The organism is Rummeliibacillus pycnus (assembly GCF_050459865.1).
Taxonomy (GTDB): Bacteria; Bacillota; Bacilli; order Bacillales_A; family Planococcaceae; genus Rummeliibacillus; species Rummeliibacillus pycnus_B.
Genome location: NZ_JBCMNM010000025.1, coordinates 1 through 43,051 on the forward strand (window position 1 = coordinate 1; position 43,051 = coordinate 43,051).

Annotated in this window: 42 protein-coding genes, 3 tRNA genes and 1 other annotated feature; of the genes, 20 read left to right on the forward strand and 25 right to left on the reverse strand. The window is 34.1% G+C overall.

The features are described 5' to 3' along the window. The first annotated feature begins 274 nt into the window (after positions 1–274). Positions 275–1,183, forward strand: a complete 909-nt coding sequence (locus tag ABE048_RS06765; protein WP_430310113.1) for an EamA family transporter — start codon at positions 275–277, stop codon at positions 1,181–1,183. 102 nt (positions 1,184–1,285) lie between these two features. On the opposite strand, the gene ABE048_RS06770 is transcribed toward ABE048_RS06765, so the two are convergent. Continuing rightward, positions 1,286–1,720 carry a hypothetical protein gene (locus tag ABE048_RS06770; protein WP_430310114.1) on the reverse strand — a complete coding sequence of 145 codons (435 nt, stop codon included), beginning with the start codon at positions 1,718–1,720 and terminating at the stop codon, positions 1,286–1,288. Between the two features lie 266 nt (positions 1,721–1,986). Then, a complete protein-coding gene (locus ABE048_RS06775; protein ID WP_430310116.1) occupies positions 1,987–2,394 on the reverse strand; it encodes a hypothetical protein in 408 nt (135 codons plus the stop codon). Between the two features lie 483 nt (positions 2,395–2,877). On the opposite strand from ABE048_RS06775, the gene ABE048_RS06780 reads away from it, so the two are divergent. Beyond that, positions 2,878–3,771, forward strand: coding sequence for a ComEC/Rec2 family competence protein (locus tag ABE048_RS06780; RefSeq protein ID WP_430310117.1), 894 nt, complete (start codon positions 2,878–2,880; stop codon positions 3,769–3,771). Beyond that, entirely contained in the window at positions 3,772–3,987 is a 216-nt protein-coding gene (locus tag ABE048_RS06785; RefSeq protein WP_430310119.1) for a DUF3006 domain-containing protein, read from the forward strand. Between the two features lie 186 nt (positions 3,988–4,173). On the opposite strand, the gene ABE048_RS06790 is transcribed toward ABE048_RS06785, so the two are convergent. From ABE048_RS06790 to ABE048_RS06840, 11 genes are all read right to left on the reverse strand, one after another. Beyond that, positions 4,174–5,139: a DMT family transporter gene (locus ABE048_RS06790; RefSeq protein WP_430310121.1), complete on the reverse strand. Its 966-nt coding sequence runs from the start codon at positions 5,137–5,139 to the stop codon at positions 4,174–4,176. A 260-nt stretch (positions 5,140–5,399) separates the two neighbouring features. Then, positions 5,400–5,472, reverse strand: a tRNA-Phe gene (locus ABE048_RS06795). A 4-nt stretch (positions 5,473–5,476) separates the two neighbouring features. After that, positions 5,477–5,569: transfer RNA gene (locus ABE048_RS06800), tRNA-Ser, on the reverse strand. 5 nt (positions 5,570–5,574) lie between these two features. Continuing rightward, positions 5,575–5,649, reverse strand: a tRNA-Gly gene (locus ABE048_RS06805). A gap of 241 nt (positions 5,650–5,890) precedes the next feature. Beyond that, the gene (locus tag ABE048_RS06810; protein ID WP_430310123.1) at positions 5,891–6,091 is read right to left on the reverse strand and encodes a cold-shock protein; all 201 of its coding nucleotides are present in this window, start codon (positions 6,089–6,091) and stop codon (positions 5,891–5,893) included. 358 nt (positions 6,092–6,449) lie between these two features. Further along, entirely contained in the window at positions 6,450–6,827 is a 378-nt protein-coding gene (locus ABE048_RS06815) for an SET domain-containing protein (protein ID WP_430308614.1), read from the reverse strand. Positions 6,828–7,060: 233 nt separating this feature from the next. Then, a complete protein-coding gene (locus ABE048_RS06820; RefSeq protein ID WP_430310125.1) occupies positions 7,061–7,438 on the reverse strand; it encodes a PH domain-containing protein in 378 nt (125 codons plus the stop codon). Between the two features lie 83 nt (positions 7,439–7,521). Beyond that, positions 7,522–9,129 (reverse strand): M20/M25/M40 family metallo-hydrolase, encoded by a 1,608-nt coding sequence (locus tag ABE048_RS06825; protein ID WP_430310126.1) that lies wholly within the window; start codon positions 9,127–9,129, stop codon positions 7,522–7,524. Beyond that, positions 9,086–10,567 (reverse strand): amino acid permease, encoded by a 1,482-nt coding sequence (locus ABE048_RS06830; RefSeq protein WP_430310128.1) that lies wholly within the window; start codon positions 10,565–10,567, stop codon positions 9,086–9,088. Before ABE048_RS06830 ends, ABE048_RS06825 begins: the two co-directional genes overlap by 44 nt. A 16-nt stretch (positions 10,568–10,583) precedes the next feature. Beyond that, the gene (locus tag ABE048_RS06835) at positions 10,584–11,345 is read right to left on the reverse strand and encodes a dimethylarginine dimethylaminohydrolase family protein (protein ID WP_430310129.1); all 762 of its coding nucleotides are present in this window, start codon (positions 11,343–11,345) and stop codon (positions 10,584–10,586) included. Positions 11,346–11,359: 14 nt separating this feature from the next. Continuing rightward, entirely contained in the window at positions 11,360–12,229 is an 870-nt protein-coding gene (locus ABE048_RS06840; protein ID WP_430310131.1) for a dimethylarginine dimethylaminohydrolase family protein, read from the reverse strand. A gap of 136 nt (positions 12,230–12,365) precedes the next feature. Between ABE048_RS06840 and ABE048_RS06845 the strand changes: the two genes are divergently transcribed. Further along, positions 12,366–13,103 carry an IclR family transcriptional regulator gene (locus ABE048_RS06845; protein ID WP_430310132.1) on the forward strand — a complete coding sequence of 246 codons (738 nt, stop codon included), beginning with the start codon at positions 12,366–12,368 and terminating at the stop codon, positions 13,101–13,103. 152 nt (positions 13,104–13,255) lie between these two features. Here the strand turns inward: ABE048_RS06845 and ABE048_RS06850 are convergent, their stop codons facing one another. Beyond that, positions 13,256–14,224, reverse strand: a complete 969-nt coding sequence (locus tag ABE048_RS06850; RefSeq protein ID WP_430310133.1) for a DUF3221 domain-containing protein — start codon at positions 14,222–14,224, stop codon at positions 13,256–13,258. Positions 14,225–14,663: 439 nt separating this feature from the next. On the opposite strand from ABE048_RS06850, the gene ABE048_RS06855 reads away from it, so the two are divergent. Both ABE048_RS06855 and ABE048_RS06860 read left to right on the forward strand, forming a co-directional pair. Further along, positions 14,664–14,990, forward strand: coding sequence for a PadR family transcriptional regulator (locus ABE048_RS06855; protein WP_430310134.1), 327 nt, complete (start codon positions 14,664–14,666; stop codon positions 14,988–14,990). A gap of 5 nt (positions 14,991–14,995) precedes the next feature. Beyond that, complete coding sequence (locus ABE048_RS06860; RefSeq protein WP_430310136.1) at positions 14,996–15,835, forward strand: DUF1129 domain-containing protein; 840 nt, start codon at positions 14,996–14,998, stop codon at positions 15,833–15,835. Between the two features lie 169 nt (positions 15,836–16,004). Here ABE048_RS06860 and ABE048_RS06865 read toward each other — a convergent pair whose 3' ends face one another. The 4 genes from ABE048_RS06865 to ABE048_RS06880 form a co-directional block, all read right to left on the reverse strand. Next, the gene (locus ABE048_RS06865; RefSeq protein ID WP_430310137.1) at positions 16,005–16,688 is read right to left on the reverse strand and encodes a YdhK family protein; all 684 of its coding nucleotides are present in this window, start codon (positions 16,686–16,688) and stop codon (positions 16,005–16,007) included. A gap of 159 nt (positions 16,689–16,847) precedes the next feature. Continuing rightward, the gene (locus tag ABE048_RS06870) at positions 16,848–17,516 is read right to left on the reverse strand and encodes a reverse transcriptase-like protein (RefSeq protein WP_430310138.1); all 669 of its coding nucleotides are present in this window, start codon (positions 17,514–17,516) and stop codon (positions 16,848–16,850) included. A 262-nt stretch (positions 17,517–17,778) separates the two neighbouring features. After that, a complete protein-coding gene (locus ABE048_RS06875) occupies positions 17,779–18,408 on the reverse strand; it encodes a class I SAM-dependent methyltransferase (RefSeq protein ID WP_430310139.1) in 630 nt (209 codons plus the stop codon). 567 nt (positions 18,409–18,975) lie between these two features. Further along, positions 18,976–19,539 carry a S16 family serine protease gene (locus tag ABE048_RS06880; protein WP_430310141.1) on the reverse strand — a complete coding sequence of 188 codons (564 nt, stop codon included), beginning with the start codon at positions 19,537–19,539 and terminating at the stop codon, positions 18,976–18,978. 537 nt (positions 19,540–20,076) lie between these two features. Here ABE048_RS06880 and ABE048_RS06885 point away from each other — a divergent pair. Together ABE048_RS06885 and ABE048_RS06890 are read left to right on the forward strand one after the other, a co-directional pair. Then, on the forward strand, positions 20,077–20,535 hold the full coding sequence (locus ABE048_RS06885; RefSeq protein ID WP_430310170.1) for a YiaA/YiaB family inner membrane protein: 459 nt from the start codon (positions 20,077–20,079) through the stop codon (positions 20,533–20,535). A gap of 111 nt (positions 20,536–20,646) precedes the next feature. Then, a complete protein-coding gene (locus ABE048_RS06890) occupies positions 20,647–20,862 on the forward strand; it encodes a hypothetical protein (RefSeq protein WP_430310142.1) in 216 nt (71 codons plus the stop codon). Between the two features lie 122 nt (positions 20,863–20,984). Here the strand turns inward: ABE048_RS06890 and ABE048_RS06895 are convergent, their stop codons facing one another. Together ABE048_RS06895 and ABE048_RS06900 are read right to left on the reverse strand one after the other, a co-directional pair. Next, positions 20,985–22,256, reverse strand: coding sequence for an MFS transporter (locus ABE048_RS06895; protein WP_430310143.1), 1,272 nt, complete (start codon positions 22,254–22,256; stop codon positions 20,985–20,987). 159 nt (positions 22,257–22,415) lie between these two features. Then, a complete protein-coding gene (locus tag ABE048_RS06900) occupies positions 22,416–22,943 on the reverse strand; it encodes a gamma carbonic anhydrase (RefSeq protein ID WP_430310144.1) in 528 nt (175 codons plus the stop codon). Positions 22,944–23,067: 124 nt separating this feature from the next. Here ABE048_RS06900 and ABE048_RS06905 point away from each other — a divergent pair, with 124 nt between their 5' ends. The 3 genes from ABE048_RS06905 (at position 23,068) to ABE048_RS06915 (ending at position 27,644) form a co-directional block, all read left to right on the forward strand. Further along, positions 23,068–23,868, forward strand: coding sequence for an alpha/beta hydrolase (locus ABE048_RS06905; RefSeq protein WP_430310145.1), 801 nt, complete (start codon positions 23,068–23,070; stop codon positions 23,866–23,868). 476 nt (positions 23,869–24,344) lie between these two features. Beyond that, positions 24,345–25,790, forward strand: a complete 1,446-nt coding sequence (locus ABE048_RS06910; RefSeq protein ID WP_430310146.1) for an alanine/glycine:cation symporter family protein — start codon at positions 24,345–24,347, stop codon at positions 25,788–25,790. A 360-nt stretch (positions 25,791–26,150) separates the two neighbouring features. Continuing rightward, positions 26,151–27,644 carry an alanine/glycine:cation symporter family protein gene (locus ABE048_RS06915; RefSeq protein WP_430310148.1) on the forward strand — a complete coding sequence of 498 codons (1,494 nt, stop codon included), beginning with the start codon at positions 26,151–26,153 and terminating at the stop codon, positions 27,642–27,644. 28 nt (positions 27,645–27,672) lie between these two features. Here ABE048_RS06915 and ABE048_RS06920 read toward each other — a convergent pair whose 3' ends face one another. The 4 genes from ABE048_RS06920 to ABE048_RS06935 form a co-directional block, all read right to left on the reverse strand. Continuing rightward, positions 27,673–28,215, reverse strand: a complete 543-nt coding sequence (locus ABE048_RS06920; protein ID WP_430310150.1) for an isoprenylcysteine carboxyl methyltransferase family protein — start codon at positions 28,213–28,215, stop codon at positions 27,673–27,675. Then, positions 28,203–29,273, reverse strand: coding sequence for a type III polyketide synthase (locus ABE048_RS06925; protein WP_430310152.1), 1,071 nt, complete (start codon positions 29,271–29,273; stop codon positions 28,203–28,205). Before ABE048_RS06925 ends, ABE048_RS06920 begins: the two co-directional genes overlap by 13 nt. Before the next feature lie 185 nt (positions 29,274–29,458). After that, positions 29,459–30,028 carry a class I SAM-dependent methyltransferase gene (locus tag ABE048_RS06930; RefSeq protein WP_430310153.1) on the reverse strand — a complete coding sequence of 190 codons (570 nt, stop codon included), beginning with the start codon at positions 30,026–30,028 and terminating at the stop codon, positions 29,459–29,461. Next, positions 30,025–30,996, reverse strand: a complete 972-nt coding sequence (locus ABE048_RS06935) for a TIGR01212 family radical SAM protein (protein WP_430310155.1) — start codon at positions 30,994–30,996, stop codon at positions 30,025–30,027. The genes ABE048_RS06930 and ABE048_RS06935 overlap by 4 nt, the downstream gene beginning before the upstream one ends. 408 nt (positions 30,997–31,404) lie before the next feature. Between ABE048_RS06935 and ABE048_RS06940 the strand changes: the two genes are divergently transcribed. From ABE048_RS06940 to ABE048_RS06965, 6 genes are all read left to right on the forward strand, one after another. After that, positions 31,405–32,586 carry an MDR family MFS transporter gene (locus ABE048_RS06940; protein ID WP_430310156.1) on the forward strand — a complete coding sequence of 394 codons (1,182 nt, stop codon included), beginning with the start codon at positions 31,405–31,407 and terminating at the stop codon, positions 32,584–32,586. 317 nt (positions 32,587–32,903) lie between these two features. Beyond that, positions 32,904–33,593: a CoA transferase subunit A gene (locus ABE048_RS06945; RefSeq protein WP_430310158.1), complete on the forward strand. Its 690-nt coding sequence runs from the start codon at positions 32,904–32,906 to the stop codon at positions 33,591–33,593. A 10-nt stretch (positions 33,594–33,603) separates the two neighbouring features. Next, on the forward strand, positions 33,604–34,236 hold the full coding sequence (locus tag ABE048_RS06950) for a 3-oxoacid CoA-transferase subunit B (RefSeq protein WP_430310159.1): 633 nt from the start codon (positions 33,604–33,606) through the stop codon (positions 34,234–34,236). Positions 34,237–34,355: 119 nt separating this feature from the next. After that, positions 34,356–34,613, forward strand: coding sequence for a hypothetical protein (locus tag ABE048_RS06955; RefSeq protein WP_430310160.1), 258 nt, complete (start codon positions 34,356–34,358; stop codon positions 34,611–34,613). A gap of 122 nt (positions 34,614–34,735) precedes the next feature. Beyond that, positions 34,736–34,948: a binding site (T-box leader), on the forward strand. Between the two features lie 95 nt (positions 34,949–35,043). Beyond that, on the forward strand, positions 35,044–37,461 hold the full coding sequence (gene leuS, locus ABE048_RS06960; protein ID WP_430310161.1) for a leucine--tRNA ligase: 2,418 nt from the start codon (positions 35,044–35,046) through the stop codon (positions 37,459–37,461). Between the two features lie 209 nt (positions 37,462–37,670). Beyond that, on the forward strand, positions 37,671–38,642 hold the full coding sequence (locus tag ABE048_RS06965; RefSeq protein ID WP_430310162.1) for a DUF5011 domain-containing protein: 972 nt from the start codon (positions 37,671–37,673) through the stop codon (positions 38,640–38,642). Positions 38,643–38,736: 94 nt separating this feature from the next. On the opposite strand, the gene ABE048_RS06970 is transcribed toward ABE048_RS06965, so the two are convergent. Then, positions 38,737–39,519, reverse strand: a complete 783-nt coding sequence (locus ABE048_RS06970; RefSeq protein ID WP_430310164.1) for an SH3 domain-containing protein — start codon at positions 39,517–39,519, stop codon at positions 38,737–38,739. Between the two features lie 564 nt (positions 39,520–40,083). Between ABE048_RS06970 and ABE048_RS06975 the strand changes: the two genes are divergently transcribed. The 3 genes from ABE048_RS06975 (at position 40,084) to ABE048_RS06985 (ending at position 42,793) form a co-directional block, all read left to right on the forward strand. Then, complete coding sequence (locus ABE048_RS06975; protein WP_430310166.1) at positions 40,084–40,713, forward strand: Bax inhibitor-1/YccA family protein; 630 nt, start codon at positions 40,084–40,086, stop codon at positions 40,711–40,713. Between the two features lie 168 nt (positions 40,714–40,881). Then, positions 40,882–41,559: a response regulator transcription factor gene (locus ABE048_RS06980; RefSeq protein ID WP_430310168.1), complete on the forward strand. Its 678-nt coding sequence runs from the start codon at positions 40,882–40,884 to the stop codon at positions 41,557–41,559. Next, the gene (locus ABE048_RS06985; protein ID WP_430310169.1) at positions 41,552–42,793 is read left to right on the forward strand and encodes a sensor histidine kinase; all 1,242 of its coding nucleotides are present in this window, start codon (positions 41,552–41,554) and stop codon (positions 42,791–42,793) included. The genes ABE048_RS06980 and ABE048_RS06985 overlap by 8 nt, the downstream gene beginning before the upstream one ends. Positions 42,794–43,051 lie beyond the last annotated feature (258 nt).

Below are 43,051 nucleotides of genomic sequence, written 5' to 3' on the forward strand. Positions count from 1 at the left end.
GAACGAGGAGGCTCGTCAGTTCGCCCACGGAAAGCGGAGCTAATTCCACTTCATTCAATAGCTTATCTACTACATTTGGTATATAACAATTGCCTTTTTAATGTTCTTTTTTAGTAATCTTTGAATTACGAAATCTATTCAATAATTGAAAAACACAATGGATAAATATCTCAACAAATTCATATATAGTTAGTACAAATATTTCCTTTTCAGTTTATATAAATAACCGTATAATAGACTAGTTGTAAAATTAAGTAAAGGAGTCACTTTTATTATGTGGTTTTTATTTTCAATCCTAACTGCTCTTGCATGGGGCGGTGCGGATTTGTTCTATAAAAAGGGTTCTGACAGTAATGACAAATATAGTCATTTAAAGATCGTTGTAATGGTTGGACTTGTTATGGGAATTCATGCTACTGGCTTTTCGTTATATAAAGGAATCGAGTTTCACCCATTTGATATGGTGAAATACTTACCAGTTTCTTTCTTCTATATTGTCTCTATGACCATTGGTTATGTAGGTTTACGATATTTAGAATTATCGATATCTTCACCCGTACAAAACTCTTCTGGTGCGATAACAGCGATTTTACTATTTATCTTCTTCCGGCAAGATATTGACTGGATACATATCATAGGTGTTGTAATCATTACAGTTGGTGTAATTGGTATTGCTATCGTTGAAAAACAAGAAGAAAACAAAATAATGAGATTGAATAATATTCAAGTAGATAATAAATATCAACTTGGGTTTATGGCGGTCATGTTCCCTATCATCTATGCACTATTAGATGGTGCAGGTACTTTTGCAGATGGGATCTATCTTGATGAATTAAAATTAATGAGTGAAGATTCTGCACTTTTAGCATATGAATATACATTCTTTATCTGTGCAGCTATTACATTTATCTATCTAAAAGGTGTAAAGAAAGTACAATTTAATGTTTTTAAAGAACGTGACAAAGCATGCGCAGCAATTCTTGAAACAACTGGTCAATTCTTCTACGTATACGCAATGAGTGCATATGCAATTATTGCTGCTCCACTTATTGCATCTTATTCGATTTTCTCTGTAATCTTATCTCGAATTTTCTTAAAAGAAAAATTAACACCAAAACACTATTTTGTTATTGCCATCGTGATGTTGGGAATTATCATTCTAGGCGTTGCAGATGAATTGTAATCAAAAAGGGCTAATTGCTTTTAAAGCAATTAGCCCTTTTTATTTGGGAAAGTTATAGGAAACTATTGAGTTTAACTTCGAATCAATAATGTGTGTTGGAGATTAAGCATATTTGTTTTTAAAATAAAACACCATTACTACGACAATTGCGATAAAAATGGACACTCCGCCGATCATGATAAATCCCATTGTCTTCCCATATAGCTTAATTTTTTCATTACTGTTTTCACTTAACAACATACTTTGATGCTGTTCTAAGTATTCTGCAACATCTAGTGTATGTAAGAATTTCTCTCTGGAAAAATTATTTGTCAAACGGATCTTCAAATTATGGTAGTAAAAATCTGTCCATCTGTGTTGATTTGTTTCAAATGGTTCTCCTATGTTTTCTTCCCAAATTTTCGATTCTTGAGAAAGACTATCAATCATATGCAAGGTTTTTTCTTTTTCACTCGGATGTTCATCAATATATTGTATTAATGTCTTTCGAAATTTAATTGGATCTGTAATGGATACTATATTCTCTAAAGTCTCCACAAGGCTCCCCCTCTCTAACTATTCCTTATCATTGTACGGCATTAGTTTATTTATAAATAGGGAGTTCACTAATAAGTCAGAATCTATTTCGACTTGCGTTGAAAATAGAGATGAACAAGAATAACAGCTAAAGGTGGAAAGACAAATAAAATAACATGCGTCAGTTTATAAATAATAAAAGTTGCAACTAAACTAATACAAAAACTAACTAAATACCAAAACCACATGAAGGCAGCACTCCATACTTTTTACTTTATATACTACCATCATTTTCCCTCATCATCATTTAAAAATAGACTTCTTATAAATTCTGTATCATCGTCTACAATTCGATAATAAGAATAGGAATGGATATAATCTGTAAAAATAATGCGATCTTTATTATAATCAAACCAAACTTTATAATTACTAATCACCAAATTTTGGTTATCATCTTTAAATTGAATATAATATGTTTTTAAGTTTTCAATTTCTGAAGGGACCACTTTAATATTACGGCCATTGTTAAAAGTATCTATTCCCTTTTGGTAAGTTTCTTCACTCTTTTCCGATTTATTAAACTGTACAACACTTTTTTGATCTATTGTTCCTGTTTGCACCGAATGGTTAGGATCCATACAACCCGTTAATACCAAAAAGAGAAGAGATAAGCCAATCCATTTCAACCATTTCATCGCTATCATCATTCCTCCTCTTCATCTTCATAGTACATTTATTCCCTTTCTAATTAATTTTTTATCCAAGAATATTAGTAATTATCAAATATAAAAACCCTTCACTTCGTCATTTTAAAGTATTAAACTACTTATACTACGTACTATGAACAGTCCTTTTGTGGTTTTATACTAAAATGTCTAATAATAGTGTGGTTCTAAATGCAATGTAGTAGATTAGTTGAGCCCGGACACTTCTGCCGAAAAACCGTCTACAAAAATCCCGCAAGAACGTATGCGGATATTTTTCTTCGAAAAGTAATTCCAGGAGCAGGCTTGGTGGGAGGTCTGCAGAGAGGGAGGGGCAAAATTTATTGCAACGAGTAACCGGAGGAGTTTCACCAGTATATCATGCTGATGATAAATATTATTATATGATAACATAACCCGAACATCTGTTCTAAACCTCTTATTCATGATAGAGTATGAATAGGAGGAATTTTAATGAAAAACAAAATGCAAGGTATACTATTTATCTTTATTAGTATTATATTACTGACTGGTTGTACAAATGCAATTGACGAAGGTACTTCGACAAAACATTCTCATCCAATGCCAGTTACATCTTCAAGTGATCAAGTTCATGTACATATGATTGATATTGGCCAAGGAGATTCTATTTTTATTCAAACGCCAAAAGAAAACATATTAATTGATGGTGAAAATAAAGGAAAAGGCGAAAAAGTAATCGAATATTTACTACAACATGGTGTAAAACAGTTAGATGCTGTTATCTCCACACACCCTGACGCTGATCATATAGGGGGTTTAGCAGATATAATTGATGCCTTTCCCGTTAAATCTGTGTACGCACCAAAGATTACACATACGACTATCGCCTATCAAAATTTTTTACATGCTGTAAAAGCACAAGGTCTCAAAATTAAAGTTGCAAAAAATGGTGTCGATATTCCAGTTAAAGAAAATTCATTAAATCTTCGTTTTATCGGTCCTGTCAAGGAATATTCAAAAAATAATTTAAACGACTGGAGTGGCGTATTATTAATGCAACATGGCGATAAGAAATTCCTTTTCACAGGAGATGCTGAAACGCCAGCTGAAGAAGATATGTTAGATGCAGGTGTTATTCCTAAAATAGACGTTTTAAAAGTAAGTCACCATGGTGCCAAAGAAGCTTCAAATGCTGACTTTTTAGCGGTTGCAAAACCAGATTATGCAGCAATCAGTGTTGGAGAAGGTAATCGTTATCACCATCCAACTTCCGAAGCATTGAATCGATTAAAAGCAGTTCATGCGAAAATTTATCGTACGGATCAACATGGTAATATTGTTTTTACATCAAATGGCTCGACTATCTCTGTAAAGGTGGAGAAATAATTGCAAAAAGGGATCATTGACCGATTCGAAGGCAATTTCGCTGTTATCGAAATCAAAAACAACACAATCGACGTACCAAAGGCAAAATTACCAAAAGAAGCAAATGTTGGTGACCAAATTATCATCAATGGAGATTGCATTACATTGGATATTGAGGGAACAAAACGATTAAGAGAAGAGATTAACGCTTTAGCTGACGATTTATTTGAAGAATGAAACCGTTGAAAGAAAGTCATTCGTTTTAGTAGATTGCTTTTACCGTGCAAATCTGTTATGATTACTGCACATAGTTAAGCATTTAAAGTAAATATCATAAAAATTGTGAGCGAGAAATGAATAGATTTCTCGCTCTTTTTTAGTTGAATTTAATTGATCTACAATTTTGTTGTTAGTTTGTTTTCTTTAGATTATATCTTCATGTAATACTTCGTTTTTTTCTTCATTTTTTTCTTCCTTCGTTTCTCTTTCGCTTCCCTTTCTCGCCGTGATTAAGATAGTACTCAATATGCAAAGCGTTCCAATCCACTCAGGTAATCCAAAGGTAACATTTAGGAAAATAACAGATAATATTGATGCAGTAAATGGTTCGACACATGCTAAAACACTTGCTACTGTCGGTTTTATATAGCGAAAACTCTCAAGGTAAAAATAGAAGCCAAGAAGTGTTCCAAAGATTACAATAAATATGAAACTAGCAATTGAAGAAATCGACCAGGTCCCTTCGAACTGCCAAGGAGGATGAATAAAGCTAAAGCCAATACCACCAATTAACATCCCCCACCCTACTACTACAATGGAACCATACCTTGCCAATAACTTTTGTGGTTGTAATGTGTAAAAGGCTAGGGTAAATGCTGAAGCGATACCCCAGTACAAAGCTTGACTTGATATAGAAAGCTTTGTGATTTGGCCATGCGTTACTAATAGAATTGTTCCAACAATCGCTAATAATACTGAGATTGCTTCATTCCATTTAGGTAAATTTTTATTCTTGAACACTACATAAATAAGAATAATCATTGGAGATAAATATTGCAAAACTGTTGCTGTAGCTGCATTTCCATGTATGATGGCTGCAAAAAATGTATATTGAACAGCAAGCATTCCAACAAAACTAAATAATAGTAAGTTAATAATGTCATTCTTATTCTTCCATATTGCCCAAATCCGTTCCCGTTCTTTTGAATAATTCACTAATAACATCAAAAATCCTGCCAATAGCAATCTTAATACAACTAACCACTCGATATTAAAGCCTTGTATTTGAAACAAATACTGCGCAAGAGTTCCAGCAATGCCCCAGAAAATAGCTGCCAATAAAACTAAAATAATACCTTTCCATTTGTTATTGATTGAAATTTCAGTCATTATTAACTCCAATCTTCGATAAATTACTTTCACAAGGTATATTGTAGCATTTCAAAATTTTTTGACAATATGATTACATTTTATTCATTTCTACGATATTTCTTCTGAACTTCTCGCTCGTTATACAGGTATGTATAAATATAGTCCCAATCTAAAATTTGTTATGGGGCATCAAAATATCTAGTATATCAGTTTAAAGGCATTTACTAACAATTAATGTTAAAAAAAGATGTCCAAAATGATTTGGACATTTTTTAATATGGGTCGGGACAGAATCGAACTGCCGACACTTAGAGCTTCAATCTAATGCTCTACCAACTGAGCTACCGACCCGATATGGAGGAGGAAGAGGGATTCGAACCCCCGCGCGGTTTGACCCGCCTGTCGGTTTTCAAGACCGATCCCTTCAGCCAGACTTGGGTATTCCTCCATTTATGGAGCGGAAGACGGGGTTCGAACCCGCGACCCCCACCTTGGCAAGGTGATGTTCTACCACTGAACTACTTCCGCAAATCACTATAACTTAAACTTTTCGACAAAAAGTACTTTATCATAATAATAACAGTTACGCAATACTAATGAGCGCAGATGAAATAGATAATAATAAAAGCCCTTGTAAATCAAGGCTTCTGAGCACTATTTGAGCTGGTATGAGCGAAAATAATAAAGACAATATATCGAGTCGAACCTTATAAAAAAGAGGAACCCTATTGAAAGGATTCCTCTTTTTGTAAAACTAACTAATTTAAAATTAAAGTTTTACGATGTTTGTAGCTTGTGGTCCGCGTTGACCTTCTTCGATTTCGAATTCAACTTTTTGACCTTCGTCTAAAGATTTGAAACCTTCACCTTGGATTGCTGAGAAGTGAGCGAATACGTCTGCTCCGCCTTCAACTTCGATGAAACCGAAACCTTTTTCTGAGTTAAACCATTTTACTGTACCTTGTGTCATTTGAATGACCTCCATTAATTAAAATTATTAATACATAAGTTTTTTGAAAGAAAAAAATTCACATATTACAAAAAGTATCGAAGAAACACGATTACTTTTTGTAATATGTGAATTCAACTTTTCTCTTATAACCTTATGGACTTTATTATATATCATAAATACACATTTGTCTAATACTTACTGTAATTTACGAAATATAAACGTTAATAAAATAAATTTCAAAGTATATTAGCAATAGCGAGCGTTGGTAAATACTCATCCTAAAAGTACCAAAGAAGTACTTTCTTTAGATTGTGTAGAAATAATAAACTTGATTTACTTCGGAAGGAAATCGTCAAGAATCTACTCCATATCCTTTTTAGTCCTGATCAAACCAAAGTGGATCTTTGTTATCAACATCGCCATTATAATTGATTAAAATTTCATCTCCTGCTTTTATATCTGTGTAAGCATAGAAGTCAAATGTGTGATTTTCAAAACTAATTTCATAAATTGCATTCGGTTCATAAGAATGGTTAAATAACATTCCATAACCAAGAAGGATGGCAGAGTGATTTATCCCATACTCAAAAGCGTAATCAGCTAGTAAAGTTTGCTCTATATATTGATGCTGGTCGTTTGGATAAGAAATCACAGGTGCTTTATGTAAAAGCTCTCCTTTTTTGATATCAACTGTAGCAAATACCCCTCTATTGAATTCTCCATCACTTAATGGAGATGTTTTTACCTCAATCATGTTTGTTCTCCTACTCATTAATATTCTTTTTAACTGTACATGCTTTAATCGCCTTTTCTTCTACGGATATTATTAGCAAATAGTTTATTGTTGTCTAATATTATAGCACTGTATTTTTATTTTCACTTGGTTTGTGCTTATTTTTTACTATTGAATTGAAATTATGTAAAGTAATCATAGTATCTTTAATTTTAAAAAGCATCCAATTCAAAACAATTGGATGCTTAATCGATTTATTTTAATACATAGTCAGCTAAGACACTTTGAATTTTATAAATGTTCAATGTTTTATTAAATTTCTTTTCGATAGGTTCTGCGCCATTTGAAAGCCAGATTTTTAGTTCCGCCTCAAAATCAAATGTACCTGCAGTTTCAATAGAGAAGTGTACGACACTTTTGTATGGGATCGAATGATATTCAGTTTTCTTGCCGGTTACACCCTGTTTATCAATTAAAAGTAATCGTTTATCCGTAAAGACGAACATATCTCGAATCAATTTATAGGCTTGCTCTACTTTTTCATTCTTTGCCAATAAATCTTTTACCTCGGATTCAATTACATCTAACTTCACTTCTGATGCATTTCCCATCAAACCATCAAATAATCCCATACACAACTCCTCCTCTCATTTCATTAACCTTTCTTACAACTTTAAATGTGTCTTTATACATCTTATTAAAGTTTATATCTATATTATTCTTTAACTTTTGTGCTTTCACCAACATATTTCAACAATTTGGATAATAATTCTGGCATTTCTTCAAATGCACTTTTAACATGTAGCCGCTCTGATATCTGATGTGGATCTTTGCCAAATGGACCTACATTTAATACTGGAGCTGAAAACTGAGCTATCTCCTGGAATGGTATGTCGTATGTTTCACCCCATACAGGTGAATTCTTTTCATAGGTTTGCCATTCTTTATCTGCATAGAATTGACAATAGCTTAAATCACAAATGCCATTAAAATAATGAATTTGTTCTAGTGGTATATCATATTTTTTTGCCTCATTTAATAGAAGTGAAACAGCACCTTGAATTAATTTATTATCTGACGAATTTGCTGGTGGATAATATGGAGGAGCGAATAGCAGTACTACAGCTGGCGCTAATTCTTGGCAATGAATCATCAATCGATCAGCTATTCGTAAAGACATTTCGCGGTCATCTAAAGATTCGTTTGTGATTATACCTGCTGTTAATTCAACAACCTTTTCTCCACCTAATTTTTCCACTGCATAATTCCGCAATTCCTCAAAGCGTAATACTCGGATTTCCCCTACTCCTGTAATGCCATGTTTACTGCAAACCTCATCATAACGAGATTGACATTTTTCCATAGCGGTTTTTGCTACTTCTTCAAAAATAGTCATAATCTCTTCTGCACTTCGCTTCATCAAGAAAACATTGTACATAGCAACAGCTCTATACGGCGTTTGAGTTGAGTATTGGTCTTTTAAATCTTTTAATTGTAATGATACTGGGAGTGGTGTGACTTCTCCATATTGGCTTTCTAAAAATTGATCATTCCACTCCATTTCTGCTGTAAGAAATGCGCTCATGAATGGTGCTGTCATACCTTTTAGCGGCTCTCCAACATGTGTTTCTTTTCCATAGAACAAAGCTGATGGCATGATTTTCCCAATCGTTCCAGAATAAATATACTCTTTTAAATCCGTTGGGTCTTGTGAAAATGAAGGTTCACTGTTCAAAAATAAAACGATTTCTAAATCTTGTTCCTTTTGTAATTCAGTAATATGTTTTACTGCTTGACGCATTCCTGCAGAGTTTACTTCTTCATCAGGTACTGTAATGAGCAATAGATTTATTGGCCACTGTTCTTCAATTGCACGTTCAATCATTTGCAAATGAAGTGCAAGACCCATTTTCATATCCATTACACCACGCCCAAACAAATACTCTCCAGAAACTAAATCCTTTTTCGCAGAATCATTCAATTGGTCGGGATTAGCCAAAAATGCTTTTGTTAATTCTTCTGGCATTGTAGCTAGTGGTATTAAAGATCCGTATTCCTCAATTTGGACTGTATCAAAATGACTGATGAGTACAACTGTTTCATCCACTTCTGGATTTTTGTATAAAGCTGATACTACTTGTCTTCCATGATCCACTTCACAAAGGTTTAAGTACGTTGGATTTTTTTCAAAATATTGTAACTGTTGAAGTTTTGCTTGTAATTTTTTTGAAAATTGTTGCTCACCTTGTGTTAAAGTTTGACTTTCCCAACTAACAAGTTCACAAAGTAGTGCTCGTAACTTTTCCGGTGTCTCCCACATCATTTTCTTCACCTTCCTGTTTCTTAATTTCAACTTTTTCTTCTTGCTCAGTTGTAATCATCGTTTTTTTGCTAAGTTTTATTTGATAGAAAAGAATACATGCGATGAAGAACCCAATACCGTACAGCAAGCCAATTCTTTGTGTTGGATCCCACGCAAGGAATATTAGAATGGCTGCACAGAATGTAATACAGAATAGTGGAATAAACGGATACCATTTTACTCGATAACCTAAATTTTCTACTTTTCCTCCGCTTGCTATATATTTTCTTCTAAACATGAATTGTGAAAGTGCGATTCCCATCCACGAAATTGTTACCGATATACCTGCAATCGACATAAGCAAAACGAAAACTGCATCAGCTTTCATAACACTTGTTAATAATGAAAGTAATGAAAAGATCATTGTAAATAACAGTGCTTTAAATGGAATATTGTTCTTGTTAACTTCTCCAAATATCTTTGGTGCCATACCATCTTTTGACATTGCCCAAAGTAATCTTGTAGATGCATACAAGCATGAATTCCCCACAGATAATATGGCAGTTAAGATTACAAAGTTCATAATATCTGGTGCAAAAGGAATTCCTACGTTTTCAAGTAATGTTACAAATGGACTTTCCATTAGACCCAATTCACTTGTTGGGAATATGGCAGATAAAATTAGAATTGATGCTATATAGAAAAGAATGATCCGTAGCAAAATCGTACTAATTGCTTTTGGAATATTCTTTTGTGGATTCTCCGTTTCACCTGCTGCTATCCCCACCAGCTCTGATCCTTGATAGGAGAAAATAACATTCATCATGGTGACAAATATAATACTTATTCCTGCTGGGAAAAGTAGATTAGGTGCAAGATTATCTAAATGTGGTGTTGGTCGATCTACTTGTGAAATAACACCCGTAATGACACCTATTCCAATAACGATAAATAGAATAACAGCAACCACTTTAATTCCAGAGAACCAAAATTCAGCTTCAGCAAATCCTTTTGTAGACAATGCATTTATTGAAAAGAGTAATACCATAAACACTGCACACCATATCCAGACTGGTACATCTGGAAACCAATGTTTCATCATTATGCCTGCTGCAGTAAATTCAACACCTGCAGTTGCTGCTGAACCTACAAAGTACATCCAACCTAATGAAAACCCTGCAGATGGATGTATGTATTTTGTTGCATAAGTTTGAAAAGAGCCTGTTACTGGCATATGTACAGCAAGCTCTCCCAAACAAGTCATAACCATATATAAGATAAATCCACCAATTAAATAACCAATGATTGCCCCACCTGGACCTGCTTGGTTGATCGTATAACCCACATTTAAAAAGAGACCTGTACCAATCACTCCCCCAAGTGATAGCATTAGTAAATGTCTACTTTTCATAGAACGTTTTAATTGGTTTGATCCATTCACCCCTTGTTGCTCGTTCATCGTGATTCCCCCTAGTTTAAAATCTTAATGATAAACAACTTAAACCACCATCTTGTTTTTGAAATTCGCTCATAGGCAATTCAATTACTTGATGCCCAGCAGCTTGCAATTTTTCTTTTGTTGCTGGATATCCTGACGGGATAATGACATAATCATTTACAAGGATGCAATTTGCTGAGTACTCATCATCTTTTGGAATGACAATTTTGTCATACGATGCAAAAAGTTCGTCATCTATAAATTCACCAGCAAGTACCATTTTGTTATTCCCTATATACGCAATGCCCGTTTTTAAATGGAAAAATTCTTTTAATGGTACAATGTGAGCTCTATAACCTTCGCCCTCTAAAATAGACTTAAGTTGTTCTGCCCCTTCTTCATTCGTTCTAGCAGAGATTCCGATATAAAAAGTATCGTCTGCTTGTAATATGTCCCCTCCATCTAATGTACCCGGCGCATCAATATGATAAATTTTGTCATAAAATCCTTTTAGAACTGGCTCCATTGCTATTATTTCACCATTTCTGCTCTGTGCACCCGGATTTGTAACTACTGCAAAATCCTTCGTTAAAACAGCTGTATCTTCAACGAATGTTGAATCAGGATAAACTTCGTCCTTTTCTAAATAAGTTACTTCAACGTTGCATCGTTTTAACGCTTCAACATAATTCTCATGTTGAATTAGTAACTCCTCATAATTAGGTGTTCCTAAATTTGATGTAGTTAATCCTTCAACATAACTTTTACCAGGTTTTTTTACGATTACATTTGAAAACATATCTCTTTTCCCCCTTAGATTCTTTTTACAGGACAAGTTAAACATGTAGGACCACCTGTTCCCTTGACTGTAATTTCTTCCCCTTCATATGTGTAAATTGTAGCACCAGCGTCTTTCAGAGATTGCTCCGTCACCGGATTTCCTGCTGGAAGTATACAAACTCTTGGAGCTAATGCTAATACATTGCACCCTAAATTATCATACTCATCAATCGGAACTTCGATTAGCTGAAAATCGTGTTCCAATAACCACTGTCTTAGCACGACAGGCATAAGTCGTGAATGCACAACTGCTAAGTCTTTGTCTACAATGCTAATGAACGACATTAAATGTAAACAAGCATCTTCTCCTAAATCATGAGGTAGTTGAACGACCATCACTTCATCAACAAAAGGCTTCAGAATTTCTTTATACTGACGAATTGCTTCATCATTTGTACGGTACCCTCTGCCAATTGCTACAGTACAATCATTTAACCATACAAAGTCTCCTCCATCAGAAATCGCTTCCCCTGTTAGTTTACCGATGATTGGAATCTTATGTTCTTTTAAATATTTTTCATAGACTTCTGCTTCTGTCTGACGTAATTCTTTCCCTGATCGTAAAATAATAGCTCCATGTGGCGTAAATTTTACAGGATCATGTGCATACAAGGAATCTAACCCTACATCATCACTTTGTGGCAAGTAATCGATTACTTCCACATGCTCTTCTAAAATATTTAGAAAAGCATCATACTCTCTCAAAGACTTTGCAAAATCCGGTTCACTTAAATAATAATATTTCTCCCAGTTTTCCTTTAAATGTTTCTGACTAATAAAAGCATCTTCAGGACGTTTCACGATAACATGTTTCAAAGGTTTATACATTGAATCACAATACATATTTGCACCCCCCATTTTTCCGTTCATCGGAAAAGTTTTCCGTTACTTGGAAATAATATATTTAGAATATATGAAAATTCGTGTATAATGTCAATATATTTATAATAATCAGAAAATATAATAGGATGTGTATTTCATGCAAACAATTGACAGAATGATGTTAGTCATTCATACAATCGCAAATGTAAAAGAGGAAGGGATAACTATTAGTGAATTATCTAAAAATACAAAGTTACCTTTAGCGACACTTCATCGGATATTAAGCTCCCTCATGTCACATAAACTAATTGAACAAGATAGCGAAACAAAAAAATATACTCTAGGAAATCAGTGGCTAGAGTACGGTTTAATGTTATATGATTCTTTCGATTATGTCTCAACAATTCGACCAGAACTTGATCGTTTAGCAAATATAGTAAATGAAAGCGTTTATTTGAACAAACCTCTTGATGGAGAATCATTGATTATGGAACGGATTGACGGTCCTAATAATCGTATCCATATTGTTGATCAAATTGGTCTACGCGTCCCTATGCCAGAGGGTGCAGCTAATAAAGTGATGCTTGCTAATTTCACACAAAACCAAGTTTTGTCTGCATTAAGTTCTAAATTAACAGAAGTGCAACTCCGTGAATTAATAAAAGAGCTACAAGAAATACGTGCTCAAGATCTTGCAATCAGTTATGATGAGCACTCAGGAGAAACTGCTTCACTTGCAGCTGCTGTTTTTTCTCGTTCTGGTGAAGTCATCGGTGCCGTAAGCATAGGAGTTTTACAATATAGCCTGACATCAGAACGCATTGAATTTCTAAAAAAAGAATTGCTCATTTCAGCAAACAATATTTCACAGAAATTAGGATTTTTAATGATTTAATTCGGGACTTTGAAGGCAATTAAATCAAACTTCCAAGCGATTTGGGGAAATTCAGGCAATTATTGTTTTAAAAAAAGTGATTATAAATAATGATATTCCATAATTTAAAAAGTAGAAATTTTGAAAAATAAAATTTCTACTTTACTTCAAATTTATTTGTTGTTTAAAAATTTAACGCTTACAAGGTTAGCTACTTCCGGAAAAGTGTCTTGAATTCGATTATAAGAGACTTGTACTTTGTCACCAATCCTTATTTTTTGTTTGACATGATGCAAAGGAAACCATGTCCCATTTTTATGTTTCTTCACTATCCCATCTGAAGATAATTGTGCCAATTCTTCATCTGAAGCATTACTTACAACCAAAAATTTATCATCTTCAATCGCGACAACCAGACCGATTTTTAAGAAATTCCCCATTTCTTTTGATTTTTTAGGTATATTATATTCTCCTTGAAGATTTGCTATCTTTTTAGAATATTTTTCACTTAGGTAGTTCATTGCATCTTGTTCTAAGGAAGTTATTACGTGTAATTCGTAAGCGTTTTTATGTTGCTTATAATAGTCAGATACAAGTCGATCAAAAGCAGCTGCTTTTATAGATTGTGGTTTTATATATTGCTCGATCAGTTCTTGTTCAGTTAGATTTAAAAATTTAAGTTCTTCTTTAAAGTCTTTTCTACTTTGAGGGTCTTGCTTCATTTCTTCAAGGTTTACCATAAATTCTTTTTCTTTTTTAATTATCTCATTTTCAGTTAAAACAATTCCTTTACTTAATGCATAAGCATAGTCTGCATCAAGCTGTAAAGAATCATTGAATGCTTTATATTGGGATTCCTCAACTGATAATGCATTCAGATGAGACTGAGATTTTATGTTGATATCATAGATATTTTTATCAAGGATTGAGACTTCATTTGCAGTATGTTTTGGGTAATTAATTATTAGGGTGAAAGTAAATAAAAACATACAACCAGTTACTATTAGTATTAAAATACAGTAACCCCATTTAAATTTATCTTTTTTTGTAGATTGATTTTCAATATACCTTAAAACATTCGTCACAACTTTTTCTTTACTCTCAGTAAGATTATTTAAGTCTTCAAAATATGTTTTACTCATTTAACAGCACCTCCCATTCGTATTTCTCGAATTGTGGTTTCAATAATTCTTTGCTTCTCCTTAATCTAGTTTTCACAGTATTCTCTAATTTCTTTTGACTTTGTTTATTAAACAACTTATTTTGCAATTGAATTTTTCTAAATGCCCCTTCTTTGTATTTTAAACGAATCTCAATATGTATAAGTTTGTTTTTATAAAAGTTTTTTCAGTAGTAAAAAGTTTGATAAAAATTTCAATAGTAATAGAGTGAAACTACGTTATTCAAACTTCCTTTTATATTCTCATCAATCTTTTTATCCAAAATAACGTTTAGCATGCTTTGATTAACTTTATCTTGAGCCAGTATATAGCTATATCTAACTAGTATGTTTTACAAACTAGTGAATGTATGATACATTATTTCCAACTAGTATGTATTACAACATAGTGAGGTGAGTTAATGAAGGAGACACAATTATTAAAAGGTGTACTTGAAGGTTGTGTTTTATCCATTATTAAACAACAACCAGTATACGGATATGAACTTGTACAAATGATGCGCAATTATGGGTTTACAACCATAGTAGGTGGAACGATTTATCCTCTAATGCAAAAGTTAGAAAAACAAGGGCTAATTAAAACTAAGGAGCTCGCTTCACCAGATGGACCGAATCGAAAATACTTCTTTATTACGCCTGATGGAGAACAACAATTAGAAGGTTTTAGAGAACAATGGAGTTCGTTGATTGTAAAAGTGAATCGGATTATGGGAAAGAACGGAGAGTGAATGGGTTGAAAAATGACGTAGCCAAACAATTAGTGGAACAAAATAATAAGTATAGAGAACAGCTATCACCAGATAATAAAGAGTATTACGAAAATATTCTACTATATATGCGAACATTCGGAATTTTCTATGATGAATTAGAAACAGAACGACAATTAATGACGATATTACAAGATATTTTAGAAGCGCAAAAGCATGATGAATCGGCAGAAGAGTATTTCGGTAAAAATCCGAAAGAAGTTGTTGATCAACTGACAAAGCAATTTGATAAACCTTCATGGAAATCGATTTTTAAAATAAGTAGTTGGATATTTTTAATCAGTACGTTTTATACCATCGTCGGTAGTTTTACAGCACCAACATTACAGGTAAATGTATTTGTTATATTGTTGAATGGGATTTTTTCAGTTGCATTGGTTTATGGCATCTTTAAATTGTTACACCTAAGTGTTTATATAAAAATAAAATTACCTAAAATAATTAATTTCTTCATAATATGGATATTGGCAATGATTCCATTTGGATTATTTGTCCTTATTCAACTTTTTACACCGAAACAAGGAATTGTAGAAATTACTGCCCCATTTGATTGGATTGCCATTCTTGCTATTTTAATCATGGCAGTTGTTTATGTAATATTTAAAAAGAAACGTGAATTTTATGGAGGTCTTGTTTTTGTAATTACATTAGGAATTTTTGGTTTATTATTAAGGATTCCTCAAACGAAGGAGTTTTTCCAAGATGGTAAAAGCCAAACTTTTGTTGTTCTTGGCATTATTTTACCCATTACTCTCTTTGTACTATTCGAATGGTTACTACTTAGAAAAATGAAAGAGGAAAATTAGTGGATCAATTTCATAAATCCAATTTCATTTTTTAAATAAGAACATTTCAACTAGCATTTCAATATCCTTATTTAGATGTTCCGCTACAGACTGAAAATTCATGAAATAAAAAACCTACATTTGACTTTTACATCAAAATGTAGGTTTTTTTATAATTATTAAAATACTTTTACTTCACTGGTGATAATTCACTTTCGATTAACCATTTATAATTTTTAACTTCAGATCCACCATTAGTTGGCGTATAGTTCACCATATACACTGTTGTTTTCTTACCTGAATCGATAGTCGCCATGGATCCCTTCATACCTGGTAAATGGTCTGCTTCAAGAGTTACTTTTGCTCCTGGTTGAAGTGTTTTATTATCAGCACTTCGAATCTCTTCCTGAATTACCCATTTATGATTTTTTACAACTGCACCACCTGCTGACGGTGTGTATGTTACTGCATAGGCAACTGTATCATAGGCACCAACAATAGTAGCCTTTGCCCCATTCATGCCCTCAACGTGGTTTGCATTGATGGTTACCTGACTACCAACAGGATGCTTAGGATTCACCGCTTTTTTCACGCCAGTCGGAACGATACCTGTTGTCGATTGATTCATATCGGTATGATCATTTGTAAGTGTATGATCTGGTGTGGTTGGCGCTGGTACGGCTGGTGTGGCTGGTGTGGTTGGCGCTGGTGTTGTATTTGGATACGTAGTATTGTCATGCGTCTTCAAATTATCATCAGGGGCTACGTTTACATTCCTGTTTACTTCGTTCTTACTTGTGGGAGTGGTACCACAAGCAGATAAAGCCAATACTGCAACAAAAGATAGGACTACCATTAATACATTCTTCTTCATGCTATTCCTCCATACATTCAGCTTTTTTTAACCTTACACTAAAATTATTCCCAACCACTCGAATATTAAACAAAGGTCAATTAAGTCAAATGAAAAATTTTTATCGCATGATTTTTAAGAGTAATTAGCATGTTTACTGTATAAAATAATTGATATCCGTCAATCGTTTTCAAGAATCAATTCTACTTGTGCAATAATTTCTATTCCATGTATTGCTTGTGTCGCAAGTCTGTCTGCTTCACCATTCAATTTTCGTGATACATGTTCATACTCTGGTTGAATACCTAATTGTTTCAACTTGTCATCAATACGGTCAGCCCACTTTGCTAACTCAGGTTCGAGCACTGCCCATTCACCATTCATCTGACTAATTACTACTTGAGAATCTCCGATAAACCTGATTGGCATCGTTTTTACATTTAAGAGTTCGAGTTCTACAATACTTAAATGAAGTGCAGCATATTCTGATTCATTATTTGAATCTAGTCCAACGGTTTGCGCATTTTTTCGAACACGATACGGCTTCCCATTCTTTTCAAAGTAAATAACACATCCTAATCCTGCGATGCCTGTCCCTATATCAAAACCACCATCAAAATAAACGGTAATATTATGAGGTTCTCCTTCGACTTCTTTTAAATACTTTTTCATTTCTTTGATGGTCCAAGTGCTATCAAACTGATCGATAAAAGTAATTCTCTTCACACGGCCCGTTTTTTCCAAATCTTGAGCAATCTTCAGTCCTTGTTCTGCTGGTATTTCGTCTGAACGAAATACGGTTTCAGTTCCTTTTGGTGTCCTGTATACCCATTCAATAATAATTTTCATTACAGGTTCTCCTTCTTATATAAATTGAATTTTATTCTTTTTATTTTCCCCATTGTGTTCAATAAATATGAAAAAAATCGATACAATTATTAAAAACAAGGCTTTGTTTAACCATACTATTTTTATCAACAGTTTCACTACAGACGGATGCTTTCCTCAGTAATCGTCGCCTTTAGCTCAAGTAATATCATAAAAATAAAGCTAACATCAAAAAACTGTAAATAAACTTTTACTTTAAGTTTACCTACAGTCTTTTTTAACTTTACTGCCCCGTAATAATAAAAACACCACCGCAATGTGATATCGGATGAAACTCACATTGACAGAATTCTCTTAATAAAGGATGAAGTTCTTCTTTAACAAAATAATATTCTTCTTCGTCCCAATAATTAATACTTTCTTCTCTACAAGTTTCGAGTTGTTCTCTTGTCTCGAAGGCAATATCACCAATTATAATTTTCCCACCATCTTCTAACAGAAATAATAAATTCCTAATAAAAGAAATTTTCTCTTTATCAGACAAGTGGTGAAGTGTATATGTGCTAATGATAAACTCAAATTTAGTGTTTTTTAAAGAATTAGGAAATCCCTTCGAAATATCCCATTCCATTAAACGTGCAGTTGGCATTTTAGATTGTGCAATTTTAATCATCTCCGAAGAAAAATCTAGACCATCTATAATATGTCCCTCTTCATAGAGCTTACTCGTTAGAATTGCTGTACCAAATCCTATATCCAAGACTTTGGATTGTTTCTTTTGCATAATTTCATTGAAAATAGTATTTAATATCGTTTTATATCCTGCAAATGGATAGTGATTATTTTCTTCACTCAATTGTACAGTTTGATCATAATCATTTGCCCACAAATTAAAACCTTGTTTATTTAACATTTATGCTCCTCCTATTATTCAAGCGAATAATTGAGCACATTTTATTATTCGCTAAGTTTTCCCTTTAAAATTGTGTTCTCTTTCAAATCGATAAAGTTTTTCATAATTATTCCTCCTTACATAATAATTAGAATATTACCATAATTTTGTATATTTTAAAACTATTTATTAATACTAATTTTCATAGAAAAAACCTCTTCCTTATGAAGAGGTAAAATGATTTAATTTAATTGAATCATTTTCATAAATACTTTTCTAGCAAAAAAACATGAATGTTATCTAAAAATACAATCCAATAATTCGGATTATATTTAAAATATATCATTTGCTTAATATGCCGCTTCAGATGGCGCTTTCCGCGGGCGAGCGGTAAGCCTCCTCGTCCGCTTACGCTACCTGCGGGGTCTCACCTGTCTCGCTTTCCCGCAGGAGTCGCCATCTTCCGCTTTATAGACAATGTTCTAATAGATATGGCAAATAACAATAGCCCATTTAATGTTCGTGTTTTAGATCAAATCTTTAAATTATGAAATTGATTCTAACAAATAAGAATTAGCAAAATACTTTTTATTTATTTTTATTATTAATTTTTTTAACCACTTTAATGGCTTCATCAATATTTGCTACATTAAAAATTTGAATATTTGTATGGATCTCTTTTTGAATTTTAGCTGCTTCCTTTGCGTTTTCACTTGGAACAATCATAAATGGAATACCTGACAGACTAGCAATTTGAATTTTCTCTTTTAAGACGCCAATCGATAATACATCGCCTTTTTTGTCAATACCTCCAGTTACAGCAATTGGTAGCGTATTTTGCAAATTGTCTTTTATTATGATTTCTGATAATACTAGTGCTAACCCTGCGCTATGTATATGATTTCTATTTAGAAACGCATCAATTCTTTTATCTTTAATTTCTAAATTATGTCTTACGCTTTCTTTCATTTGTTCTGCATCATTCTTTTTTAGATGAAACCAATCTAATAATTGGCGATTTTTAGATTCATAACGTAGTTGATTTGTTATTTCAACTATATTAAGCGCATTAATATGTTGCTTGTCTAAAAGTTTTGTAACTGCTAATTTGTTTTCCATAAATTCAAAATTTATTTGATTTACCCCTAACAAATAGATATTTGAACCTTCAACAATTTGTTCAGGTGACTGATAAAGAAGAGCTGTGTGTGAAGTTGAATCATATAATATAAGGGGAAGTTCATAACAAAATAAAAGAAATGTTATACAAAAAATAAGATCGATTTTTCGTTTGAATTGACTTTTTCTTTTGATTAGACGTGTTACTACTATACAAATTAAGACGAAAAATAACATAAAAATGAAAGTGAAACCACTGATTTTATCTTTAAGATATAACAGTAAGATTAAAAGATAAAACGTAATAGGCAAAAGACAAATTAAAAGGAAAGGCAAGATTTTCTTGAAAATTATTATCCACTCCTTATTTTCTCCATAGCTTAATCTTGAATTCTTTTTAATGTATTGACTTTTAAGTGTAAAATTCAATAGCTATAGAATAAGTTTTCAATTAAAATAGTAATATTATGGTATCTATTACTATATTAAGCTATTATGTTGATTAGTAGAAGTTTAAGTGTTAATCTAAAATAAATCGGCAATTATTCTAAAATGAAAGGATAGGTATCCCTGAAATCAAATGAATTTTTCTTTTTAACGTGGGTAGCCTTTATAACGGGATTTGCTTTTGTTCTAATTGCTATTTGGAACACAGATTGGATGCTTGTTGAACGTGGATATTACACGATTGTGTTAGGTTGGATTACTTTCTCTTCATTTTCTCTTGTGAAAACAATACGAGATAAACAAGAGAATATAAAGGTTTCAAAAGAGTATTTAGGTCTTTGTTGGATATCGTCGATTGCATCTTTTGGAATAGGTATGATTAGTATTTGGAATACTGAGTGGCCATTAGTTGAAAAGGGCTATTATTGGCTGGGGATTATTTTCGTAATGTATACGTCATTCGCCCTGTCAAAGGAAATTCGCGATAGACAAAATTTTACTGATAGACACAATGAAAGAAATCAATTCGGTGACGAGTTTCAAGATATACAAGAAAATTTCTCTGAGTCTAAGGCTGACTAAAAATCTCGACATAAAAAAGGAATTGAGCAATTGAGCTCAGTTCCTTTTTAATATGCCTAACTTCTAAAAAAACAGATTAGTTTCATGGAGGATAAGGGAGCTTCGGCTCGAGTGAAGCAAAAGAGAGCCCGAGTGAAGCAAAAGAGAGCTCGAGTGAAGCAAAAGGAAGCTCGAGTAAAGCGAAAAGGAGCTCGAGTGAAGCAAAAGGAAGCTCGAGTGAAGCGAAAGAGAGCTCGAGTGAAGCAAAAAGGGAGCTCGAGTGAAGCAAAAGGGAGCTCGAGTGAAGCAAAAGTGAGCCCGAGTGAAGCAAAAAGTGAGTTCCCGTAAGTAAAAACCTCTCAAAAACAATTAAATTATAAGATTATAAACAACAATTGAAGGAAAATACCAATTTCCCCTCCAAAAACCACTCAGGTATTTAAAATTCTTAGATACTTTCCCTAAATGATTTAAGGCATAATAACATCATCCTTAGGATTATGCTTTTTCAATAAAATAACGAATAAGCTACCCAATGCACAAAATGCCCCTGACAGCATAAATGCCCATGTGTAAGAATCGAAAATATTATAGATCAAGCCACCGCCGTAAGCAGCTACTGCTGCACCAACCTGATGGAACGCAACCATCCAACCATACATCATGGCACTTTTCTTCATACCAAACTCTCTTCTAGCTAGACCTATTGTTGGAGGAACCGTCGCAATCCAATCGAGCCCATAAAAAATGGAGAATATGATAAGTAAAGTAATAGAATTGTTATTTAATGCAATTGGCAAAAATAATAATGATAGTCCACGAAGTCCGTAATAGAAAAATAATAACCATCGATTATCAATTTTATCACTTAGCCAACCAGATAAGGTTGTACCAATTAAATCGAAAATCCCCATAAAACTAAGCATGGATGCTGCGAGTACCATTGGAATACCAAAACTCATACAATAACCAACAAAGTGAGTTCCGATTAATCCTGTAGTAGACAGTCCACATATAAAAAAGCTACCAGCTAAAAGCCAAAAAGCTTTACTTTTACTACCTTCCATTAATGAATCCCAAACGATTTTAAATGGATTTTCTGTTGATTTTTCATCTGAATGTGCAATAGAATTCTCATCTACTGTCATTCCAAGAGCAATTGTGCCCACTTGTTCTGGCCAATCTTTCATAAATAATAATATGAAAATAAGCATTACTATACTTAAACAAAAGATTAATCCAATTGCATGATGCCAACTATAGGTTTCTATTAAACTAGCAAGTACTGGTAGTAAAATAAGCTGTCCAGTAGCAGTTGCCGCAGTTAAAATACCTACAGCCAATCCACGATGTTTCACAAACCATCGATTTCCAATTTGTGTACTTAATACTGTCAAAAATAAACCGGAACCAATCCCAATCATGACACCCCAAATCAATACGAGCTGCCACTCTTGATTCATGATAAAGGTTAAGACTAACCCGAGTGATAAAAGTGTCATCGAAGCAAGCATGACATTCTTTAATCCGAATCTTTCGACAAATGCAGCCATAAATGGGCCCGAAAATCCATATAAGAATAAACCTACAGCAAAAGCAAACGAAATAGCAGGTCGGCTCCAACCAAACTCAGTTTCAAAGGGTTGTATAAAAACACCAGAAGATGAGCGGATAATTCCTGCAACGATAATTGAAAAGAATGTTATAACTAAAATAATCCAACTATAATGAATCTTTTTCATATAAACATCTCCGTTTTATAAAGTTCATATTATGTATGCTAGTAAGCGCTGAAAAAATTCAATTCAAATTGTGGTGAAAAAAGGCCCGGAATTTGTCTATTCCGAACCCTGATTTTACATAACTAGTTTTCACTTTTACCAAACCCGATTATTAGAAAATTATCGAGGTAATGGACTCTTTTGAACGGATTTATAAAATTGACCTTTTTCATAATATTCATTAATGATACGGTCCATATCTTTTTTATCTTCTTCAGTTAGTTCTCGAACCACTTTCGCAGGACGTCCAAATGCAAGCGTGTTTGGTGGGATTATCTTTCCTTGTGTAACAAGACTTCCTGCACCAATAAATGCTCCTTCACCAATTTCAGCACCATCTAAAACGATAGAAGCCATTCCAATTAGTGCACCTTTTTTTATATGACAGCTATGAAGAGTAACTTGATGACCGACAGTTACTTCATCTTCTAAAATAAGTGGGGCATCTGGACTTTGGTGTAAACAACATAAATCTTGCACATTCACTTTTCGACCGATAATTGTTGGTGAAACATCACCTCGAATAACGGTATTATAAAATATAGACGAATCTGGACCTATTGTCACATCACCAGTAATAACTACGTTATCACCAATAAAAACAGATGGGTCAATAGATGGTTTTTTATCTTTAAATGGATAAATCATCGAAAATACCCCTCATTTCAAGCTAAGATTGTAATATTATCGTAACAAACTAATACGTTAATTGGAACAGAAATAAATTTATTGCGTTAAAATAGGGATAGGAAATTATGAGGAGAGAAGTAATATGTGGAAATGGGAAGCAGAAGGTCAAGCTAAAGGAGTTGCGGTTTTTATACATAGTGCATATGAGCATCATCGTCGTTATGCTTGGTTAATCGAAAAATTAAGAATGTCAGGAATGCACGTAATTTCCGGTGATTTACCTGGACATGGTGAAGAAAGCAGACGTAAAAAGGCGCATGATGAAAATTTCAGAGATTATGGAAAATTTATTCGCCAAATGATGCAAGTAGCTTTAAACTATAATTTGCCAATATTCATTATTGGGCATGGACTTGGCGCAACTCTTGCAATTCAAATCGAACATAAATATAAATTCGAATGTGCGGGTATGATCCTAACATCTCCATGGATACATTTAACACACCAGCCTTCAAAATTATCCAGTGCACTGACTGGATTAAGTAAATTGACTGGTAATATGAAAATTCATCACGATATCACAATAAAACAGCTAACACGCAGTTATGAGTTTTACAAAGAAGAAAAGGATGATCTTTACTATAATGCTGTTATGACAGTAAGTTGGTTTAGAGAGCTTCATCAATTTATGAAGGCTGTTTCTACAATGCAAGAGGGATTTCCAGATATCCCTATACTGTTAATGAATGGTGGAAGTGATAAAATCGTCTCTCCTGCTCATAGCAAAAAATGGCTCATACAACAAAACATATCGGAAATGCAATACAAAGACTGGAAGGTATGTTATCACGATTTATATCAAGAGCCAGAGCGCGAGGATATTTATCAATATATGGAATCATTTATCTTTAATGCATTACGAAATATTGGATATATTATTTAGAAAATAGAACTGGTCACCATGGGTAATTATTTGCTTATGATGGCCATTTTTTTTATCTAACCGTTAGTATTAAATGAATAAAAATACTATTTTTGTTGATTTTATTAATTGTTTCTCAGTCATAATATGTCATTAAGTTGATAGTTGTTAGACCTCAATGTATTGCTACCAGTGTACAAAAAAACAAAATGTGAACGAAAATAATCGTAAAAATAAAATCATGCCTATTTTAAGCCGTTTCAATAATGAATTAAATGATGAAAAATGTCACAATGTCCTTGTGGAAAATACATATTGTGACGATTTTTTGTCAAAATGAATTGTAAACGGTTACAACAGGTGCATAATATAAAAGGTTTATTTTAAAATAAATAACAGTGTAATATAATAAAAAAATAATATTTTAATAGAATTTTTAAACTCTTTTGAATTTTTTATTTTATGTTTTGAAATTCAACATGATGGGAGACAACAAGATGAAAACCTTTATTGATGGTCTTTACAATATTTTATGGGGCCCATGGATGATATACGGTATCTTGATAGTGGGTCTGATTTTCACGATCTTAACGAAGGGTGTACAAGTCAGATTTTTAAAAGATATGTTCGGTCAAATTTTCCACGGTAAAAAATCAGAGGCGGGTGTTTCTTCATTCCAAGCTATGACGATGGCATTATCTGGTCGTATTGGTACAGGGAATATCGCCGGTACAGCAACAGCAATTGCGTTTGGCGGACCAGGTGCTGTGTTCTGGATGTGGGTGACTGCTTTCATTGGTGCAGCTACAGCATATGTTGAGTCAACACTTGCTCAAATATATAAAGAAAAAAAGAATGGTGAGTATCGAGGTGGTCCTGCTTATTATATTCACCATTTTACAGGTAAAAAATGGTTAGGTATGATTTTTGCTATTGCAGCATTAATCGCAATGTCAATTCTTCAACCAACTGTACAAGCTAATGCAATTGCCGATGCGATGAATACTGCATTCCATATTCCACATTGGGTATCAGGGTTAGTTGTTTGTCTTATTCTGGGTACAATTGTTGTAGGTGGAGTTAAGCGTATTGCGAACGCAGCATCTGTTATCGTACCATTTATGGCAATAAGCTATATCTTAGTTGCTGCCATTATCATTATTATGAATATCGATCAAGTGCCAGCAGTATTTGGGTTAATTTTCCGAAGTGCATTTGGTGCTGAGAAAATATTTAGTGGTATTCTTGGTGCAGCGATTGCATGGGGGGTTAAACGTGGTATTTATGCTAACGAAGCTGGTCAAGGAACAGGTCCTCATTCAGCAGCAGCTGCTGAAGTATCTCATCCGGTAAAACAAGGTTTAGTACAAGCAGCTTCTGTGTACTTGGATACATTCCTAGTTTGTACAGCAACAGCATTCATGATTTTATTTACGGGTATGTATAATGTACAACTTGATAATGGTACCGGTAAATTTATCGTCGAAAATATTCCAGGAATTGATGCAGGTACAGCTTATACTCAAGCAGCTGTAGATGCAGCATTCCCAATCGGTGGATTTGGAGCAGCCTTTGTAGCCATTGCATTATTTTTCTTTGCTTTCACTACAACCATGGCTTACTACTATATTGCAGAAACAAATGTAGCATTCCTATTTGATGGTAAGAAACAAAAACTAGCGATTCGAGCAGTACAAGTATTAATTATATTAGCAACATACTTCGGTGCAGTAAGAACATCTGAATCAGCATGGACACTTGGTGATATAGGTCTTGGAATTATGGTATGGGTAAATATCATTTCACTGATTTTCTTAGTAAAACCGACGCTTATTGCGCTCAAGGACTATGAACAGCAGAAAAAAGCTGGCAAAGAACCAGAGTTTGATCCTGTGAAACTAGGAATTAAAAATGCTACTTTTTGGGAAGAAAGAATTAAATAATAATATTTCTTACTCTATCAATTTTTATCGTTTTTTCTTGATATGTCTTAAGATTATATTTTGTGAACAGTTAGAAAAGAAGTTAGTAGTAACTTCAAGATTCTTGCTAAAAAACGAATAAGAAAGGCCCCGGACATAGCTTTGCTGTAGAAGGGGCTTTTTTGGTTCGCGGAAAGGGAGAGGTTTCTCCTATCCCAATTCACAAATGGATTCTTTAGAAAATAGCTTTTCATTCAGACGAATACCCATCAATCAACTTCTAAAAATTTCTAAAAATATTATATTTTTAATATTATTATTGAAATAAATTACAATTTAGAATATATTGAATTATGAAACAATTCAGAAAAGGGGTATTATATGGAGAAAATTGTCACGTTTATAAATGAAATTCTATGGGGTCCGTGGATGATTTATGGTATTTTACTAGTTGGATTATTCTTCTCGATTATCATGAAATTTCCACAAGTACGATTTATAAAAGACATGGTTGTACTAATGTTTAAAGGGGAAAAATCTGAAAAGGGGATTTCATCTTTCCAGGCTTTATCGATTGCTTTATCTGGTCGTGTAGGGACTGGTAATATTGCTGGAACTGCAACAGCAATCGCGTTTGGTGGACCTGGAGCAGTATTTTGGATGTGGGCAATTGCATTTATCGGATCTGCTACAGCCTATATCGAATCAACTTTAGGACAAATTTATAAAGAAGAACATGATGACCAATATCGTGGAGGTCCAGCTTACTACTTGGAGAAAGGTACTGGTAAGAAATGGGCAGGCATAGTATTTGCAGTAGCAGCTTTAATCGCTATGGCAGCTTTAATGCCAGGGATACAATCAAATGCCATTTCAGATGCTGTGCATAATGCATTCGGTATTACACCATGGATTACGGGATTAGTTGTTACAGCTCTTTTAGCAGTTATTATTATTGGTGGTGTTAAATCGATTGCAACCGTAGCACAATATGTTGTACCGTTTATGGCAATTTTTTATATGCTTATGGCATTTATTATTATTTTTATGAATATCAGTGAAGTACCACATGTAATCAAACTAATTTTTGAAAATGCATTTGCATTAGATTCTACTTTTGGTGGAATGATTGGTGCAGCGATTGCATGGGGTGTTAAACGTGGTGTCTATTCTAACGAAGCTGGACAAGGAACAGGTGCACATGCTGCATCTGCTGCAGAAGTTTCGCATCCAGCTAAACAAGGGCTTGTACAAGCAGCATCAGTTTATATCGATACGTTATTAGTTTGTTCTGCTACTGCATTTATGGTTTTATTCTCAGGGACATATAATGTATTCGATGAAGCGAAAGAAAAATTCGTGTTTTTAGGTAAGTTTGGTTCAGGTACTGTTGCAGAACAAGTATCTGCGGGGTCTGCATATACGCAATTCGCAGTTGACCATGCATTCCCAGGCTTTGGTTCTGGCTTTGTAGCGGTTGCCTTATTCTTCTTTGCATTTACAACAATCATGGCTTATTACTATATTGCAGAAACAAATATTGCATATTTGTTTAAAGGACGATCACAAGTTGTAGCTACATGGATTACTAGAATCATATTCTTAGGGGCAAACTTCTATGGATCTTATAAAGCATCCACTTTTGCATGGGCGCTAGGTGATGTAGGCTTAGGTTTGATGGTATGGGTTAACGTAATAGGTATTCTTGTTATTATGAAACCTGCATTATTAGCTCTGAAAGATTACGAGAAACAGAAAAAAGAAGGCAAGGATCCTGTCTTCAATCCAGAACAACTAGGAATTAAAAACGCAGATTTCTGGGTGGAATATAATAAGAATAATCACGATGAAAAGAAAAAACTAGGGGCATCTTAATGCTCCTAGTTTTTTCAATATGCATCTATTAATGCTCTAATCTCTCACTGTTTTTAAATATACTTTTTAATGCAGCTTCTTCAGCAGGAATTCGAATAAGCATCATAACCATATTCAAAATCGTAAACAAAGCAGCTGTTAAATTAGCCTGGAAAATTAACGGTATGATAGCAATCTCTAAAGCTACAATCAAATAGTTTGGGTGTGGTAACCATTTATATGGCCCCTTCTTTACTAAATTTGCATTCGGCAGTACTATGATTTTCGTATTCCAAAAATGCCCCAATGACTTAATAGCCCAGACACGACCTATTTGTAATATCAAAAAGAAACCGAGTAACCATATCCATATTGGACTGAGTGCAAAGCCTTTTATTAAATTTTCAATCAGTAAACTAAACAAAAATGATACATGTAGTAATACGATAAAGGGATAATGCGATTGACCAAATTCAATTGCACCGCGTTCTTTCATATAATGTTCATTAGCTCTAGCAATACGTAACTCTACAATTCTTTGAAGACAAATGATTGCAAAAACAATGATAAATAAAATGTTTAGCCCTCCCACTCTAGTAAAACTAATTCACCGCTAAATCCAGGACCTAATGAGGCCATGATTCCTAGTTCGCCACTTTCTGGTTTTTGTTGCATAACATGCTTTAAAACATAAAGCACTGTTGGTGAGGACATATTGCCATGCTGTTGTAGAATGAAAGAACTTGGTGCAAGTAATTCTTTTGAAAGCCCCAAAGCTGTTTCGTAGGCGGCAAGCACTTTTTTTCCTCCAGGATGAGCAATAAATCGGTTGATATTTGTTATTGATTGTTCATTTTTTTGAAGAAAACTTTTTAAAAATGGAGTAAACCATTTTTCAATAATGCTAGGAATACTTTTAGAGAAAATGACGTGAAGGCCGTTATCTTCAATACGCCATCCCATCACATCCTCTGAATTTGGTAGTAGTCTGGAAGCTGTTGCTTTTATAGAGGGTAACGCGTTCCTACTGGATAACTTCACTTGGTCACCACTTACCAAAACACAAGCGACCCCATCTCCAAATAGTGAAGTACCGATAAAGTTACTTTTGTTCATATCTCCTGGTTGAAAGGTAAGACTACATAATTCAAGACAGATAATTAATACTAAAGCTTCTGGATGTGCTAAACAATAATCATTTGCTCTACTAATTCCTGCTGCACCGCCACCACAACCAAGGCCCCATATAGGAATGCGCACGACATCCTCTGAAAATGATAGCTGGTTCATTAACCGTGCCTCAATACTTGGAGTTGAAATACCTGTTGTAGAAACAAATATTATCGCATCAATATCTGTAATCTCTACATCAGAAACTTCTGCCAAACAATCTTGAATGACTCGAACACCATACTCTGTTGCCAATTCAATATATAAATCATTTCTTTCAGAAAAGGAATGATCTTCTTTGTACCATTCAATAGGCATGGCCAACTGTCTATTTAGAATCTCGCCATTCTTAAAAACTTTTAAATATCGTTCAAGTCTCGCCATTTTCCCATTGAAAAGTTGATGAATAAATTCTTCAGCTTGATCCTGAGGAACTTGATGAGAGGGGGAATATGTACTAACTGCATGTATCTTTGGCATAGATTTTTAAGCCCCTTTTTAAATATGATGTTATTAGTCTATACATCTATGTTTAATAATATTCCGGGAAAAGTAGAGTTTGAGGTTCATTCTTTCAATGGTGAATAGTGATATAAACGAAAACAATGCATAAAAAAGGCACCTTAAATGAATGATTTAAGGTACCTAGAAAGCTAAAGTTTATGTTATAGTTCCTTCATTTTTTCAAGTGCAATGATAAATGGAGGGTCATTTTTTTGATTGATAAATTCATATCTCAATACATGTACTTTTTTCTGTGGTAAATTGCTGACATATTCAATTACTTGATTACGCTCTTCTTTACCGCCTTCGTGTCCATAGTAGACTACTAATACAATCATGCCACCTACTTTTACTAAACCCAATAAACTTTCAATCGCTTTTAAGGTTGTATTAGGCTTTGTAATAATATCGTGTTCACTACCTGGTAAATAGCCTAAATTGAAAATAGCAGCACTAATTCGTTCATTAATATAGTGGGCAACGTTTTCGTGACCGTCTAAAATGACGGATACACGTTCGGATAAACCTTCTTCATGTAAACGATTCTTTGTAGAATTTACTGCTTGCTGTTGTACGTCAAATGCATACACATGGCCCTTTTCACCAACTAGTTGAGCAAGAAAAACAGTATCATAGCCGTTACCAGCAGTTGCATCTACGACAACATCACCTTCTTCTACCGTTTGTCGCAGAAGAAATTGTGCGTATTGTAAGACACGTTGTAATTTCATTTTGTCTCAGCTTCTTCCGGTTTGTAGAATTTTCCTTGCCAGCTTCCGCGACGTTTCAACTCAGCATCAATACCATTTAGTACTTCCCATTTATTGACTGACCACATTGGACCAATCATTAAGTCAATTGGTCCATCACCTGTAATACGTTGTACGACCATGTCAGGAGGGATTACTTCTAATTGATCAGCTACTAAATTGATATAGGCATCTTTATCCATAAATTCAAGCATACCTTTTTCATACTGTTTAACAAGTGGAGTACCTTTCAATAAATGAAGTAAATGGATTTTGATTGCTTGCACATCAAGTTTTGCTACTTCTCGAGCTGTTTCCATCATCATAGCGTAGTCTTCAAGAGGTAAGCCGTTGATAATATGAGTGCATACACGAATGCCATGTTTGCGTAGTTTTTCTACACCTTCTACATAAGTTGCATAGTCATGTGCTCGGTTAATCAAATTAGCTGTACGCTCATGAACCGTTTGTAATCCAAGTTCAACCCATAAATACGTACGTTCATTTAACTCGGCCAAATATTCAACAACATCATCTGGCAAACAGTCAGGGCGAGTTGCAATACTTAAACCCATAACACCCTCACAAGCAAGAGCTGCTTCAAATTTTTCTTTTAAAACAGGGAGAGGAGCATGTGTATTTGTATAAGCTTGGAAGTAGGCCATTGTTTTGCCGTCTTTCCATTTATGCTGCATTTTTTCTTTAATAATATCGAATTGAACAGGAATTGGGTCTACACGGTCTCCGGCAAAATCTCCAGATCCTGCTGCACTACAGAAAGTGCAACCACCAAAAGCAACTGTACCATCACGGTTTGGACAATCAAAGCCTGCATCTAAGGCAACTTTATAAACTTTACAACCAAATTCATCTCGTAAAAAGCGATTCCATGTATAATAACGTTTCCCATCAGAAGGAAATGGGAATTCATTGGTTTTAATATCTGTCATAATTTCACTCCTCAACTTCCTATTCTATCACGGACTGGTAGAAGTCGACGAATACTTTGTCCCTTATTAATTAAAAGTCGAACTGTAGAGATTTTTGATAGATACTCCGATTGTCCGCGGCTAGAGTGGTTGTGGGGTTACATTGTAATTCCGCGAATAGATTAATCCACGCTCACGGCAGCTTTATACTCGATAAAATGAATTGTAACCACGCTGATGACTATTTAAGTCGCCAAATTCAGATTATGAAAAATCTCCGTGAAGCTTTGAGATGAAAAAAGTATTTTGATTGATTTTTCACAGTATTTGTTAATAAAAGAAAGTTAAATTTAACGAAATATGGTTGTAACTTTAACAAAAGGTTGTTACTATTGCTTAGATATACGAAATAAAAATGGAGGACTAACAATGCCTAAAAGTGTATGGTTGTTAATTATTGGGATGCTTGTCAATACGGTAGGCAACTCTTTTTTATGGCCATTAAATACAATTTATATGCACGATCACCTTGGACAATCGCTTTCAATGGCTGGCCTTGTTCTTATGGGAAACGCTGCTGCCGGTGTAGTTGGAAATCTATTAGGTGGCTATGTATTTGATAAATTTGGTGGTTATAAATCTATTATGATGGGAACGATTATTACCATCATTGGATTAATATGCCTAGTTATTTGGCATGATTGGCCACAATATGTTTGGTTTTTAACTTTAATTGGTTTCAGTGGAGGTATCGTCTTCCCGAGTATGTTCGCGATGGTCGGTACTGCTTGGCCAGAAGGCGGTCGAAAAGGATTTAATGCAATCTACCTTGCAACGAACTTAGGTGTGGCAATTGGTCCAGCACTTGCGGGAGTAGTAGCAAATAAAAGCTTTGATTATTTATTTATTGCGAATTTAATCATGTATGTGGTGTTTTTCTTTATTGCTTTATCATATAAAAAAATTTCAACAGAAAACGAAATTGCTCCAAGCTCTGTTATTAGTGAAAGTGGAAAAGTAAAGAATAGATCATCATTGTATGCATTAATTATTTTAGGAATCGGTTACCTAATAGGCTGGATGGTTTATACACAATGGACGACTACGATTTCATCATATACACAAGATCTTGGCATTTCGTTGAACCAATATAGTCTATTGTGGACTACAAATGGCTTATTAATTGTTTTGGGGCAACCACTTATCAGTCCAATTGTTAAGAAAATGGGCGAGTTTTATAAAGGGCAAATTTTTATTGGAGTTACGATTTTTATCATTTCATTCTATGTTGTTAGTTTTGCAAGTACATTTAAAATGTTCCTTGTAGCAATGATAATTTTAACTTTTGGTGAAATGTTTGTTTGGCCAATTGTACCAACAATTGCTAGCAAGCTAGCACCAAAAGGAAGAGATGGTTTTTACCAAGGGTTGATTAATAGTTTTAGTGCGATTGGTAAAATGCTTGGACCATTTATTGGTGGTGTTTTAGCGGATCAGTATGGGATGAAAATAACGTTTTATGTGTTGATTATAATATTAGCAATCTCATTGATTCCTTATATGTTGTATGATCGACCTATGAAACAAAAAGAACAAGAAAGAAATATATAATTTTTTTACTAAAGGAGCTAAAAGAGGCTCCTTTTTTGTATGCATAAAGAGGATGTCCTTGCACTCCAGCAGAAAAACTAACTGCATAGCCCTCGCAATGATCGGCTTGCGAATGAGGAGGCTTGGCGGTTATTCAGTGGAAATGGAGGGGGAGGAAACTAAACAAATACGTTAGATGCTATAACATTATTTTTGACAATGTTGGAGCGAAAAGATCATGAATGTTTTATTGAAAAGGTATGTACTAAAAAGAATTTCGCTTAAATTTGCAAGAAAATTCTGTCTTTGAGAGAATAATAGAAAAGGGGAGTGATGGGATGAAAACAATATATCGTTCTGCAGATGAGGCAATAGCACAAGTTAAAGACGGAATGACCATTATGGTAGGTGGGTTTGGACTCGTGGGTATTCCTGAGCAACTTATTATTGCTCTCGCGAAGAGTGGAGTAAAGGATTTAACAGTCATCTCTAACAATTGTGGTATTGATGACTGGGGTCTTGGTTTACTATTAAAAAATAAACAGATTAAAAAAGTAATAGCTTCATATGTAGGCGAAAACAAAGAGTTTGAACGCCAAGTAATAGCAGGCGATTTAGAGGTCGAGCTGACTCCACAAGGAACGTTAGCAGAAAAAATACGTGCTGGTGGTGCAGGGATTCCTGCTTTTTATACACCTGCTGGAGTTGGTACATGGATTGCAGAAGGAAAGGAAATTCGCCTCTTTGGTGAAAAAGAATATTTACTAGAACAATCTCTGGTTGCTGATTTTGCTTTTATACGAGCTTATAAATCAGATCGGCTAGGGAATTTACAATATAACAAAACAGCACAAAACTTTAATCCAATTATGGCAACTGCTGCGAAAATAACTATAGCGGAAGTGGAAGAATTTGTTGAAATAGGAGAACTAGATCCGGGTTTTATTCATACGCCAAGTATTTATGTTCAAGGTATGCTTCAGGCAGAACAACAAAAACGCATTGAAAAAGTAACAACTCGATTATAGGGGGAAAAACATGAATATTCGTGAAAAGATTGCAATAAGGGCTTCAAAGGAAATAGCCGATGGAAATTACGTGAATCTGGGAATTGGTATGCCTACGCTTGTTGCTAATTATATAGAAGAAAAAAATGTTATTTTGCAATCTGAAAACGGGCTTCTTGGCATTGGTCCTTACCCTACTTCAGATCAAATTGATCCAGACTTAATCAATGCTGGAAAAGAAACCGTAACAACTGTACTTGGTGCGTCTTTTTTTAGCAGTGCAGATTCCTTTGCGATGATTCGTGGAGGACATATTGATGTAGCCATCTTAGGTGGTATGGAGGTTTCTGAAAAAGGAGATCTTGCTAATTGGATGATTCCAGGAAAGATGATCAAAGGTATGGGCGGCGCAATGGATCTAGTTCATGGTGCGAAAAAAGTGATTGTCATCATGGAACATAATGCAAAAGATGGATCTCCAAAGATTAAAAAGACTTGTGACTTACCGCTAACAGGAAAAAGAGTAGTTGATTTAATTATTACGGAAAAAGCAGTAATTGAAGTTACAGAGCAAGGACTCGTATTAAAAGAAGTGATGGATGGTTTTACTGTTGAGGATGTTTGCAAATTTACAGGAGTAGAGCTCAAAGTGGAAATTAATTAAGAAAGTAGGAGTTATCACTGAACAAGCAAATAAACAAATTGTTATTCGTCTTCCTATTTGTCCTATTAGTTTCAGCTTGTTCTAATTCAAGTACGGTTAACGAAATAAAAGTATCGGACTTGAACAACAAGATGACATCCAAAATTTTAAATCTAAAAGAAATCACAACCATTGAAAATGCTATACGTAATACTAAGAAACTAGATGGAATAGTCGATGTAGCGAATCCACAATATTCAATTCAATTAGGAGAAGAATCTTATTCATTTTGGTTTCAGGAAAAATCAGCTACGTTCATAAATGAGCAAAATACTGAAACCATGTATAAAATTGAAAATGCGAGTGAAATCATCAACATTATCCGTGCTACTGAATAACTATTTTGAATAAGTTATGTTCAACAGGAAAGTGTTCATTTACTAATTATCCACAAGAATTTCACAATTTTGCTAAATCTCTTGTCAATTTACGTAACTTCGATTAGAATAAAACTCAATATGATATGACTATGAATGGGAATAGTAGGTTTATCTTGATTTTGTAGAGAGCTAACGGTTGGTGTAAGTTAGTAAATCGGTAAATTGAACTCGCCCGGGAGTCACAATGGTGAAATGAATGATAGCCAAAGTCGTTTTCCGCGTTAAGGAATCAAGTTGAGTGCTTACACTAATTTGGGTGGTACCGCGGGAGAATTGATACTCTCGTCCCTTTTTCAAGGGACGAGAGTTTTTATATTTCACGGAATTCTTCATATTAGAAGCAAATTAACTAACTATCGTTATTTTACACAAGAAGGAGGAGTTACCATTGAATTTCAATCATCAAGAAATCGAGAAAAAATGGCAAGCTTACTGGGCTGAACACGAAACATTCAAAACAGTAAATGAAGATTCGAAACCTAAATTTTTTGCATTAGATATGTTCCCATATCCTTCAGGTGCAGGTCTTCATGTAGGACACCCTGAAGGCTATACTGCAACAGATATCTTATCTCGCTTCAAACGTATGCAAGGCTACAATGTAATGCATCCAATGGGATGGGATGCATTTGGTCTTCCTGCTGAACAATATGCACTTGATACAGGAAATGACCCTGCAGAATTTACACAAAAGAACATCAGCACATTTAAACGTCAAATCCAAGAACTAGGTTTTAGTTATGATTGGGATCGTGAAATTAATACAACAGATCCTGAATACTATAAATGGACTCAATGGATCTTCATCCAACTGTATAAAAAAGGTTTAGCTTACATTGATGAAGTAGCTGTTAACTGGTGTCCAGCACTTGGTACGGTGTTAGCAAACGAAGAAGTGATCGATGGTAAATCAGAACGTGGTGGTCATCCAGTAGAACGCCGTCCAATGAAACAATGGATGCTTAAAATTACTGCATATGCTGATCGTCTAATTGATGATTTAGAAGATGTCGATTGGCCAGAAAATATTAAAGATATGCAACGTCACTGGATTGGCCGTTCTGAAGGTGCAGAGGTCGATTTCAATATCAAAGATACGAACAAAAGCTTCCGCGTATTCACTACACGCCCAGATACATTATTTGGTGCTACTTACACAGTACTAGCTCCAGAACATGCATTAGTAAAAGAAATCACTTCAGATTCACAACGTGCTGCTGTAGAAGCATACCTTAATGAAGTGAAGATGAAATCAGATCTTGAACGTACTGATTTAGCAAAAGAAAAAACAGGTGTCTTCACCGGTGCATATGCAGTAAACCCAATTAACGGAAGAGAAATCCCAATTTGGATCGCAGACTATGTATTATCTAGCTATGGTACTGGTGCAATCATGGCCGTACCAGCACACGATGAACGTGACTTTGAATTTGCAAAACAATTCAATCTACCAATCATTCCTGTATTAGAAGGTGGAGATGTTTCAAAAGAAGCGTTCACTGAAGATGGAACACATATCAATTCTGATTTCTTAAACGGTTTAGATAAAGCAGATGGTATCCAAAAAGCAATTACTTGGCTTGAAGAAAACAAAGTCGGAGAAAAGAAAATTTCTTACCGTCTACGTGACTGGTTATTCTCTCGCCAACGCTATTGGGGTGAACCAATTCCTGTCATTCACTGGGAAGATGGTACAATTTCAACTGTTCCAGAAGAAGAACTTCCATTAGTTCTACCAAAAACATCTGATATCCGTCCATCAGGAACTGGTGAGTCACCACTTGCAAATATCGAGGAATGGGTAAATGTTGTAGACCCTGTAACAGGTAAAAAAGGTCGCCGTGAAACAAACACAATGCCTCAATGGGCTGGCTCTAGCTGGTATTTCTTACGTTATATCGATCCACATAACAAAGAAGCAATCGCTGATCCAGAACTATTAAAACGTTGGTTACCAGTTGATATTTATATCGGTGGTCAAGAACACGCAGTTCTTCACTTGCTGTACGCTCGTTTCTGGCATAAAGTTCTTTACGATTTGGGTGTTGTACCAACAAAAGAACCATTCCAAAAACTATTCAACCAAGGCATGATTCTTGGTGAAGGTAACGAAAAAATGTCTAAATCCAAAGGCAATGTTGTAAACCCAGATGATATCGTGGCTAGCCATGGTGCAGATACACTTCGTTTATACGAAATGTTCATGGGACCGCTTGAAGCTTCTATTCCTTGGTCTACAAACGGTTTAGACGGAGCACGTCGTTTCTTAGACCGTATCTGGCGTCTATTTATCAACGAAGAAACTGGCGAGCTATCAGATAAAATCCAAGCATCAAGTGATACAACTTTAGAAAAAGTGTATCACCAAACAGTACAAAAGGTGACTGATAACAACGAACATATCCGTTTCAATACATCTATTTCACAAATGATGGTCTTCATCAATGATTGCTATAAAGCTGAAGTTGTACCAACAGCATACGCTGAAGGGTTCGTGAAAATGCTAGCACCAATCGCTCCTCATGTCGCTGAAGAACTTTGGGCTAAACTAGGTCATGAAGATACAATCACATACGAATTATGGCCAACATTTGATCCTGCAAAACTTGTAGATGACGAAATTGAAGTCGTTGTTCAAGTCAATGGTAAAGTCCGTGCTAAACTATTGGTCTCAAAAGATGCATCACGCGAAGACCTAGAAAAAGTTGCACTTGCTGACGAACACGTAAAAGAGTTTATCGAAGGTAAAGATATCAAAAAAGTGATTGCAGTACCTGGAAAACTTGTGAACATCGTTGCAAAATAATATGTATTATTCAATTTAGGAATGATTTAAGAAATAAAAACCTTCTTTTCAAAATTATTTTGAGAAGAAGGTTTTTTGCATGGAAAAGACCATTGAGAAAAAGATAACCGTTTTTTTTAAGTAAATTTACTAAAAATACATATTTGATTGACTGAATTATTGTTAATATAATATTATACTAACAAATTTTAACTTTATAGGAGGAGAGTATGAAAAAGTTACAAGTAATACTATTATTAATTATTTCATTAGCAATTTGGGGGCACTCTAACAAGGTAAGTGCTGCTGAGGGTGAAGAAACAACATCAATAACTTTACCTAGTAATTTAGAAACATTAGAAGTCGGAGAAAAACAGGATTTAGCAATTATGGTCATAACAGATGGTCAATCAAGTACAGTTAACAGTAACATTATCTGGACCAGTTCAGATCCATCTGTCGTAAAGATTGATTCGAATAAAATTATTCCTTTAAAGAAAGGGAATATCATCTTAAATGTTGTATATAATAACATTTCTACGGATTTTCAAGTAACTATTAATGATACAAAAGCACCTATATTGTTAGGTGTTGACAATAAGATCATTTATAAAGGAACATCATTTGATGCTAAAAAAGGTATCAGTGCAAAAGATACAAATGATGGCAATGTAACAAATAAGATTAAAATCAGTGGAAAAGTAAATAATAACAAATTAGGTACTTATAAATTAACATATACTGTTGTAGATTCTTCAGGTAATAAAACAACTAAAAATAGGATTGTTACTGTAAGAAGAACATTGAAAGATAGTTTTTATAAGGAAACTAAACATGAATGGACAATGTACGGACATAAAAACTTAATTAATACGAAGGGTAACTATATTTATAAAAACAATATTGTTCTAATACCAGTAGAGGATAAAAAATATGCCTATCTTGTATTATTTGCCGAACATGAAAAATTAAAACCAAGTCAAATTAAATTTACAATCAATAAGAAAAGTAAAACTATAAAATTAATGGAAAATGCGGAATTTCTCTCGAATTCAGAAATAGCATTTTTGAAAAACAATATTAAAAGTAATAGTATTGTAGAGGTCGAGTTTAAAAATTCTAAAAAAACTGTACATTATAAGCTCAATCAAAAACAAGTGGATGCATTAATTGATAGCATCAAGTGGTATGATCAATTATAAAATGGGAGTATTCCCCATTAAAAATGATAAATATTTATTTGCATTTGAAAAAGCTGTTCCATAAGGAACAGCTTTTTTCGCATTTGATAATCATTCATTGATTTGTGAGTGAAATAAGTTCTCTAGTTGCTTTGCCATCTTTAGTTATTTTAATAATACCTACATTTGGTGCAAGATACATTTTTATATCCCCATAATTGACACGGACTACGTTTTTAAAGGATCCAGCTTTTACTGTGAAAGGTTTTTTTAAAATGTTCATTTGTACAGGGGTGGGGCCCATAAAGTAGTATTTTTTATTATTGATTACTGGATACTCAAGTAACGTCAACCCCTCTGCATGAGCAGAGTACATAGTAAGACCAAGTGACCCTTCAATAATGTGTATTTGGTCATATCCTTTTGGATCTTCCTGAAAAGGTTTTTTACCTTGATACCAAACAAATGAATTTTTATTAACATATTGCAAGAAGGGACTAGAAGTTTTTCCATTACTCCACATATAATCGTATTCACTAGAATATGAGATTATTGCAACACCAGTATTATGATATTTATAAACCTTTTTTGGATTCATGGTATAGCTTGTTTTTTGTTTTTTTAAGATATTTAAATTAACGCTGTAGATATATCCAATTTTCTGTCCATATTTAACCTTTGCCCAGCCGTTAGGATGAATGAAATAAAGAAGGACCTTTTTATTTTTTGGAAGTTTTGTTAATTTAGTAGATTTTGAACTTGGGCTTTTATAAAGATTCGTTGGATAGATTACTTCTCCATTCATTGTTTCAGCTTTTGCTATAGGATGCTGAAACACAAATAAACCAATGGCAAAAATTAGAGCGATAAGGTATTTCAGGTAAGTAAATTTCTTCATATGATTCTCCTTTCAGTAGTTTGTCTTTAATTCACATATATTAATATTTGACCATTAATATTCCATCTAATTTTAATGTTTGAATATAAAGAAACGATTCTACTTTAAAGTACTTATTTTGAAATAGTTTATTAGAATAATTTTCATAATTCGAAGATTTGATAAAAAACATAGAAAGGTGGTTAACATAACCTCGATTCACCATGGTCTATCCATGAATTTGAGTATTTAATACAAGTCAACGATTATTTATGGTTTAGCTATCAACCTATCTTCTAAATAAACAACTTAATAATTCGGGCAATATGTCATTTCCTGTATTTATGCCGCTCCAGATGGCGCTTTCGTGCTAAGCGAGCGTTGAGCCTCCTCGGAAGCCCGTACCGCGATTCTCTGCGGGGTCTCACCTGTCTCGCTTTCCCGCAGGAGTCGCCATCTTCCGCTTCATAGACAATATTCTAATAGATAAGGCATATAACAATATCTTAAAAATTTTATTTGAAACTTTTTAGGACTTAAATCGTATATATTACTAATCAACTATTCGAGAAGAGGTTATGTTGAATGGAATCACAATTTCCGAAGGTTCTTCGGTTCTTTACTTTATTATGGGCTGTAACAGCAGTAGGGCTATTTGCTGGGGTATTTGTTCCACCATCACTTGTTATGCCAATCAGTATCGCAACAGTTGTTTTACTGATTATTGTTATGTTTAGTCGTGCAGCAAGAAAAGCCAGCAAATTCATTTCAATCTTGTTTGCTTTCTTGACAGGTATTACGTTATATAGCCTATTAAACTTTTACATTGGGGCTTTAGGTGGCAATTTAGTTCTTGTCATCTTCGGTACAACTGCAGCTATCTTCATTGTGGCTGGTCTTATTGGATACAATACAAAACGTAATTTAGGTAACTGGGGTAAGTTTTTATTCATCGTTTTAATCGGTGTGTTTATCTTCTCCATTATTACAATATTTGTTGGTTTTAGTAATCTTGTTATGGTGGTTGCTAGTGCGATCGGTGTACTCCTATTTGTAGGATACACATTGTATGATATGAACCAAATTGCCCATAATCATATTAGTGATGAAGAAGTTCCACTTGTTGCATTAAATCTATATTTAGACTTCATCAACCTATTTACTGAGCTACTAAGACTTGTTTACTTTTTGAAAAATATTTTTGATGAAGATTAATCATTTATACGATAGTGAAAGCTGATATAGCTTTCACTATTTTTTTTTCGGGGTAGATTAATTTTACATTTAACTAAAAGAGTCATGTTATCTTCTTCAAAGATTCAGATGTATTTCAGTTTCATGTAGTAATATTGAAGTATGACTCCTAAATTAGAAGGTGAGAATATGAAAATTCTTGTAGCTGAAGACGATATGAGGTTGTTGAAGAATATTGTTTTTATGTTAAAAAAGGAACGTTATTCAGTAGAAGGTGTAGAAAATGGTTTTGAAGCATATGAACATGCTCTTATGGACGAGTATGATTTGATTATTTTGGATTGGATGATGCCCAAAATGGAAGGAATCACTGTGTGTCAGGAGTTACGGAAAAATGGATATGAAGGTGGAATTTTGATGTTAACTGCTAGAGATGATGCTCAAGATGTGATTCAAGGCCTTGACATGGGAGCAGATGATTATCTGATTAAGCCCTTTAAGATGCAGGTTTTATTAGCAAGAGTTCGTGCTATTTTGCGTAGAAAAAATAAACCAATCGAACAAATTATTCAACTGCAATCATTTGAGCTTCATGTAGATGCACGAACACTTTTCAAGAATCATGAGAAAATCGAATTAACAAAAAATGAGTTCTTATTGTTAGAATACCTATTTATTAATAAAGGACGTATTTTAACGAGAGAACAAATTTATGATCATATCTGGGGATATGACGAGGAAGTATCCAATAATGCGCTGGACGCTTTAGTGAAATTAGTTCGAAAAAAAATAGATGATGGCGAGCAGCCTTCTCTTATTCAAACGGTAAGAGGTATCGGCTATAAACTGAGAGATGCCTATGTTTAAAAAAATTCAACGAAAACTTACTTTGCAATATTTGACCTTTTTCTTATTATTTGTATTTTTACTAATGATTGTTCTCTATTTTGCTATTACAGCCATTGTACTACAACAACAAGTACAAGAACTTAAACTATTCCAGCAAAAGGAGCATTACCATCTACAGGGGAACAATATTCGAAAAGATAGAGAAATCGAATATGATGCAAACCGAATTTATTTTTACTATATTTTCACAAAGGACCACAAATTAGTACATGGCGACGAATCTATTCATGGACTTAGTAATGAGATTGACTCTCTAATGATCCATGCAAAAGATGGTGACCCACAGTCAATTGAATGGAAGGGGGAACATTTACTACTTTTAAAATATCATCAACCTCAAAATTCGAATGGAAATTATATGATTATTGGGCAATCGGTAACGAAAGAGCATCATTTGTTAGAGCGGATGATGTATACCATTATCATTCTCACTTTGATTGGTACAATAGTTATTGCTTTTCTTAGTCACTATCTTGCAGGTAAAGCAATGGTACCAATTAAACAATCTTTTGATCGACAACGCAAATTTGTATCAGATGCATCACATGAATTACGCACACCTTTAACGGTTTTTTACAGCTCTTTGGAAGTATTAGAAAGTGATGATGAAAATCGATTTAGTACCTTTGGAAAAGAAGTTATAACTGATTTAAAAGACGAAGCGCAGCATATGGAAACCTTATTAGAAGGTCTCTTATTTTTGGCACGTTTTGATCAGAATAAGTTGCCTATTAAAAGGGATTCAATCGCATTATCCGATATAGTTCATAATATGACAAAATCCTTTGAAAGAACTTTACCGGGTACAATCGAACTTAAAACAAAAATAGAGGACCATATCGAGTTTATCGGCGATGAAACAAAAATTCGAGAAATGTTATATATTTTACTTGATAATGCAGCAAAATTTACGGAACAAGGGTTTATTAATGTTGAACTTAGAAGCTTAACTGATAAGATTGAGCTTATCGTAGAAGACACTGGATTAGGAATAAGTGAACATGATTTGCGACATATTTTTGAACGGTTTTATCAAGCTACAAAAACTCAGGCAAAAGAGGGAACGGGTCTAGGTTTGGCCATTGCACATGCCATCGTTTTACAACATCAAGGTCATATTTCCGTAGAAAGTAAATTAGGTCAAGGAACAAAATTTATCGTTTCTTTGCCACTGCAAAATAAAAAAGATTAAATATCACTAAAACAAGATTTTGTCTCAGAATGTAGAGTAACTCGAAGAATTTCGAGTTTTTCTACATTCTTTTTCTTTTACTATAAATATAAAAGCATAAGTCTGATGATTTCCACTGCGGATGGACGCTTTCCGCGGGGCGGGTTCGAGTCGTTAAAGAAGCTGATCTGGAATTTCCTGTTTTTGAAGCACTTAAGATGAAAGATTATATAAAAACTTGTTTAGCTATCTTTGTGGATGTGGAATTAGCGAAGACTC

Coding starts and splice junctions, on each gene's coding strand:
- ABE048_RS06810 (WP_430310123.1), bottom strand. CDS start 6,091: ATGACACAAGGTACAGTAAAATGGTTTAACTCAGAAAAAGGTTTCGGT.
- ABE048_RS06830 (WP_430310128.1), bottom strand. CDS start 10,567: ATGAACGAGCAACAAGGGGTGAATGGATCAAACCAATTAAAACGTTCT.
- ABE048_RS06870 (WP_430310138.1), bottom strand. CDS start 17,516: ATGAAAATTATTATTGAATGGGTATACAGGACACCAAAAGGAACTGAA.
- ABE048_RS06875 (WP_430310139.1), bottom strand. CDS start 18,408: ATGTTAAATAAACAAGGTTTTAATTTGTGGGCAAATGATTATGATCAA.
- ABE048_RS06945 (WP_430310158.1), top strand. CDS start 32,904: ATGAAAACAATATATCGTTCTGCAGATGAGGCAATAGCACAAGTTAAA.
- ABE048_RS06935 (WP_430310155.1), bottom strand. CDS start 30,996: ATGACAGATATTAAAACCAATGAATTCCCATTTCCTTCTGATGGGAAA.
- ABE048_RS06790 (WP_430310121.1), bottom strand. CDS start 5,139: ATGACTGAAATTTCAATCAATAACAAATGGAAAGGTATTATTTTAGTT.
- ABE048_RS06845 (WP_430310132.1), top strand. CDS start 12,366: ATGCAAACAATTGACAGAATGATGTTAGTCATTCATACAATCGCAAAT.
- ABE048_RS06905 (WP_430310145.1), top strand. CDS start 23,068: ATGTGGAAATGGGAAGCAGAAGGTCAAGCTAAAGGAGTTGCGGTTTTT.
- ABE048_RS06950 (WP_430310159.1), top strand. CDS start 33,604: ATGAATATTCGTGAAAAGATTGCAATAAGGGCTTCAAAGGAAATAGCC.
- ABE048_RS06775 (WP_430310116.1), bottom strand. CDS start 2,394: ATGAAATGGTTGAAATGGATTGGCTTATCTCTTCTCTTTTTGGTATTA.
- ABE048_RS06975 (WP_430310166.1), top strand. CDS start 40,084: ATGGAATCACAATTTCCGAAGGTTCTTCGGTTCTTTACTTTATTATGG.
- ABE048_RS06815 (WP_430308614.1), bottom strand. CDS start 6,827: ATGATTGAGGTAAAAACATCTCCATTAAGTGATGGAGAATTCAATAGA.
- ABE048_RS06765 (WP_430310113.1), top strand. CDS start 275: ATGTGGTTTTTATTTTCAATCCTAACTGCTCTTGCATGGGGCGGTGCG.
- ABE048_RS06965 (WP_430310162.1), top strand. CDS start 37,671: ATGAAAAAGTTACAAGTAATACTATTATTAATTATTTCATTAGCAATT.
- ABE048_RS06835 (WP_430310129.1), bottom strand. CDS start 11,345: ATGTTTTCAAATGTAATCGTAAAAAAACCTGGTAAAAGTTATGTTGAA.
- ABE048_RS06855 (WP_430310134.1), top strand. CDS start 14,664: ATGAAGGAGACACAATTATTAAAAGGTGTACTTGAAGGTTGTGTTTTA.
- ABE048_RS06780 (WP_430310117.1), top strand. CDS start 2,878: ATGAAAAACAAAATGCAAGGTATACTATTTATCTTTATTAGTATTATA.
- ABE048_RS06940 (WP_430310156.1), top strand. CDS start 31,405: ATGCCTAAAAGTGTATGGTTGTTAATTATTGGGATGCTTGTCAATACG.
- ABE048_RS06970 (WP_430310164.1), bottom strand. CDS start 39,519: ATGAAGAAATTTACTTACCTGAAATACCTTATCGCTCTAATTTTTGCC.
- ABE048_RS06895 (WP_430310143.1), bottom strand. CDS start 22,256: ATGAAAAAGATTCATTATAGTTGGATTATTTTAGTTATAACATTCTTT.
- ABE048_RS06850 (WP_430310133.1), bottom strand. CDS start 14,224: ATGAGTAAAACATATTTTGAAGACTTAAATAATCTTACTGAGAGTAAA.
- ABE048_RS06820 (WP_430310125.1), bottom strand. CDS start 7,438: ATGGGATTATTTGATGGTTTGATGGGAAATGCATCAGAAGTGAAGTTA.
- ABE048_RS06980 (WP_430310168.1), top strand. CDS start 40,882: ATGAAAATTCTTGTAGCTGAAGACGATATGAGGTTGTTGAAGAATATT.
- ABE048_RS06925 (WP_430310152.1), bottom strand. CDS start 29,273: ATGCCAAAGATACATGCAGTTAGTACATATTCCCCCTCTCATCAAGTT.
- ABE048_RS06915 (WP_430310148.1), top strand. CDS start 26,151: ATGGAGAAAATTGTCACGTTTATAAATGAAATTCTATGGGGTCCGTGG.
- ABE048_RS06900 (WP_430310144.1), bottom strand. CDS start 22,943: ATGATTTATCCATTTAAAGATAAAAAACCATCTATTGACCCATCTGTT.
- ABE048_RS06985 (WP_430310169.1), top strand. CDS start 41,552: ATGTTTAAAAAAATTCAACGAAAACTTACTTTGCAATATTTGACCTTT.
- ABE048_RS06930 (WP_430310153.1), bottom strand. CDS start 30,028: ATGAAATTACAACGTGTCTTACAATACGCACAATTTCTTCTGCGACAA.
- ABE048_RS06910 (WP_430310146.1), top strand. CDS start 24,345: ATGAAAACCTTTATTGATGGTCTTTACAATATTTTATGGGGCCCATGG.
- ABE048_RS06825 (WP_430310126.1), bottom strand. CDS start 9,129: ATGATGTGGGAGACACCGGAAAAGTTACGAGCACTACTTTGTGAACTT.
- ABE048_RS06865 (WP_430310137.1), bottom strand. CDS start 16,688: ATGAAGAAGAATGTATTAATGGTAGTCCTATCTTTTGTTGCAGTATTG.
- ABE048_RS06840 (WP_430310131.1), bottom strand. CDS start 12,229: ATGTATTGTGATTCAATGTATAAACCTTTGAAACATGTTATCGTGAAA.